Origin of the sequence: Paenibacillus montanisoli (assembly GCF_003268025.1) — a bacterium.
Taxonomy (GTDB): domain Bacteria; phylum Bacillota; class Bacilli; order Paenibacillales; family Paenibacillaceae; genus Paenibacillus_Z; species Paenibacillus_Z montanisoli.
On sequence record NZ_QLUW01000001.1, the window covers coordinates 1,613,372 to 1,671,042 of the forward strand.

General features: G+C 54.3%; 57 protein-coding genes (2 of these 57 running past the window's edge). 51 read left to right on the forward strand and 6 right to left on the reverse strand.

Annotated elements, in window-relative coordinates:
- From DL346_RS07195 to DL346_RS07205, 3 genes are all read left to right on the forward strand, one after another.
- Positions 1–78: the final stretch of a MerR family transcriptional regulator gene (locus DL346_RS07195; RefSeq protein WP_112881330.1), read on the forward strand. It extends 333 nt beyond the left edge of the window; only the last 78 of its 411 coding nucleotides appear in the window; the start codon falls outside the window, past its left edge; it ends in the stop codon at positions 76–78.
- A 31-nt stretch (positions 79–109) separates the two neighbouring features.
- Positions 110–1,438: a type I glutamate--ammonia ligase gene (gene glnA, locus DL346_RS07200; RefSeq protein ID WP_112881331.1), complete on the forward strand. Its 1,329-nt coding sequence runs from the start codon at positions 110–112 to the stop codon at positions 1,436–1,438.
- 132 nt (positions 1,439–1,570) lie between these two features.
- On the forward strand, positions 1,571–2,164 hold the full coding sequence (locus DL346_RS07205) for a hypothetical protein (protein WP_112881332.1): 594 nt from the start codon (positions 1,571–1,573) through the stop codon (positions 2,162–2,164).
- Between the two features lie 80 nt (positions 2,165–2,244).
- On the opposite strand, the gene lexA is transcribed toward DL346_RS07205, so the two are convergent.
- Positions 2,245–2,865, reverse strand: a complete 621-nt coding sequence (lexA, locus tag DL346_RS07210; RefSeq protein WP_112881333.1) for a transcriptional repressor LexA — start codon at positions 2,863–2,865, stop codon at positions 2,245–2,247.
- 188 nt (positions 2,866–3,053) lie between these two features.
- Between lexA and DL346_RS07215 the strand changes: the two genes are divergently transcribed.
- The 5 genes from DL346_RS07215 to DL346_RS07235 all read left to right on the forward strand — a co-directional run bounded on the left by DL346_RS07215 (position 3,054) and on the right by DL346_RS07235 (position 6,205).
- On the forward strand, positions 3,054–3,431 hold the full coding sequence (locus DL346_RS07215; protein ID WP_112881334.1) for a LysM peptidoglycan-binding domain-containing protein: 378 nt from the start codon (positions 3,054–3,056) through the stop codon (positions 3,429–3,431).
- A gap of 173 nt (positions 3,432–3,604) precedes the next feature.
- On the forward strand, positions 3,605–3,802 hold the full coding sequence (locus tag DL346_RS07220; RefSeq protein WP_112881335.1) for a DUF896 domain-containing protein: 198 nt from the start codon (positions 3,605–3,607) through the stop codon (positions 3,800–3,802).
- Between the two features lie 32 nt (positions 3,803–3,834).
- On the forward strand, positions 3,835–4,830 hold the full coding sequence (locus DL346_RS07225) for an aldo/keto reductase (RefSeq protein ID WP_112881336.1): 996 nt from the start codon (positions 3,835–3,837) through the stop codon (positions 4,828–4,830).
- A gap of 44 nt (positions 4,831–4,874) precedes the next feature.
- Positions 4,875–5,393, forward strand: coding sequence for a hypothetical protein (locus DL346_RS07230; RefSeq protein WP_112881337.1), 519 nt, complete (start codon positions 4,875–4,877; stop codon positions 5,391–5,393).
- A 26-nt stretch (positions 5,394–5,419) separates the two neighbouring features.
- Positions 5,420–6,205: an HAD family hydrolase gene (locus DL346_RS07235; RefSeq protein ID WP_112881338.1), complete on the forward strand. Its 786-nt coding sequence runs from the start codon at positions 5,420–5,422 to the stop codon at positions 6,203–6,205.
- 60 nt (positions 6,206–6,265) lie between these two features.
- Here the strand turns inward: DL346_RS07235 and DL346_RS07240 are convergent, their stop codons facing one another.
- Positions 6,266–6,802, reverse strand: a complete 537-nt coding sequence (locus tag DL346_RS07240) for a 1,2-dihydroxy-3-keto-5-methylthiopentene dioxygenase (RefSeq protein WP_112881339.1) — start codon at positions 6,800–6,802, stop codon at positions 6,266–6,268.
- Between the two features lie 151 nt (positions 6,803–6,953).
- Between DL346_RS07240 and metH the strand changes: the two genes are divergently transcribed.
- The 18 genes from metH to DL346_RS07330 all read left to right on the forward strand — a co-directional run bounded on the left by metH (position 6,954) and on the right by DL346_RS07330 (position 29,315).
- Complete coding sequence (metH, locus tag DL346_RS07245; protein ID WP_112881340.1) at positions 6,954–10,391, forward strand: methionine synthase; 3,438 nt, start codon at positions 6,954–6,956, stop codon at positions 10,389–10,391.
- An 89-nt stretch (positions 10,392–10,480) separates the two neighbouring features.
- The gene (gene rnz / locus DL346_RS07250; protein WP_112881341.1) at positions 10,481–11,413 is read left to right on the forward strand and encodes a ribonuclease Z; all 933 of its coding nucleotides are present in this window, start codon (positions 10,481–10,483) and stop codon (positions 11,411–11,413) included.
- A gap of 117 nt (positions 11,414–11,530) precedes the next feature.
- The gene (locus tag DL346_RS07255; protein ID WP_112881342.1) at positions 11,531–13,780 is read left to right on the forward strand and encodes a DEAD/DEAH box helicase; all 2,250 of its coding nucleotides are present in this window, start codon (positions 11,531–11,533) and stop codon (positions 13,778–13,780) included.
- Between the two features lie 19 nt (positions 13,781–13,799).
- Positions 13,800–15,158, forward strand: a complete 1,359-nt coding sequence (locus DL346_RS07260; protein WP_112881343.1) for a ribonuclease H-like domain-containing protein — start codon at positions 13,800–13,802, stop codon at positions 15,156–15,158.
- Between the two features lie 44 nt (positions 15,159–15,202).
- Positions 15,203–16,024: an HAD-IIA family hydrolase gene (locus tag DL346_RS07265; RefSeq protein WP_112881344.1), complete on the forward strand. Its 822-nt coding sequence runs from the start codon at positions 15,203–15,205 to the stop codon at positions 16,022–16,024.
- 12 nt (positions 16,025–16,036) lie between these two features.
- Positions 16,037–16,864, forward strand: coding sequence for an Fpg/Nei family DNA glycosylase (locus tag DL346_RS07270; RefSeq protein WP_338066292.1), 828 nt, complete (start codon positions 16,037–16,039; stop codon positions 16,862–16,864).
- Between the two features lie 5 nt (positions 16,865–16,869).
- The gene (locus DL346_RS07275) at positions 16,870–17,712 is read left to right on the forward strand and encodes a deoxyribonuclease IV (RefSeq protein ID WP_112881345.1); all 843 of its coding nucleotides are present in this window, start codon (positions 16,870–16,872) and stop codon (positions 17,710–17,712) included.
- Positions 17,709–18,020 (forward strand): cyclic-phosphate processing receiver domain-containing protein, encoded by a 312-nt coding sequence (locus tag DL346_RS07280; protein ID WP_112881346.1) that lies wholly within the window; start codon positions 17,709–17,711, stop codon positions 18,018–18,020. The genes DL346_RS07275 and DL346_RS07280 overlap by 4 nt, the downstream gene beginning before the upstream one ends.
- 43 nt (positions 18,021–18,063) lie before the next feature.
- Entirely contained in the window at positions 18,064–18,840 is a 777-nt protein-coding gene (locus DL346_RS07285; protein ID WP_112881347.1) for an ABC transporter ATP-binding protein, read from the forward strand.
- Between the two features lie 2 nt (positions 18,841–18,842).
- The gene (locus tag DL346_RS07290; RefSeq protein ID WP_206098480.1) at positions 18,843–19,859 is read left to right on the forward strand and encodes an SAM-dependent methyltransferase; all 1,017 of its coding nucleotides are present in this window, start codon (positions 18,843–18,845) and stop codon (positions 19,857–19,859) included.
- Between the two features lie 87 nt (positions 19,860–19,946).
- Positions 19,947–21,569, forward strand: a complete 1,623-nt coding sequence (locus DL346_RS07295; RefSeq protein ID WP_165822399.1) for a serine/threonine protein kinase — start codon at positions 19,947–19,949, stop codon at positions 21,567–21,569.
- Between the two features lie 211 nt (positions 21,570–21,780).
- Positions 21,781–22,479, forward strand: coding sequence for a response regulator transcription factor (locus tag DL346_RS07300; protein ID WP_112881349.1), 699 nt, complete (start codon positions 21,781–21,783; stop codon positions 22,477–22,479).
- Positions 22,476–23,831 carry a HAMP domain-containing sensor histidine kinase gene (locus DL346_RS07305; RefSeq protein ID WP_112881350.1) on the forward strand — a complete coding sequence of 452 codons (1,356 nt, stop codon included), beginning with the start codon at positions 22,476–22,478 and terminating at the stop codon, positions 23,829–23,831. The genes DL346_RS07300 and DL346_RS07305 overlap by 4 nt, the downstream gene beginning before the upstream one ends.
- Positions 23,832–23,859: 28 nt before the next feature.
- Positions 23,860–24,723, forward strand: a complete 864-nt coding sequence (locus DL346_RS07310; protein ID WP_112881351.1) for a carbon-nitrogen hydrolase family protein — start codon at positions 23,860–23,862, stop codon at positions 24,721–24,723.
- 24 nt (positions 24,724–24,747) lie between these two features.
- Positions 24,748–25,416, forward strand: a complete 669-nt coding sequence (locus DL346_RS07315; protein ID WP_112881352.1) for a GNAT family N-acetyltransferase — start codon at positions 24,748–24,750, stop codon at positions 25,414–25,416.
- A gap of 16 nt (positions 25,417–25,432) precedes the next feature.
- The gene (locus tag DL346_RS07320; protein ID WP_112881353.1) at positions 25,433–26,101 is read left to right on the forward strand and encodes a GNAT family N-acetyltransferase; all 669 of its coding nucleotides are present in this window, start codon (positions 25,433–25,435) and stop codon (positions 26,099–26,101) included.
- A 28-nt stretch (positions 26,102–26,129) separates the two neighbouring features.
- Positions 26,130–26,909, forward strand: coding sequence for an MBL fold metallo-hydrolase (locus DL346_RS07325; protein ID WP_112881354.1), 780 nt, complete (start codon positions 26,130–26,132; stop codon positions 26,907–26,909).
- Positions 26,910–27,353: 444 nt separating this feature from the next.
- Positions 27,354–29,315 carry an endonuclease MutS2 gene (locus DL346_RS07330; RefSeq protein ID WP_112881355.1) on the forward strand — a complete coding sequence of 654 codons (1,962 nt, stop codon included), beginning with the start codon at positions 27,354–27,356 and terminating at the stop codon, positions 29,313–29,315.
- 250 nt (positions 29,316–29,565) lie between these two features.
- Here the strand turns inward: DL346_RS07330 and DL346_RS07335 are convergent, their stop codons facing one another.
- A complete protein-coding gene (locus tag DL346_RS07335; RefSeq protein WP_338066293.1) occupies positions 29,566–30,210 on the reverse strand; it encodes a thiamine diphosphokinase in 645 nt (214 codons plus the stop codon).
- A gap of 171 nt (positions 30,211–30,381) precedes the next feature.
- On the opposite strand from DL346_RS07335, the gene DL346_RS07340 reads away from it, so the two are divergent.
- Positions 30,382–31,068 carry a trimeric intracellular cation channel family protein gene (locus DL346_RS07340; RefSeq protein ID WP_165822437.1) on the forward strand — a complete coding sequence of 229 codons (687 nt, stop codon included), beginning with the start codon at positions 30,382–30,384 and terminating at the stop codon, positions 31,066–31,068.
- Entirely contained in the window at positions 31,065–31,541 is a 477-nt protein-coding gene (locus DL346_RS07345) for a low molecular weight protein-tyrosine-phosphatase (RefSeq protein WP_112881357.1), read from the forward strand. The genes DL346_RS07340 and DL346_RS07345 overlap by 4 nt, the downstream gene beginning before the upstream one ends.
- A gap of 67 nt (positions 31,542–31,608) precedes the next feature.
- Here the strand turns inward: DL346_RS07345 and DL346_RS07350 are convergent, their stop codons facing one another.
- Complete coding sequence (locus tag DL346_RS07350) at positions 31,609–32,349, reverse strand: alpha/beta hydrolase (protein WP_112881358.1); 741 nt, start codon at positions 32,347–32,349, stop codon at positions 31,609–31,611.
- Positions 32,350–32,596: 247 nt separating this feature from the next.
- On the opposite strand from DL346_RS07350, the gene pdhA reads away from it, so the two are divergent.
- The 12 genes from pdhA to DL346_RS07410 all read left to right on the forward strand — a co-directional run bounded on the left by pdhA (position 32,597) and on the right by DL346_RS07410 (position 46,389).
- Positions 32,597–33,664: a pyruvate dehydrogenase (acetyl-transferring) E1 component subunit alpha gene (pdhA, locus tag DL346_RS07355; RefSeq protein WP_112881359.1), complete on the forward strand. Its 1,068-nt coding sequence runs from the start codon at positions 32,597–32,599 to the stop codon at positions 33,662–33,664.
- Between the two features lie 41 nt (positions 33,665–33,705).
- On the forward strand, positions 33,706–34,683 hold the full coding sequence (locus DL346_RS07360; protein WP_112881360.1) for an alpha-ketoacid dehydrogenase subunit beta: 978 nt from the start codon (positions 33,706–33,708) through the stop codon (positions 34,681–34,683).
- Between the two features lie 61 nt (positions 34,684–34,744).
- A complete protein-coding gene (locus tag DL346_RS07365) occupies positions 34,745–36,106 on the forward strand; it encodes a dihydrolipoamide acetyltransferase family protein (RefSeq protein ID WP_112881361.1) in 1,362 nt (453 codons plus the stop codon).
- Between the two features lie 3 nt (positions 36,107–36,109).
- Complete coding sequence (gene lpdA, locus DL346_RS07370) at positions 36,110–37,525, forward strand: dihydrolipoyl dehydrogenase (RefSeq protein WP_112881362.1); 1,416 nt, start codon at positions 36,110–36,112, stop codon at positions 37,523–37,525.
- Positions 37,526–37,644: 119 nt separating this feature from the next.
- Positions 37,645–38,136: an acyl-CoA thioesterase gene (locus DL346_RS07375; protein WP_112881363.1), complete on the forward strand. Its 492-nt coding sequence runs from the start codon at positions 37,645–37,647 to the stop codon at positions 38,134–38,136.
- Positions 38,137–38,186: 50 nt separating this feature from the next.
- On the forward strand, positions 38,187–39,152 hold the full coding sequence (locus tag DL346_RS07380; RefSeq protein WP_112881836.1) for a thymidylate synthase: 966 nt from the start codon (positions 38,187–38,189) through the stop codon (positions 39,150–39,152).
- Between the two features lie 26 nt (positions 39,153–39,178).
- Complete coding sequence (locus tag DL346_RS07385; protein ID WP_112881364.1) at positions 39,179–39,676, forward strand: dihydrofolate reductase; 498 nt, start codon at positions 39,179–39,181, stop codon at positions 39,674–39,676.
- A 218-nt stretch (positions 39,677–39,894) separates the two neighbouring features.
- On the forward strand, positions 39,895–41,382 hold the full coding sequence (locus DL346_RS07390; protein ID WP_112881365.1) for a glutamate synthase subunit beta: 1,488 nt from the start codon (positions 39,895–39,897) through the stop codon (positions 41,380–41,382).
- A gap of 68 nt (positions 41,383–41,450) precedes the next feature.
- On the forward strand, positions 41,451–41,768 hold the full coding sequence (locus DL346_RS07395) for a hypothetical protein (RefSeq protein ID WP_112881366.1): 318 nt from the start codon (positions 41,451–41,453) through the stop codon (positions 41,766–41,768).
- A gap of 56 nt (positions 41,769–41,824) precedes the next feature.
- Positions 41,825–42,982 carry a hypothetical protein gene (locus tag DL346_RS07400; protein ID WP_112881367.1) on the forward strand — a complete coding sequence of 386 codons (1,158 nt, stop codon included), beginning with the start codon at positions 41,825–41,827 and terminating at the stop codon, positions 42,980–42,982.
- 12 nt (positions 42,983–42,994) lie between these two features.
- On the forward strand, positions 42,995–45,406 hold the full coding sequence (locus DL346_RS07405; protein WP_112881368.1) for a type IA DNA topoisomerase: 2,412 nt from the start codon (positions 42,995–42,997) through the stop codon (positions 45,404–45,406).
- Positions 45,407–45,417: 11 nt separating this feature from the next.
- On the forward strand, positions 45,418–46,389 hold the full coding sequence (locus DL346_RS07410; RefSeq protein WP_112881369.1) for an N-acetylglucosamine kinase: 972 nt from the start codon (positions 45,418–45,420) through the stop codon (positions 46,387–46,389).
- 82 nt (positions 46,390–46,471) lie between these two features.
- On the opposite strand, the gene DL346_RS07415 is transcribed toward DL346_RS07410, so the two are convergent.
- On the reverse strand, positions 46,472–47,224 hold the full coding sequence (locus DL346_RS07415; RefSeq protein WP_112881370.1) for an HAD family hydrolase: 753 nt from the start codon (positions 47,222–47,224) through the stop codon (positions 46,472–46,474).
- 125 nt (positions 47,225–47,349) lie between these two features.
- On the opposite strand from DL346_RS07415, the gene DL346_RS29720 reads away from it, so the two are divergent.
- A complete protein-coding gene (locus DL346_RS29720; protein ID WP_276311517.1) occupies positions 47,350–47,484 on the forward strand; it encodes a hypothetical protein in 135 nt (44 codons plus the stop codon).
- A gap of 103 nt (positions 47,485–47,587) precedes the next feature.
- Here DL346_RS29720 and DL346_RS07420 read toward each other — a convergent pair whose 3' ends face one another.
- Positions 47,588–47,809, reverse strand: coding sequence for a hypothetical protein (locus DL346_RS07420; protein ID WP_112881371.1), 222 nt, complete (start codon positions 47,807–47,809; stop codon positions 47,588–47,590).
- 180 nt (positions 47,810–47,989) lie between these two features.
- Between DL346_RS07420 and DL346_RS07425 the strand changes: the two genes are divergently transcribed.
- The 10 genes from DL346_RS07425 to DL346_RS07470 form a co-directional block, all read left to right on the forward strand.
- Complete coding sequence (locus tag DL346_RS07425; RefSeq protein ID WP_112881372.1) at positions 47,990–48,715, forward strand: phosphonate ABC transporter ATP-binding protein; 726 nt, start codon at positions 47,990–47,992, stop codon at positions 48,713–48,715.
- On the forward strand, positions 48,712–49,221 hold the full coding sequence (locus tag DL346_RS07430; RefSeq protein ID WP_165822400.1) for a GNAT family N-acetyltransferase: 510 nt from the start codon (positions 48,712–48,714) through the stop codon (positions 49,219–49,221). The genes DL346_RS07425 and DL346_RS07430 overlap by 4 nt, the downstream gene beginning before the upstream one ends.
- A 50-nt stretch (positions 49,222–49,271) precedes the next feature.
- Positions 49,272–49,883, forward strand: a complete 612-nt coding sequence (locus DL346_RS07435; protein WP_112881374.1) for a DUF3298 and DUF4163 domain-containing protein — start codon at positions 49,272–49,274, stop codon at positions 49,881–49,883.
- A gap of 20 nt (positions 49,884–49,903) precedes the next feature.
- Positions 49,904–50,479, forward strand: a complete 576-nt coding sequence (locus DL346_RS07440) for a response regulator (protein ID WP_112881375.1) — start codon at positions 49,904–49,906, stop codon at positions 50,477–50,479.
- A 116-nt stretch (positions 50,480–50,595) separates the two neighbouring features.
- Positions 50,596–52,242 carry an APC family permease gene (locus DL346_RS07445; protein ID WP_240633101.1) on the forward strand — a complete coding sequence of 549 codons (1,647 nt, stop codon included), beginning with the start codon at positions 50,596–50,598 and terminating at the stop codon, positions 52,240–52,242.
- Positions 52,243–52,471: 229 nt separating this feature from the next.
- Positions 52,472–53,131, forward strand: a complete 660-nt coding sequence (locus DL346_RS07450; protein WP_112881377.1) for an MOSC domain-containing protein — start codon at positions 52,472–52,474, stop codon at positions 53,129–53,131.
- Between the two features lie 59 nt (positions 53,132–53,190).
- Complete coding sequence (locus DL346_RS07455; RefSeq protein WP_112881378.1) at positions 53,191–54,210, forward strand: phosphotransferase; 1,020 nt, start codon at positions 53,191–53,193, stop codon at positions 54,208–54,210.
- Between the two features lie 137 nt (positions 54,211–54,347).
- The gene (locus tag DL346_RS07460; protein WP_112881379.1) at positions 54,348–55,268 is read left to right on the forward strand and encodes a polysaccharide deacetylase family protein; all 921 of its coding nucleotides are present in this window, start codon (positions 54,348–54,350) and stop codon (positions 55,266–55,268) included.
- A gap of 228 nt (positions 55,269–55,496) precedes the next feature.
- A complete protein-coding gene (locus DL346_RS07465) occupies positions 55,497–56,507 on the forward strand; it encodes a 2-oxoacid:acceptor oxidoreductase family protein (protein WP_112881380.1) in 1,011 nt (336 codons plus the stop codon).
- Between the two features lie 39 nt (positions 56,508–56,546).
- Positions 56,547–57,671: the beginning of a thiamine pyrophosphate-dependent enzyme gene (locus tag DL346_RS07470; protein ID WP_112881381.1), read on the forward strand. The gene runs 1,182 nt beyond the window's last position; only the first 1,125 of its 2,307 coding nucleotides appear in the window; its start codon is at positions 56,547–56,549; its stop codon lies beyond the right edge, outside the window.

Sequence of the window (57,671 nt, forward strand, 5' to 3'; positions counted from 1 at the left end):
CAGCAACTGATTGAGAAGAGACCGGGTAAGGCTTCGATGATTCAAGGCCAGCTGTCCCGTTTCTATAACAAAAAATAATTCCACTACCTGGCTTTAAGGAGATGATTCTGTGAGCTACACCAAAGATGACATCAGACGCATTGCTAAAGAACAGAATGTCCGGTTTATTCGTCTTCAGTTCACCGATTTGCTGGGAACGATCAAGAACGTCGAAATCCCGGTCAGTCAGCTGGAAAAGGCGCTCGATAACAAAATGATGTTTGACGGTTCGTCCATTGAAGGCTATGTACGGATCGAAGAATCCGATATGTATCTGTATCCGGATCTAGACACATGGGTCGTTTTCCCTTGGGTCGCGGAAGATCGTATCGCCCGTCTGATTTGCGACGTATATATGCCTGACGGCACGCCGTTTGCCGGCGATCCGCGCGGCATTTTGAAGCGCGTATTGAAGGAAGCGGAGGAAATGGGTTATACCGCGATGAACGTTGGACCGGAACCGGAATTCTTCCTATTCAAGACCGATGATAAGGGCAACCCGACCACCGAGCTGAACGATCAGGGCGGCTACTTCGACCTTGCTCCGATGGATCTCGGCGAGAACTGCCGCCGTGAAATCGTATTGACGCTGGAGGAAATGGGCTTTGAAATCGAAGCTTCCCACCATGAAGTGGCGCCGGGGCAGCACGAAATCGACTTCAAATATGCGGATGCGATTAAGGCAGCCGACCAAATTCAAACCTTCAAGCTCGTCGTGAAAACGATCGCGCGCCAGCACGGCCTGCACGCTTCGTTCATGCCTAAACCGCTGTTCGGCGTAAACGGCTCCGGCATGCACTGTCACCAGTCGCTGTTCAAGGGCAGCGTGAACGCGTTTTACGATGAGAGCGACAAACTTGGCCTCAGCCAAACCGCCCGCCATTACATGGCTGGCGTACTGAATCACGCACGCGCGTTTGCGGCGATCACGAACCCTACCGTCAACTCGTACAAGCGTTTGGTTCCCGGCTATGAAGCGCCTTGCTACGTGGCATGGTCGGCGAGCAACCGCAGCCCGATGATCCGGATTCCGGCTTCCCGCGGCCTCAGCACGCGGATCGAAGTCCGCAGTCCTGACCCGGCGGCTAACCCGTACCTTGCACTTGCCGTTATGCTGAAAGCAGGTCTTGACGGAATTAAGAACAAGACGCCTTTGCCTGCTCCAACAGACCGCAACATCTATGTAATGACTGACGAAGAGCGGATCGAAGAAGGCATTCCGAGCTTGCCGGATGACCTGAAAGAAGCGCTGACGGAGCTGATCCGCAGCGAAGTCATCTGTGATGCGCTTGGCGAGCACGCGCTCGCGCACTTCTACGAGCTTAAGGAAATCGAGTGGGATATGTACCGCACGCAAATCCACGAGTGGGAACGCGATCAATACTTGACCTTGTTCTAGAACCGAAATCCCTTGCCGCCTACTGGCGGCAGGGATTTTTTGCAATATAGGGATGGATAGGGGCATCCGCACTTGTACGCCGGCTCATGCATACAATGCCACAACAACGTGAAGCGAAAGCAGGTGGCGGACATGACGCGGAAAGCGAAGAAAAGGGCGGCATCAGCAAATGAGCCGTTTCGGCTAACCGGACCGATGCTGTCCCATATCGCAGCGACGATGGTGCCCTTCTTCAAGAAAATTGCGGTGAATTACACGTATGCGCTGAAATGGTCCAAGGCGGTGCGGACGGCGGATTTGGATACGCTGAGCGCATTGTTCAAACTGGCTGTGCCGGGAGCGAAATTGAACGGCTTCTCGACGAACGCCATCGGCTATTTCTTCGATTTCGATTTTCCGGATCCGGTTCTTCAGTATTCCGTCGGAACAACGATTCCGCCCGGCACGACGCAATTTACGTTCTCGACGCCGATTCATCGGGCGATCGCGCGAGCGGCGCTGCCCTTCTATAGGGCGCTGGCATCGTCCTCGTGCTATGCGGCGGCGGTCGCTGCGGCGATCAACGGCAACAAGCTCACGCGGTTAAGAATATTGCTTCGACAGAAAATAACGGCAAGCGCACTCAAATCCATTCGCATCGAGTTCTCCGGCGCTGCTTTAAGCTTCAAGTACAGCAGCAGCAAGTTTACGTACCGGCATTTATTATTCCGAGAAATTGTAGGTTAGCTGACATCGCGTGGAATTTAGAAAGGGGCATGCCTCCTCGCTGCAACTGCAGCGAGGAGGCATGCCCCTTTGCGCGTTTATTAGTGGATGTCGCGGAAAAGGCCAATGACTTTGCCGAGAATGGAAACATTACGCAGGCGGATCGGCTCCATCGTGGCATTCTCCGGTTGGAGACGGATGTGATCCTTCTCCCGATAGAACGTCTTAACGGTTGCTTCGTCATCTTCGGTCATCGCGACGACGATATCGCCGTTCAAAGCGGTTTGCTGCTGGCGGACGATTACATAATCGCCGTTATGAATGCCCGCATCGATCATACTTTCCCCTATTACGTTGAGGATAAAGACGTTGTGGTCACCTACCTTATCGGCAGGCAGCGGGAAGTAATCCTCAATATTCTCCGTCGCCGTAATCGGCACGCCGGCGGTTACCTTACCGACAACGGGAACCTTGGCAATCGCGAGCGGGAACGGAATCTCGTTGTCCTCTCCGTCCAAAATCTCGATGGCGCGCGGCTTCGTCGGGTCGCGGCGGATCAGGCCTTTCTTCTCCAGGCGGTCAAGGTGGCCGTGGACGGTCGAACTGGATGCGAGTCCGACTGCTTCGCCGATCTCGCGAACAGAAGGCGGATAGCCTTTCTCGCGTACTTCCGTCTTGATGAATTCTAGTATCGCCTGTTGGCGGTTTGAAAGTTTCGACATCGGAATCACTCCAAAGATTCATTTGTGTCAAATTATAGCATAGAACCGGAGTTCGTACAAACATAAGTTCGAGAAACACAGGTTCGCATATTTTTGCGAACAAATGTTCCAATAGCGCTTGACCGCAAACAAGCGTTCGTGTTATTCTGAATTCAACAAATACAGAACAAACGTTTGGGGTGCTGAAGATGATGACAACGATCTCCACTTACTCTTCTACTTATAAAGGTACGACTCGCAATTCACGTTCTAACAATCGCACAGGGAAAGAGAGAAGGGCTGAACGCGTTTTACTGAGACTAGGGGTCGCAACGCTGTTTTTCGTACTGCTCTTCACGGGATTGACGATCATGACAAGCCAGGCAAACAGCGAGCACCCGGCTGAACCGACCGCTTCGGAGCGGATCGTCGTTGTAGGCGCTGGCGACACGCTCTGGAATATTGCCAGCCGCGTTCGCAAGGAAGGCGAAGATATTCGCCATGTCGTCTACAGCTTGAAGAAGCGCAATAATTTATCGACCAGCACGCTGCAAACGGGACAATCGCTGATCGTTCCTGCGGAATAATTGAATTAGCACGTTCATGTGATGGACGAAAGCCTGAGTTAAACTGCTCAGGCTTTTTTCTATGCCGTTTTCATAGTCTATATAACAGGCCCGAATCGCCTTGACAATGGGCGGCTCAAAATGTCAAAGTAAAGAATGACATGTTGGCCGAAACAGGAAGGGAGTGTGCAACTATGGAAAAGATTATCGCCCGAATCAACGAACTATCCAGAAAGAACAAATCGGTAGGGTTGACGCCGGAAGAATTGATCGAACGCGATGAGCTTCGCCGCATTTATCTCGATAATTTCAAACGCAATTTCCGCAATCAACTGGATAACATCAAATATGTGGAAGATGAAGAGGACGGGGAAGATTCAATCAAGCACTAATAACGGTCAATCGAAGGGGAGGACTTGTGCCAATGAAATACCGTTTACTTGGTCGAAGCGGACTAGCAGTATCTGAGCTTTGTTTGGGAACGATGACGTTCGGCAACACGACGAGCGAGGCCGACTCCATTGAAATGATCGATCGGTTCTTCGAGAAGGGCGGCAATTTTTTGGATACGGCGAACGTTTATGTATCCGGGCGCTCCGAGGAAATCGTCGGCAAAGCGATCAAGTCGCGCCGTCCGGAAACCGTCCTTGCAACGAAGGTTAGATTCGCGACATCGAATCATCCAAACGGCGCAGGCGTCTCGCGCAAGCATATTATGGATGCTGTGGATGCCAGCTTGCAGCGTCTCGGAACCGATTATATCGATCTCTACCAGGTTCACGTTTGGGATCATGCGACGCCGATCGAAGAGACTCTTCGGGCGCTCGATGATTTGGTTGCTTCAGGCAAGGTCCGTTATATCGGCTGCTCCAACTTCTTTGCTTGGCAGCTGATGAAGTCGCTGGCCGTCAGCGACTGGAACCGGTATGTCCGTTTCGTCTCGATCCAGCCTCAGTACAGCCTCGTTAGCCGGGAGATGGACCGTGAGATGCTGTCGCTATGCTTGGAAGAGAATGTAGGCATTATTCCGTGGGCGCCGCTTGGCGGCGGGTTCTTGACGGGACGCTATACGAATGAAGAGCCGACGAGCGGCCGCTTGACCTCCAAGCAAGGCGAGAGCTCCTGGCAGAACCGGGCGACGGCAAATAACTTTGCCGTGCTGGAGGCCGTCCGGAGCGCGGCGAAAGAACTGGACAAGACCCCGGCGCAGATTGCTCTCGCATGGCTGCTTCAACGGAAGGGTATTACATCCCCGATCTTCGGCGCAAGCACCTTAGAGCAATTCGAAGAAAATATGGGAGCGGCCGGCTGGACGATGCCGGATGCGGTATGGAACAGGCTGGATGAGATAAGCGCCCTGCCGAGCGAATACCCGAACCGGTTTATCGCGAAGTTCGCCAGACCGTTTCCGCAGCTGTAAACAGAGGCCTATCTTTGCCTCAGGATTATGAAGGAGGAACATCATTGTCTCGATCGTGGGAACGCAAAGTACAGAAGAACCAAGCACAAATTAACAAACAGCGCAAGAAGCTGGGCAAGGCACCGCTAATGGCAGCCAAATCAAGCGCCGAGAAGGTGGATACCTTTAAAGGCAGAAGCTATCTGATGCCGGCATTCCTGCTGCTTTTTATCCTGTTCTACGTCATCGTCACGGTCAGCTCAGAGGCGTATGAACAAACCGGCACGATGTTCTGGGTTACCGTTGGGTGTTACATTGTTCTAGCGCTGCTGTTTATGCTTCGCCGTCCGTATCTGTCGGTAGGCAGCGATTTTGTCCGTTCCCGCCGTTTCACGGGGGATCGTTCGATCTACGCTAACAACATCAAGGCGATTTCCGCTCAGAAGGGCTACATCGTCGTGGAGCAGCATAAAGGCGGCAACTGGGTGTTCTCCCGCGTGATTAACCGTTTCCCGACGGATCAAATGGCGGATCGCTTACGTGCGTTCTGCGCGCAGCATGGCATTGCTTTTAATGAAAAATAAACCGGAATCGGAGTGCAGACAACATCATGGCTAAACAAGCAGTTCTCTTTGATCTTGACGATACTTTACTATGGGACGACCGCAGCGTGCAGGAAGCGTTCGAAGCGACCTGCGAAGCTGCCGCGGCGCAGACCGGCGTGAACGCGAAGGAGCTGGAGGATGCGGTTCGCCGCGAAGCCCGGGCGCTCTATGAATCGTACGAAACGTTCCCGTTCACGAAGATGATCGGCATCAATCCATTCGAGGGGCTATGGGCAAACTTCCTGGAAGGCGAGCAGGAAGAGTTCCGCAAACTGCAGCAGCTTGCTCCAGCCTATCGCCGCGAAGCTTGGACGCGCGGCCTGAAGTCGCTTGGCATCGAGAATCCCGAGCTAGGCGCTCAACTGGCCGAACAGTTTCCGGCTGAACGCCGCAAACGCCCTTATGTGTACGACGAAACCTTCGCCGTTCTGGACCAGCTGAAAGGCAAGTATAAGCTCTTGCTGCTCACGAACGGGTCGCCGGATTTACAGCGCGAGAAGCTGGCCGGCGTACCGGATATCGTTCCTTATTTCGATCACGTCATTATTTCCGGCGAGTTCGGTCAAGGCAAGCCGGCGGCGGCTATTTTCCATCATGCGCTGGAGCGTCTCGGCATTGAGCCGGAGCACGGCATTATGGTGGGGGACAAGCTGACGACGGATATTCTTGGCGCCAATACGATCGGCATGACTTCCGTATGGATTAACCGCCACGGCATGAAGCGTTCGGATGAAATCATTCCATCCCATGAAATCAAGCATCTGGAGGAGCTGCTGCCGCTGCTTGTATAGCGCTCGGCTCACAGAGCACATAAAAAAGACCTGTCCGCGGACAGGTCTTTTTGTATTCGCCTATACGAAAGTAGGATCTTCGATGTTATTCGCAATCCAGCCGTCCTTCTCGATGAACAGGCGCACTGCGATAATCTCGCGGTTATCCATCAGCGTGAAGAAGTGGGCTTTGTTCTCCGGCACGGAGATGACGTCGCCGGCTTCAAGCTCAACGTCAAAGTAGCCGGTTTGCTCGTCGCCTTTAATGATGAAGATCCCGCGGCCCGCTACGATACCGCGAATTTCGTCTTCGGTATGCGTGTGGATCTGCTCGAACTTCTTGAGCAATTCCTCGATGTTCGGCGTCGCGTCGGAAAGCGAGATGACATCCCAAATCTGGTAACCGCGGCGTGCGGCCAGATCGCGAATTTCGGCGTCGAACGTGTTCAGTATCGTTTGCTTCTCTTCATCGTTCAGAACGAATTTGTTATGTAGGTCGGCCGGAAGCTTGCTTGCGTCCCAGTGCTCGTAAAGCACTTCTTGCTTCTCTAGAAAGGCGCGGACGTTTTCCTCGCCGGAAATGCGTTCGCCCGTTGTGCGTACTCGAATTTCAGCCATCGTACAATCCCTCTTTTCGCATAAATCGTAATTCCGATCAGAATAAGTATAGAACAAATCCAATGTCCTGAAAAGGTTCTTTGCACAGGGGGGGAATTCTGGTAGAGTATAGGGAAATGATTTTTGCGTATATGGAAGGGAAGTGCATCTTTTGACGAAACCGACAATGCAGGAAATGCTCGCGAAACGGATTCTAATCCTTGACGGCGCAATGGGCACGATGATCCAGCAGGCGAACCTGGGGCCGGCAGATTTTGGCGGCGACGAGCTGGACGGCTGTAATGAAATGCTCGTTCTGACGCGTCCCGATGTCATCCAAGGCATCCACGAGGCATATTTGGCTGCAGGCGCAGACATCTTGGAAACGAATACGTTCGGCGCGACTAGCGTCGTGCTTGCCGAATACGATATACCGGAGAAAGCGCGGGAGATCAACCTCGCTGCCGCCGCGCTAGCCCGTGCCGCCGCGGATAAATACTCGACGCCGGACAAGCCTCGCTATGTGGCCGGAGCGCTCGGACCGACAACGAAAACACTTTCCGTCACAGGCGGCGTCACCTTCGACGAGCTGGTCGAGAGCTACTACGAACAAGCCGTTGCGCTCATTGAAGGCGGCGTAGACGCCATGCTGCTCGAAACATCGCAGGACACGCTGAACGTAAAGGCCGGCACGATCGGGATCCACAAGGCCTACGAGAGGACGGGCCAAACGCTGCCGCTTATGATTTCCGGCACGATCGAGCCGATGGGCACGACGCTTGCCGGTCAAAATATTGAATCGTTCTATATTTCTTTGGAGCATATGAAGCCGATCTCGATCGGACTTAACTGCGCGACCGGACCGGAATTCATGCGCGACCATATCCGCTCGCTCTCCGCGATCGCCCATTCGGCGATCAGCTGTTATCCGAATGCGGGGCTGCCGGACGAGAACGGGAACTATCACGAATCGCCGGAATCGCTTGCGAAGAAAGTTGCCGCTTTTGCCGAACAGGGCTGGCTGAATATCGCGGGCGGCTGCTGCGGAACGACGCCGGACCATATCCGCGCCCTAGCCGAAACGCTGGCGAATTACGCGCCGCGTACAAAGCAGGGCGAGCATCCGCCGGCCGTATCGGGCATCGAAACGGTCTACATTGAAGAAGACAACCGCCCGATCATGATCGGCGAACGGACGAACATTTCCGGCTCGCGCAAATTTAAGCGTCTGATCAAAGAAGAGAAGTATGACGAAGCTTCGGAAATTGCCCGATCGCAAGTCAAAGGCGGGGCGCACATTATCGATATCAACCTTCAGGACACGGATATCGACGAGGCGTATGCCGTTCACCAGTTCCTGCCGGAGGTCGTGAAGAAGATTAAGGTGCCGCTCATGCTCGACTCGACATATGATCATATCATTGAGCTGGGGCTAAAATATTCGCAAGGCAAAGCGATCATAAATTCCATTAACCTCGAAGACGGCGAATCGAAGTTCGAGAAAATTTTGCCGCTTATTCACCGCTATGGGGCTGCCGTGGTCTGCATTCTAATCGACGAACGCGGCCAAGCGGTGTCCCGCGAAGCGAAGATGGAAGTCGCGACGCGCTCGTACGAGCTGCTGACCGAGAAATACGGCATGAACCCGGAAGATATTATTTTCGACCCGAATATGTTTCCGGTCGGCTCCGGCGATCCGCAGTATATCGGCTCCGCGGTCGAGACCATCGAAGGCATTAAAATGATTAAAGCGAAGTATCCGAAGGCGAAGACGATTCTGGGACTCAGCAATATTTCCTTCGGCTTGCCGGATGCGGGCCGCGAGGTGCTCAATTCCGTCTATCTGTACCATACGACCAAGGCCGGCCTTGATTATGCGATCGTCAACACGGAAAAGCTGGAGCGATATGCGTCCATTCCGGAAGATGAACGCAAGCTTGCCGAGGATCTCATCTTCAACACGAACGACGATACGCTCGCTGCGTTCGTGGCGGCTTTTCGCGAGAAGAAGGTCGTGAAGAAAGAGAAGGTATCCAACCTGTCGCTCGAGGAGCGACTTGCGTCTTATGTCGTCGAGGGGACGAAGGAAGGGCTCTATCCGGACCTGGATGAAGCGCTGACGAAATATTCGCCGCTTGATACGATCAACGGGCCGCTGATGAAAGGGATGGAAGAGGTCGGCCGTCTATTCAACAACAACGAGCTGATCGTGGCCGAGGTGCTGCAGAGCGCAGAAGTCATGAAAGCTTCCGTTACTTACCTGGAGCCGTTCATGGAGAAGACCGAGTCGGCCGTGAAGGGCAAAATCATGCTCGCTACGGTTAAAGGCGACGTGCACGATATCGGCAAAAACCTGGTAGAAATCATCTTGTCCAACAATGGCTATAAAATCATCAACCTCGGCATCAAGGTACCGCCTGAGCAAATCATCGAGGCGTATCGGAAAGAGCCTGTCGATGCGATCGGCCTCTCCGGACTTCTCGTCAAATCGGCTCAGCAAATGGTGCTTACCGCGCAAGACTTGCGAAGCGCGGGCATCGACGCGCCGATTCTGGTCGGCGGCGCGGCGCTGACGCGGAAGTTCACCAAGCACCGCATCGGACCGGAATACGACGGCTTGGTGCTGTACGCCAAGGACGCCATGGACGGCCTCGATATCGCGAACAAGCTGATGGACAAGGATCGCCGCCGCATCTACGAGGAAGAAATGGCTGCGCTGAAAGCTTCCGGCTATGCCGAAGAAGCCGAGAAGAAGCCGCTGCCGGAGCTGACGCGAGCGGTGAAATCGAATGTATCGACCGACGCGCCTGTCTATATCCCGCCGGATACGGACCGCCACGTGCTCCGGAATGTGCCGATTCCGCATATTGTGCCGTACATCAATATGCAGATGCTCCTTGGCCATCACCTAGGTTTAAAGGGCAACGTCGATGCGCTGCTGGCCGAGGGCAACGACAAGGCCGTGAACCTTAAAGCGACGGTTGACGGATTGCTTGCCGATGCCTCGAAGGGCTTGCTACACGCGCACGGGATGTACCGTTTCTTCCCGGCGCAATCATCGGGCAACGATATCATCATCTATGATCCGGAGAACCCGGGCGTTGAAATCAAACGCTTCACGTTCCCAAGGCAGCAAGTGGAGCCATATCTCTGCTTGGCGGATTTCCTCAAGTCGGTTGAGAGCGGAGTCATGGATTACGTTGGGTTCCTCGTCGTTACCGCAGGCGAAGGCGTGCGGGAAAAGGCGAGCGAGCTGAAGGACAATGGCGACTACTTGCGCTCGCACGCTCTGCAATCCGTTGCGTTAGAGGTTGCAGAAGCACTTGCGGAACGCGTCCATCATATGATGCGCGACATTTGGGGCTTCCCGGATCACCCGGAAATGACGATGAAGCAGCGCCACGGCGCGCGTTACCAAGGCATCCGCGTCTCGTTCGGCTACCCGGCATGTCCGAATTTGGAGGACCAGCAGCCTTTGTTCGAGCTGATGAAGCCGGAAGATATCGGCGTTCAGCTGACGGAAGGCTTCATGATGGAGCCGGAAGCGTCCGTTTCCGCGATGGTCTTCGCTCACCCGGAAGCGCAATATTTTAACGTGGAGAAAGCGTAAGCGTAAAATGATCACTACCCTCCGAGCTATGGTATAAAGCCACAGCTTTGGAGGGTATTGTTATAGAGTGAGGATTGGAGGGAGGATGCATGCAGCTTAAATTTCTCGGCACGAGCGCGGGAAGGCCGACCAAAACGCGCAATGTCACATCGGTTGCCCTATGTCTCCCGGAGCCGCAATGCGGATTCTGGCTGTTCGATTGCGGCGAAGGCACGCAGCACCGCCTTCTGCACAGCGGACTGAAACTGAATAAAATGGAACGCATCTTTATCACGCATTTGCACGGCGATCATTTGTACGGCCTGCCGGGCCTGCTGAGCAGCCGGACGTACTTTGAAGGAGCCGGGCCGCTGCAGGTATTCGGACCCGCGGGGCTGAAAGCCTATTTGGAATGCATCTTCCGCTACAGCGGCGTACATTTGGGCTATGAGCTTGACGTTATCGAGGTTACGCCGGGCGAAATTTCGTCGGATCACCGGTTCGTCGTCGAAGCTGCGGAGCTGGAGCATCGCCTGCCGTGCTACGGCTACCGAATCATCGAGAGGCCGCAGCTGGGACAGCTCAACTTGGCCGCGCTCGCTGACATGGGCATCCGTCCGGGACCGCTGTACGGCAAGCTCAAGCGGGGGGAAGCCGTTACGCTCGAGGACGGCCGGACGCTTACGCCCGCTGATGTCGTCGGACCGTCGCTGCCGGGACGGATTGTCACGATTCTCGGCGATACGAAGCCGTGCGATAATGCGGTAACGCTCGCGAAGGACGCCGATCTTGTCGTTCACGAGGCGACCTTTGCCGGCGGCATGGAGGAGAAGGCTGCCAATTACGGCCATTCCACGTTCCGGCAAGCGGCTGAAATCGCATTGGCGGCCGGCGCCAAACGGCTCGTCGTGACGCATTTCAGCTCGCGGTTCGACGATGCGGCCGTGCAGGAGCTTGTGGCCGACGCGCGGCATATATTCGCGAATACGGAGGCCGCGGCCGATTTTGCCGAGTTTCCGATCAAGCGGCCGGCAAGAGAATAGGTAAATCATCCAAACGATTCGAAGCATCCCGCCGATATTGGCGGGATTTTTTGCATATAGCGTTCTCTAGCCAAGCGAACAAAGATTCGCTAAACTGGTATGAGAGGTGAACAGGCGATGTTTAGAAAAAAATCACTTGCCGAAGTGATCAACGACCTTCGGAGCAATGAAAATATCGTGCATTGGCACGAAATCGAGCCGCAGGAAGCGCGGTACGCGCCTATACCGGAGTCCGTAGACACTCGGATTAAGGCGGCGCTGGCGAAACGGGGGATCGAGCAGCTTTATTCCCACCAATATTCCGCTTACCAAGCTGTCGCCAAGGGCGAAAACATCGTAGCGGTCACGCCGACGGCTTCAGGTAAAACGATGTGCTATAACTTGCCGGTTTTGCAAGCGATTGCTGCAGACGATACGAGCAGGGCCTTATACCTTTTTCCGACCAAGGCGCTTTCGCAGGATCAAAAGAGCGAACTGAACGAAATCATAGACGAAATGGGAATTGACATAAAAAGCTTCACGTATGACGGCGATACCGCGCCGACCATTCGCCAGATCGTACGAAAGGCCGGACATATCGTCATTACGAATCCGGACATGCTGCATTCCGGCATCTTGCCTCATCATACGAAATGGGTAAGCCTGTTCGAAAATTTAAAGTATATCGTCATTGATGAACTACATACGTATCGGGGCGTATTCGGAAGCCATGTCGCGAACGTTCTGAGGCGCCTTAAGCGAATCTGCAAATTCTACGGCAGTAATCCTACTTTTATCTGTACGTCCGCGACGATTGCGAATCCGAAGGAACTGGCGGAGCATTTAACGGGAAAACCGATGCGGCTGATCGACGATAACGGGGCGCCAAGAGGCAGAAAGCACTTTGTGTTTTACAACCCGCCCATCGTGAATAAGGCCCTTAATATCCGAAAAAGCGCTTCTGTCGAAGTGAACCACCTGGCGACGGACTTTCTAAAAAACAAGATTCAAACGATCGTATTCGCGCGCAGCCGGGTACGGGTAGAAATCATTCTAAGCCATCTGCAGGAGCTGGTTAAGAATCAGCTTGGGTCTAAATCCATCCGGGGCTACCGGGGCGGCTATCTGCCGAATCAGCGCAGAGAAATCGAAAAAGGGCTCAGGGCTGGAGAAATTCTGGGCGTAGTAAGCACGAACGCTCTGGAGCTTGGGGTTGACATCGGTCAGCTGCAAGTCTGCGTAATGACCGGCTATCCGGGAAGCGTAGCCAGCACATGGCAGCAAGCGGGAAGGGCCGGACGCCGTCACGGGGAAGCGCTCATCGTCATGGTTGCCAGTTCAACCCCGATCGACCAGTATATCGTCAATAATCCCGATTACTTCTTCGACCGCAACCCGGAATCCGCGCGAATCAATCCCGAGAACCTGATTATTTTAGTGGACCATCTGCGCTGCGCGGCCTATGAATTGCCCTTTAAAGAGACGGAAGAATTCGGAACGCTGGATATAACGGACATTATGGAATACATGGTCGAGGAACGGATTCTGCATAAAAACGGGGATACGTTCTACTGGGCAAATCAGTCCTTCCCGGCCAATACCATCAGCCTTCGCTCCGCATCCCAAGAAAATGTCGTTATCGTAGACCAGTCCAATGTTGCCAACGTCAAAATCATCGGCGAAATGGACCGTTTTAGCGCAATGACCTTGCTGCATGACGAAGCGATTTACTTGCACGAAGGGGTGCAGTTCCAAGTTGAAAAGCTCGATTGGGAGCATAAAAAAGCGTATGTGCGCGAAGTCGACGTGGAGTATTACACGGACGCGAACTTGGCCGTACAGCTTAAAGTGCTGGAAATCGATAAGACGAACGCGCGGAAAAAGACTGCCTTGAATTACGGGGACGTAACGATCAATGCGATCCCGACGATTTTTAAAAAAATCAAATTAACGACCGGCGAAAATATCGGCTACGGGCCTATAAATCTGCCGGAGGAAGAGCTTCACACCAGCGCGGCCTGGGTCGAGCTGAGAGAAGTAGACTCCGATATTGGGATAAAAACGCTGGAACAGCTGCTGCTAGGCATTGCAAACGTATTGCGTCACATCGTACCGGTCATGGTCATGTGCGACCGCAGCGATATACATGTCGTTTCGCAAATTAAAGCTGCTCATACCGGACATCCGACCGTGTTTTTATATGATCATTACCCTGGCGGTATCGGATTGGCAGAAGACGTATACAAGCGTTTCGACGAGATCAAGGAAGCCGCAAAAAACCTTATAGGCAAATGCCTTTGCGAGGATGGATGCCCTGCATGTATCGGTACAGAAATCATAGGAATCAATGGAAAGCGCAGAAGTATGCGGCTGCTGGAACAGTTCTAGTCAGCGGAGGCGTTCCGTCATGAGCGGGCTACGGGACAAGCTGCTGCGGCTGAGGAGCTCGCAAACGGCGCAGGAGGAACGGCAGGCAGGACTTGTAAGCCAGCCGGAGGTTGAAGCGGTTCAAGCTCAGAAGCCTTTGGAAGAAGCCGTACAAGCCGGCCCTCCTGCCGCTCCTTCGGAAAGTCCGGAAGAGACGCTGTCTCCGGAGTGGGAGGAGATGGGCGTGCGCATCGTACAGTCGACCGAGGGCGCCTTTCTCGTACGCGAGAGCCGCTATCCGCTCATGCATCGCCATGGCATTCATGAGCTAACCGAGCTGGCCGAGGTTCAGCACAGTTTGGATTCGTTTCGCAAGCCGGAAAACGCCGATCCCGGATATGCCAATTTATTGTTTCTCGACTTGGAGACGACTGGTCTTGGCGTTGGTGCGGGCAATGTTCCTTTCATGGTCGGCTTGGCTTATGCGCAGGATGAATCGTTCATCGTCGAGCAAATGCTGATTCGGCATCCGGCGGAAGAGCGGGCCATGATCGGCTACCTCAGCAATTTGCTGCCGAGCTTCACCCACCTCGTGACCTATAACGGGCGGACTTTCGATTGGCCGGTCCTATATAACCGGTTTATTTTACACGGGTTCCGAACGTTTCAATGGGAACCGATTCATATTGACCTTCTGCATCCTTCACGATCGGTATGGCGCAACACGCTCGTATCGTGCAAGCTTAGCCACGTAGAAGAAGAACGGCTCGGCATCACGCGCAAGGACGATGTGCCGGGTTCGCTTGCGCCGGCGATCTATTTTCAATTTCTGGCTGACGGCAAGGCTGCGCCATTGCTAGGCGTGTTCGAGCATAACGAAATCGACATGCTATCGCTGGCTGCGCTGGCGATCCGCTTCGGACATTTGCTGGGCGGCAATTTAGGAAAGGGCCCTGTTCCGATGCCGCAGGAAGTGGAAGAGCTGCTGCGCACAGGACTCTGGCTGGAGAAGATGGGCAAGACCGAGCTGGCGGAGCCGCTGTTTGCCGCCGTTGCAGAGCATCCAAGGCCGACTCGCAAATGCTTATGCATGCTGGCTGAACGAGACAAGAAATGTGGAAATTGGCAGCGTGCTGTGATATTGTGGCAGAAGGCAGTAGAAGATGCCGGTTCTCGTGCGGGAAGGCATGATTATGAGGCTCATATCGAGCTGGCCATGTATTACGAGCATAAGACGAAGCAGCTGGATGAAGCGCTCGTCTTAGCCGAAGAGGCCTACGAGATCGCACAGCGCAGGCTGGCGGGCCTGCGTCTTCAAGGCAAACGCCGCGCGGAGCTTGAGTTGCTGCGCAAGCGGATCGAACGTTTGCAGAAGAAGCTTATCAAATATTCGAGCTGAGGGCGGCCTTTATCCCCCTTCGGTTCTTAAGGAGTGGACGAAAGATGAGCGTCAATTCGCTTCGCGGTCTGCTCATTGATTTGGACGGAACGATGTATCACGGCGGCATTATGATTCCAGGCGCCGACGAGCTGATTGCGGAACTGCGCAGGCTTGAAATCGGCTTTCTGTTTGTGACGAACAACTCCTCGGCAACGCCGGAGGCATTCGCCGAGCGGCTGAATACGATGGGCATTCCGGCGGCACCGCGCGAAGTATGTACGTCCGCGCAAGGCGCTGCGGCCTATATCGCCGAGCGGCTGCCGGGCGCGCGCGTTTATGTCGTCGGCGAGCATGGCCTGCGCGCGGCCTTGGCGGAAGCGGGCCTGCAGCTTGTAGAGGACGAGCCTGATATCGTCGTCCAAGGGATTGACCGCCAGTTTACATACGAGAAGCTTGCGAAGGCGGTCGGCCACATTCGCGCAGGCGCCGGTTTTATTTTGACGAATCCCGATCTTCTTGTTCCGGCAGAGCACGGACTTATGCCTGGCGCGGGATCGATCGGAGCGATGCTGAAGGCGGCTTCCGGCGCAGAGCCGACCGTCATCGGCAAGCCTTCCGCGATCTTGATGAATTTCGCCCTGAACCGGCTGCGGCTGAACGCTTCGGAGACGTGGATGATCGGCGACAATCCGGCTACGGATATAGCGGCGGCGCATGCTGTCGGCTGTCCGTCCGCGCTTGTTTTAACCGGGCTTGCAACGGGCGACAATTATAAAGAGCTTCTCGCGTCAGCCGGATGCGAGGCGACTGCAGTTATCGATAATTTATTCGCATTAAAGCAGTTTATAGGGGAGCGGCTGGCGAGCAGCCGGCAAAGCCGTTAGGAAGGAAGTTGCATGATGCCGGAATGGCCGGAAATGGAACATTACCGCAACATGCTGGCGGAGCGGATCTCCGGCCAGCCGATTACGAATGTACTGGTAACCCGCCAGAAATCGATCAACGTGCCTGTGGATGAATTCCGGCAGGAGTTGGTCGGAAGAGTCGTTTGGTTCGTCGAGCACCGGGGCAAAATGCTGCTCTTCCATCTCGACAACGGCAAGCGGCTGGTGCTGCACTTAATGCTTGGAGGCATGATACGCTACGAATCGAAGGCGGGCGATGGCGAACGGCCTGACCGCACCGTTCAGGTCACGATCGGATTCCCGCAGGGTGAGCTGTGCTTTATCGGGCTCCGGCTCGGCTATATCCACTTGCTGACGGTGAAGGAGGCCGTTGCCCGCTTGGCCGAACTCGGGCCGGAGCCCTTCGACAAGCGGCTGACCCTGGAGAAATTCAAGGAGCGGTTTAAAGGCCGCAGAGGTTCTCTGAAGACGGCGCTTGTCGAGCAACGCGTCATTGCCGGCATCGGGAACTGCTATGCCGACGAAATCGCGTTCGAGGCGGGCGTACGCCCGACTGCGAAGCTGTCTGCCATTGAGCCGGAAACATGGGAAAGACTGTATCGCGCCATGCACAAGGTGCTCCAGGACGCCCTATCCTATGGCGGTTACATGGAGATGCCTTTAACAAACGAGGACACGGTCACGGGCGGATACAACGATCATTGCATGGTGTACGACAGAGGCGGTCAACCTTGCTTGAAATGCGGAGAGGCAATCGTTCAGGAAGAGCTGAACTCGCGCAAAGTTTTCTACTGCCCATCCTGCCAGAAGGACAGGTAGCGGACATGCGCGATGGTGTTCATGTTTCCACTAGAGGCGGATATCGGGAAGCGGCACGAAGAGCGGACGCGCATGGGTGCAAGGCCTATCAATTTTTCCCGAAAAACCCGCGCAGCCTGTCCGTGAAATCAATCGATGAGAGCGATGCCAGGCGCTGCGCGGCTTTTTGCGAGGAGCGCGGCATCGTATCGATCGCCCATTCTCCTTATCCGACCAACGTGGCATCGGAGGAGATCGAGCAGCGCGCCCGAACGGTGGAGTCGCTGCTCAACGATCTTGCGATCGCGGAAGCGTGCGGCGCGCTTGGCGTTGTTGTCCATTTCGGCGTCTACAAAGGGACGGACCCGCTGGAGGGCTACCGTAATGCGGTGCTGACGCTAAGTACGGTGACGTCGCAGTGGCAGGGCCGCGCGAAACTGCTGATCGAGAACCAGGCGGGCGACGGTTCCTTCATGGGGACGACCATGGAGGAGCTTGCCCAAATCCGCAGCTTATGCATCGATCCGCACAAAATCGGCTTTTGCTTAGATACTTGTCATCTGTTCGCGAGCGGTGTCTGGGACGGCGCTCCGGATGCCGCCTGGATGGACAAAGCGATCGAGCTTGGGGTTATCCAGCATGCGGCGGCCATTCATTTGAACGATTCCGTCTATCCGAGCGGCGAGAGAAGAGACCGCCACGCGCGGATCGGCGAAGGGCACATCGGGGAACGCGGGCTGACCTGGCTGCTGCGGCATCCGCTGCTGAAGGACGTTCCTTTCATCTTGGAAACGCCTTCCGATGCGGATGGCACGCACCGCGGGCAGCTTGAGCTGATCCGGAAGCTTGGAGGGGAGAGCAGGGCATGATCAACGTGTACTTGGACGATTACCGGCCTTGTCCGAAAGGCTTCGTGCTGGCCAAGACGGCGGAGGAGTGCATCCTTCTTCTCGAGCACGAAGAGGTCGATCTATTATCGCTCGACTTTGAACTTGGCTGGGGGCAGCAGAACGGATTGGCGGTCGTCCAGTACATCGTCGACAGCGGCCGCTATCCGCGAGCTTGTTATTTTCATACATCAAGCGTTTCCGGCAGAATGCAAATGGTTCATTTGCTTACCCGGCACGCGCCGCAACATGTCCGCATTCATAACGGTCCGATGCCTGAAGAGGGCTAGCCGGCCGGGTCAACAAGCGCATAGTTCTGGGAGGGGAAAACTTTTGATTACGTTAAAGGACATCACGTTTCGACGCGAAGAAAGACAGATTCTTAATGGCGTTAACCTTCAAGTCAACAAAGGCGAGCATTGGGTCATTTTGGGCCGAAACGGCTGCGGAAAGACGACCTTGCTGGAAATGATGACCGGCTATTTGTTCCCTTCGTCGGGAACGGTAGACGTGCTCGGCAATCGCTTCGGGGAATGCGATGTGCGCGAGGTGCGGAAGCAGGTCGGCTATATCAGCCAATCGGTCATCGAGAAGCTGACGCTTCGCGACCCGGTCTGGGAAGTCGTTGCAACCGGCGAATATGCGTTTCTTCGTTTCTATCAGACGATTGACGAGGACGTGAAGCAGAAGGCGCTTCGCCTGCTGGATGAGGTTGGGCTGCTGTACACGGCCGAACAGACGCTTGCAACGCTATCGCAGGGCGAACGCAAAAAAGTGATGCTGGCGAGGGCGCTCATGTCGAACCCGAAGCTGCTCATTATGGACGAGCCGTGCGCCGGTCTTGATCTGTACGAGCGCGAGAAGCTGCTCATTGATTTGAATAGGCTGAGCGAGCGCGACATCACGGTCGTCTATGTCACGCATCACATGGAAGAAATCATCCCGCTCTTCACGCATGTCGCGCTCGTGCAGGACGGCCGCATATTTGCTGCAGGGCCGAAGAAGGACGTGCTTAGCCCGGAATGGCTTAGCCGCGCGTATGACTGGCCGGTGGCTGTCGAGTGGGCCGACGACCGGCCGTGGATTCGAGCATTATCAGGAGGCAAATAGAAGTGAGTCATTGGATTGGAACGGCTAATCACGGATTTGCATCGCTTGCGATGGAAGAGCTGCGCAGGCTTGTTAATGGCATTAAATTTACGCAGCTAATTGCCGGTGAAGCATTCAAAATGGAAGTTCCGCTTAGCCGGGAAGAAATGCTGGGCGTCATTCGGACGAATGAACCGATCTTTCTGAGACATCTTCAGCCGATCGACCGCGCGCTTCCGATTCACGGTAACGCGGATGATCTGCAGGCGCTCTCGGACCTTATCCGCAGCGCAAGAATGCGCTGCGCGGAAGGAACGACCGCCATCCATCTGCGCCGCGTCGAAGGGACGCCGTTCGTCTATACCGCCGCCGATACGAAGGCGGTGCTGGACGCCGTCATTATGGAGCTGGGCGGCGATACGGCGATGCAATCGCCCGATCAGATCTTCTCCATCTTCGCGGGCGCGGAGGAGCTGTACGTCGGTTGGGGTACGCCTGACGAGCAGCTGTCGGACTGGCCGGGCGGCGCGGTTCGCTTTCAACGCGAGGAAGGACAGATCTCCAGGGCGAAGTTCAAGCTGCTGGAAGCGGAGAGGGCCTTTAAGCTCTATTTAGAAAACTTCCGGGAGGCGCTCGATATCGGCGCGGCGCCGGGTGGCTGGACGCATCTGCTCTTGGAGCGGGGACTAAGGGTGACGGCCATCGATCCGGCCGAGCTGCATCCTTCGCTGTCTGCGTATCCACGTCTGACGAAGATGAAGAAGAACGCATCCGATGTTCAGTTTGCGCCGAATACGTTCGATCTGCTTGTATGCGACATGAGCTGGAGTCCGATGCAGATGGCCAAGCTGGTGCTGGAAAAAACGGACGCGCTTACAGATGGCGCGACGGCGATCATTACGGTTAAGCTGATGCATAAGAAACCGCTGCAGACAATCCGCGATGTCGTCTCGAAGCTCGAGACCGCGTTTGTCCTGCAGAAGGCGAAGCAATTGTTTCACAACCGGGACGAGATTACGTTATACTTAATCAAGAAATAAAACGGGAAAGCATCCCGATTGAACAGACCGCGAACGGTACGGGTCTGGGCAATCGGGATGCTTTTTTCATTTAAGGGAGGAAACTTCATGCAGGCTATGGATAGTGAAAGAGATCATAAATTCGTTCTGTGGGAAGCCGGCGCTGTCATTGGAGGCCGTTACCGCGTCGTCCGACAACTTGGACAAGGCGGGATGGGGGTGGTTTACGCAGCCGAAGATATGCGTCTGCATGGCAAGCTGCGCGCGCTGAAGGTCACATCTGCGCTTGCCGGCAGGAGCGGGACCGGACACAGCGTAGAGGAAGCGGCCATACTGATGCGGCTCAACCATCCTCATTTGCCGCTAATTATTGATTATTTAACTAGCGCGGAAGGCAATGGCTGCGAGGTCATGGTGATGGATTTCATCGACGGCATGACATTGCAAGCGTATTTGACGGCCTGCAGCGGCATCATCGGAGCTTCTGAAGCGATTGCGATCGGCATTCAGCTCTGCGATGCGCTGCAATACTTGCATGCTCAGCAGCCGCCGATCATTCACCGCGATTTGAAGCCGACGAACGTAATGATCGATCATACAGGCTTCGTGCGTTTGATTGATTTTGGCATCGCAAGGGAGTTTAAGCCGGGCAAGCCGCAAGATACGGTCATGCTCGGCACGCCGGGATTTTCGGCGCCCGAGCAGGCGGGGGAAGGCCAGAGCGACGCGCGTACGGATGTGTTTGGGCTCGGCTCGCTTCTCTATTATCTGATGGCGGGGGGACGGAAGCTTGATTCGAAAGCGGGCAACGTTTACCCAACGATGCTTCCGCATTTCGGGACGGAACTCGCATCGGTCATCAACCGAATGGCAGATGTACGGCCTTCCTGCAGGTACGGTTCGATGGAGGAGGCGAAGAAAGCGCTTGAGTCTTGTTTGACCGGGCCATCCGCACCGTCTATTCGAAACCACGCTAAGCCTGGTTTGGCCAACAAACGCAAGCGGTCGGTTATGGTAGCCTCGCTGGCTCCCGGAGCCGGCGCGACATTCGTCGCGATTACGCTGGCTCATCTCTTGGACAGGCAAGGCTTTGAGTGCGCTGCCATCGAACATCCGGAGCTGGAGCCGGAGTGGCAAGCTTTGCTTTATTCGCTTGATCAAGAGCAGCGGTTCCATTCGACTGTGCAGCAAGCATGGCCTGGCAAATACCGGACAATGCCTTCCGTGTCGCGCAGACTGCATTGGCATATGCTTGAGCCGTCACCGGAACCCGATGATGCGGAGGCTTTGCTGAAATTCCGTTTTATGCTTGAAGGGGTTTCATTCCCAATCACGATTACGGATGTTTCGAGCAAATGGATGGCTTCGGAGCATGAGCTTCAGCTAACGCAATGCGACGTACTGCTCTTCGTCGTCGATCCTTTCGTGTCGAAATGGACGACACAGCGGCTAAGAGCGGTCGAACGTGTGTGCTTTGAACGGATGAAGGCCAATCGCGTTACGCACTGGATTGCCAATAAAGACTTTTCGTTCCGAGAGAGGAGCGAATGGCTGTCCATGCTTCCGGTCAAACCTATTTGTTCAGTGCCTTTACTGCCGCCGGAGCAATGGGCCGATCAGCTTTGGTCCGGCAAATGGGCTACGACGCATAAAGCCTGGCTGCCTATGCTGGAACGTGCGTTTAAGCCGATTGTGCTGGAAATAGCGGTACCGCAACCGCAAGATCGTTGATGATCGTCCCGGCTTTGAGACTGCCGGCCTAACGATCGGTATTGGGCCGTAACCTATACGTTGCTGCCTGCTGCAGCCTAGTGCATTAGGAGCATGATTCCGCTGAACAATAAATGGCGGCTTTGCAGCTTGCAAAGGCGCAAATGCTTCTTTATGATAGGGGGAACGGGCTGACCCGTTGAAGTCTATAAAAAGTGGGTGTACTGCGAGAATGAACGAACGCATTCTTGTCATCGAAGACGAGGACGGCATTGCCCGTGTCCTGCAGCTTGAGCTTGAGCACGAAGGGTATACGGTCGGCCGCGCAGCTGACGGCAGAAGCGGACTGGAGCAGGCAAGCAACGGCGAATGGGATCTGCTGCTGCTCGACGTGATGCTGCCTGAGCTAAACGGCGTCGAAGTGCTGCGAAGATTGCGGCAATCCGGCAATCAGATCCCGATCATACTATTGACGGCACGCGATACGATTCCGGATAAGGTAAGCGGTTTCGAGCATGGAGCCAATGATTATATTACGAAGCCTTTCGCGATGGAGGAGCTGTTAGCGCGCGTTCGCAACCTGCTCCGTATTTTTCAGCAGCAGCCGAAGGAAACGGAAAGTCCGGACGTGCTGAAAGCGGCGGATCTCTCCATCGAACTGCGCACGCGCAAGGTGTTCCGCAAAGATCACGCGATCGAGCTGACGCCGCGCGAGTTCGAACTGCTCGTTTATTTGGCGGAGCACCGCAACGAGGAGAAGTCGCGGGAGGATATTTTGTCCGAGGTGTGGGGCTACGATTTTATAGGCGAAACCAATCTGGTGGACGTGTATATCCGGTATTTGCGGCAAAAGATCGATAAAGGCTACCGGCATAAGCTCATCCATACGGTCCGGGGCGTCGGCTACATGCTCAAGGAGCCGGATGCATGACGCTCCGCAGAAGGTTTACGTTTTTTACGATTTTCTGGCTGATCTTTATCTTGATCCTGTTTAACATATTTGTTTATTTATTTGTGATAAAAATCACGATACGCAGCGAGGATCAGCTGCTCACGAACAAGGTCAATATTCTGCTCGAGGATCCTAGAATCCTCGATGCCAGCCAGCTGTCAAACAGCGAGCTGCTGCGGGACTTCTACAATATCAGCGAGCTGATTCGCATCGTTGATCCCGGCGGCAGAATCGTCAACTCGCAGGGTTCCGATTCCGAGCTATTGGCGCTTAAGCCGAACTTCACAACGCAGCATGACACCGGCATGTTCTTCCTCGATGGGCGGCGCGTGCTGTATATGAGAGTTCCTCTCTACATGGGCAGCGAAGTGATCGGCACGCTGGAGCTTTACCGCAAGCTGACGCTGCTTGACAGCTATCTTCAAGTTCTCGTAATCGCGTTAACGATTACGAGTATCGGCGCGATTCTGTTCGCAATCTTCGGCACCTATTGGTTCACCTCCAGATTGACCTCGCCGATTCAGCACATGGTGCAAACGATGAGGGAGATCGACCGCAGCGGGAAGCTGAGGCAGATCGAACTCGCCCAGCGAGACCAGTCGGCGGAGCTGCTGCAGCTCGCGCGCGCGTTCAACCAGATGATCGATCGGCTGGACCGGACGTTCGAGCGCCAGAAGCAATTCGTCGCTGACGCTTCCCATGAATTGAAAACGCCGCTTACCGTCATTAGCAGCTACGCAGGCATGCTGAAACGGTGGGGGCGCGACGACGCAAACATCCGCGATGAAGCGATCGACGCTATCAGCAAGGAAGCCCAGCGGCTGCAAAACTTGACCAAATCGATGCTGCAGCTGGCCCAAGCGGAGCAGGAGGACTGGCTCAATCTCGAGAACTTCAATCTGGTGCAGCTGGCGGACGAAACCGCGGACATGCTGCACATGACGTTCCAGCGCATGATTCGCGTACATACCGGCAAGCAGGGCATCCGCATGATAGGCGACAAAGATAAAATCCGGCAGCTGCTCGTGATTTTGCTTGATAATGCCATCAAATACAGCAAGGATCCGATCGATATTACGCTTAGCGCCAACAAAGGCGTCATCCGAATATCGGTTTCCGATAAAGGGATGGGCATTCCCGAAGCTGAAATCCCATATCTCTTCGAGCGGTTTTATCGCGTTGACGGGGCTCGAAGCCGTTCGACCGGCGGTGTCGGCCTAGGCTTGTCCATAGCCAAACGGATTGTAGAGCTGCATGAAGGCCAGATTGACGTATTCAGCAAGCTAGGGCAGGGCACAACGATTTCGATTGCGCTGCCTCAGCGTAAATAACGTTGCTATCGCGAAAGGCGGGGAAAACATGAGTAAATTACGCGTTTGCGCCGTACAGTACAAGCTGGCGGATATCGAGCGCTTCGAGCAATTCGCGGATCAAGTCCGGCATTACGTCCGGAACGCATCCGAATATGGCGTTCAATTCATTTTATTTCCGGAGTTCTTCACAACGCAGCTGCTTTCGATCGGTGATGAGGATGGGCGTCCGCTCACCATCGAACGGCTGCCCGACTTTACAGAAGCGTACATCAGCTTGTTCCAGTCGCTCGCTGCCGAGTATGGGGTTTATATTGTCGGCGGCACGCACGTGATCCGTGTTGGAGACGGCAAACTCAACAATGCGGCCCATCTATTCTATCCGGACGGACGCGTGGAGCAGCAAGCGAAGCTTCATATGACGCCGACCGAGCGCGAGGAATGGAATATGTCGCACGGCGAGTCTCTTCGCGTCTTCGATACGGAATTCGGGACAATCGCGATGCTGACCTGCTACGATATCGAGTTTCCCGAGGTCGTGCGGATGGCTAGAGCCAAAGGAGCGGACATTATTTTTTGCCCGTCCTGTACCGATGACCGGCACGGCTTCTACCGGGTCCGTTACTGCTGTCACGCAAGAGCTGTAGAAAATCAGGTTTATATCGTGACGACCGGTACGGTCGGATCGCTGCGCAAGGTCGATTTCATGCGTGCCAATTACGGCCAAGCGGCCGTCATTTCGCCAAACGATATCCCGTTTCCGCCAGCAGGGATCATGACTGAAGGCGTCATCAACGATGATATGCTCGTGGTAGCCGATTTGAACGTCGAACTGCTGCACGACGTACGCGCGGCCGGCTCGGTTACGACTTGGCGTGACCGCCGCACTGATTTGTACTGCGATTGGTCATGATCTCTAGGCAGGAAGGAGATTACGATAGTGCGCAAAAAGCTGATCGTTTATCTGGATCGCAAACCGACCGAAATCGTGATCCGCAATTATACGCTATTCGATCTCGAGGATATGATCGCCATCCAGCGCGCGAGTTTTCCGCCGCCTTTTCCATCCGAGCTGTGGTGGAACGAGGAGCAATTGCGGGAGCATGTGACGCGTTTCCCGGAGGGAGCGCTCTGCGCGGAGATGGAAGGACGCCTTATCGGCTCTATGACCGGGCTGCGCGTAAGCGATGGCCAGTTGGAGGGCAGCCATACCTGGGAAGGGATTACGGACAGAGGATATATCCGCAACCATGATCCGAACGGTTCCACGCTGTATGTCGTCGATGTGTGCGTCGTTCCGGAAATGCGCAAAGCCGGCATCGGAAAATGGCTCATGCAGAGCATGTACGAGGTCGTGGTCCATCTGCATTTGAAAAGGCTGTTAGGCGGCGGCCGGATGCCCGGCTACCATCGCTTAGCGAAAACCGTATCAGCGGAGGACTACTTGACAGGCGTGGCGATTGGCGAATATAACGATCCCGTCATTTCATTTCTGCTGAGGTGCGGCCGGATGCCGGTCGGCGTCATGCCGAATTACTTGGAGGACGAAGAGTCTTGCAACAATGCCGCTCTCATGGAGTGGAAGAACCCATTTTACAACGAGTAGAGAGGACGAATGCACGATGGACTACATACGCATTCAATCGATCGACAATCCGCTATTTAAAAACATGCATGACTTGATGAAAACGATTTTCCCGCCCGAAGAAGTGCTTGCCTTTGAGAAATGGGCCGGACCGCTTGAAGATCCGGGCATTCATGTTTATGTCGCCGTCCACGAAGGCGAGGTCGTCGGCACGACGGAATATCGCTACTATCCCGGCATGAAAGTGGCCATGACGGACTTTACGATCGTCGGCCGTCCGGGACTTGGCATCGGCCGGTTCCTCATGCGCGGCCGGGCGCGCGATTTGGAACGTTTGGCGCGGGAGAGCGGAACGGAGCCGATCGGCATGTTCGCTGAAATTTATAATCCTGCGCAAGCAGCATATGAGTTTGGCGGCGTCTACCCGATGAGTCCGTTCGTGCGCCGCGAGGTGCTGTCTCATATCGGCTATATGCGGCTAGATTTCCCTTATGTTCACCCTTCTTGGGAAGAGGACGGAGCCGCTGTCGGCGGTCTGGACCTGTGCTTCCTGCCTCAGGATGAGAATCTGACAGAGCTGGACGCATCGCTTGCAGTAGCGTTTCTGACGGAATATTACTCGGCGCTGCCGAACAAACCGGATGAATGGTATACGATGATTGAAGATCTGAAGCAGAAATCGAAACTCGCCTTGAAGCCGCTGTAAATCCAGTTATATAAGGAGTGAACCTGCGATGGCGCTTACGATCACCTTCTGGGGAACGGGTGATGCAATGGGAGTTCCGCGTGTGTACTGCTCCTGCGCCGTATGCGAGGAGGCAAGAACCGGCGGCGTGAACCGCAGGCTGCGGTCGCTTGTCCATCTGCAAGACGAGCAATTCGGAACGATGCTGATCGATTGCGGACCGGATTGGCGCAACCAAATGGAAACGGCCGGCTTAAAGCGGATCGACACCGTGCTTATTACTCATGCCCATTTCGACCATATTGCCGGACTGCCCGAATGGGCGGATCTATGCCGGTGGCTGAAATGCCGTGGCAAGGCATATGCGATGCCGGATGTGATTCGCGACATATTGATTCGGTTTCCATGGCTGTCCTCTCACATCGAGTTTCATCCGATTGCGGGTCCGCTTCGCTTCGGCAGTTGGGACGTAGAAACGTGGAAGGTGAATCACGGGAAGAACGGCTATGCGTATGCATTCCGGTTTACGGACGCGGAACGCGGACGATCCTTCGCCTACTGCTCGGATTCGATCGCGCTTCAAGGCGATGAGCTGCTGCCGCTGGCGGATTTGGATCTTCTGGTTTTGGGGACGAGCTTCTATCGGGAGCCCTATCCGTTCGAAACTCGGTCCGTATATGACGTTACGGAAGCGCTGGCTCTTATTGAAGAGCTGAAGCCAGGTCAAACTAGGCTGACGCATATGTCGCACGATATCGATCTGACTCGCGATTACCGGCTACCGGAAGGCGTCTGTTATGCGCGGACAGGCATGACCGTCACGATCTAGGCGGTTTATCCTTGACTTTCGGCGTGTCTTCCCGGTATGATGAGTGTAACTTTATGCAGTAAGGGGAAATTTTGATGCGGGTTATGGTTCTTAACTTCTAAATTGGATAATACCCGGCGCCAGAAGCGCTGCCGGGTGCACGGCTTTCACGATACATTTGCTACAGGCTTGCTCCATCATTTAGAGCAGGTTTGTATGGTGGCGTGTGTGGGAGCTGCTGCGGCCAATAAGTTAAGAACATGACGATTTCCGCCTGCTGGACGGCAAATTCGCGTGCTCTTTCGAGCACGCTTTTTTCGTTCTACAGGGGATCCGCATGCATAATGGCGGTTTCTCCTTAGACACGAATTCGAGTTTGCCGAAAGTCCTTAAACAGGGATGGGATGCGTATGCGTTCTGTCCCTGTTTTTTTATACCCAAATACGCGAAGAGGATGGTTGAACCATGAATACGCAAGCCATAACAAAATTGGAATTCGATAAAATCAAATCGATGCTGATGTCTTACATCGTATCCGAGGCGGGGACGATCCTTGCCGAGCGGCATGAGCCGAGCGCGGAGCCTGGCCGGGTGAAAGCGTGGCTGCAAGAGTCGGAGGAAGCGGTGCGCTTGCTTGCCACTGGAGCGAGCGTTCCGATTTCCGCGATGGAGGGAATGCAAACCTTTATGTCGCTGCTCGGCAAAGGGAAAATCTATTCGGAGCAGGAGTTGGGCCAACTGGCCGTGTGGCTTACTGCCGTTGGGCAAATGAAGCGCTATATGGACAGTAAACGCATGATAGCGCCTACCATTAGCGGCTATGCGGATTCCATGCACGATTGTCCGGAGCTGCTTCAGGAACTGAACCGCTGCATCAGGCACGGCGCGCTGACCGATCAGGCCTCCCCGGCATTGGGAGACATCCGCAGACATCTCGCTGCCGCCGAGGATCGAATCGAACGCAAGCTGAGCCAGCTGCTGGGCAAATACAAGAGCGCGCTGCAGGATCAATTGGTCAGCAAGAGGAACGGCCATTTTGTCATCCCGGTCAAGAGGGAGCTGCGCAGGCAGGTGCCGGGAACGGTATGGGATGAATCGGCAAGCGGCCAGACGCTGTTCGTCGAACCCGTCGACGTAGCCGATTTGCAGGCGGAATGGCAATTGTGGAAAAGCGAAGAGGAACGCGAGCGGACGACGATTTTATCGCGGCTGTCGGATTTAGCGGAAGCGGAGAGCGAGCGGCTGAAATGGAATGTGGAGGCGATGGCTTCGTTTGATTTTATTTTCGCCCGGGCGAAGCTTTCCCGCACCTACAATGGCATTGCTCCGGCAATCTGCGAGAAGCCATACATCAAGCTGATAGGCGCGAGACATCCGCTCCTCGGCGAGAAGGCTGTCCCGCTTAACGTCGAAATCGGAGGCGAGTGGAGGCAATTGATCATCACAGGTCCCAATACGGGCGGAAAAACGGTTGCGCTGAAGACGATCGGCTTGTTTGCGCTCATGCTTCAATCCGGTTTGCTTCTGCCTGTGGGACAGGGAACTGAGTTTGGCATCTTTCAAGGCGTTCTCGCGGATGTAGGGGACGGCCAAAGCATTGAGCAATCGTTAAGTACCTTCTCCGCTCATATGGAAAGTTTGAGCGGCATGCTGCGCAGCGCCAATAACCGCACGCTGATCCTGCTTGACGAGCTTGCCGCCGGCACGGATCCCGGAGAAGGCATCGCTTTATCTATCGCGGTTCTCGAAGAACTGCTGCAGCGAGGCTCGCTAGTTGCCGCGACAACGCATTTTAACGAGATTAAGCGGTTTGCCGCTGTCATGAAAGGCTGTACGAATGCCCGGATGGCATTCGATGCCGATACGCTGAAGCCCGTGTACAGGCTGGAAATCGGGGAAGCGGGGGATAGCTACGCTTTTGCGATTGCTAGACGGTTCGGGCTGCCTGAGCGGGTTATCCAGCGAGCCGAAGAGCGGGTAGAAGCCGCCAAACGCACTAATTCTGAAGGGCAGCGGACTGAGGCGGTTTTTGCGACTGAAGAGGCCGAGAAATGGAATAAGTCGATGGAGGAGGCAAGCGCCAAGGTCAAGAAAGAAAATCGGGATGGAGCTGCGCCCGCAGGGAAAAAACCTTTCGAGGTTGGAGATTGCGTGTGGATTTATCCGCTCAAGCGGACGGGGATCGTGTTCCAGCCGGCCAATGAGCGGGGGGATGTTGTCGTGCAGGTTCAGAAAACGAAGATGACCTTCAACCGGAAACGGCTCTCGCTCTATATCTCTAGCGCGCAGCTATACCCGGAAGGCGATTATGACATGGACATTGTTTTCGAATCGAAGGCAAACCGCAAAACGCGCAAGCTCATGGGGTGCAAATACGTGCCAGGCCTTTCGATCGAGTCGCCGCCGGAAGAGCACCCGAGGGGGTAGCGGGAGATGCAATGACTCCGCCCTGTGACGTACGTCTCATCACAAGGTGCACCTCATCGCGTTTTTGTAGTGGGGGCAGATGGGTATTCGCCGCACTTGCTGGGCTTTCGGCGGAGAATCGCGAATGAGCGGTAACAGTTACCGCACTTGCTGGGCTTTCGGCGGAGAAACGCGAATGAGCGGTAACAGTTACCGCACTTGCTTAAGACCGCCTAGCCGCCGATTCGATTTGAAAGCGGAACTCCGGTGCTTAGTCGCGGCTTTCAATCACGAGGAGCATGCCTTGCTTCACCTCGATCGATCCTTCCTGCCCCAGCAGCTTATTGCTGATGCCCAGCGACTGGCCGATTTCGAGGGTGGCGTCATGCAGCGGGTACTGGAAGCCGGTCAGCGTAATGCCTGTCACTTGCTCCGAGAGGGGCAGCAGGGACACGTACGCAAAGCCTTTGTTAGCCAGCGTGATCCGATCGGTCGCAAGCTGGATGCAGTTGCGATCGTCCCTGATCATCGCAGCCGTGCCTTGCCGCTGCGCCATCCGCAGCAAATGGACATTGGCCAGCGAGTGGTCGAATCTGGTGCCTAATGCGCCTAGCATGAGCAGCTCCTTCGGCTGCTTCGACAGGGCGAGACGCCACGCGAGTTCCGTATCGGTATAGTCTTTGTCGACGGGGTCGTAGTCCAGCGTCTCCCCGCTCTTCTCCCTGATATAAGCGAGCTGCTGCGGGGTGACGGAGTCGAAATCGCCGAGCGCGATATCCGGCCGCAGTCCATGCTCGACCAGGAACATCGCGCCGGCATCAGCGCCGATCAGCATGTCGCCCGGCCGAATGAGTTCAATTGCCCAACGTCCCAGGCGTCCGCCGGTAAAAATAAGGATCCGTTCCGTATTCATCATTCGTCCTGCTTTCCTTTGTTTTAAGTCAGTATACTTCTCGTGAGGGCAGTTGACCAGTCGATTTGAAGACTGCGCAAACGTAATGCTTGAAGAATCCGCCGGCCGCGGCTAAAATGAGTAAGGATTATTAATGAGCGGAGCTGGCGGAGGCATCAGGACATGAGTTTACAGATGGACATGGATATTTTCACTGTTTTCAGCATTATCGGAACGATCGCTTTCGCGGTCAGCGGTGCCATCGTAGCTATGGAAGAAGAGTACGATATTTTAGGGGTCTACGTGCTCGGTCTTGTCACTGCATTTGGCGGCGGCGTTGTGCGAAACCTATTGATTAACGTACCGATTACAAGCATCTGGACGCAGGGGATGCTGCTGAAGACCGCGGTCGTCGCGATGACCATCGCGTTCGTGCTGCCGGTCAAGTGGATCAACCATTGGAAGAAAAGCGAAGCGTTCTTCGATGCGATCGGGCTATCGGCCTTCGCGATCCAAGGGGCGCTGTACGCGACGGGCAAATACCCGCTTAGCGCGGTTATGGTCGCAGCCATGCTGACCGGAATCGGCGGCGGTATGATCCGGGACGTGCTGGCAGGGCGCAAGCCGCTCGTGCTGCGCGATGAGATTTATGCGGTCTGGGCACTGGGCGCAGGCGCCGTTATCGGGCTTGGCTATTTCAAATCGCCTGTTCAGCTGCTAGTCTTATTTATGATCGTCATTATTTTCAGAATGCTCTCGGTGCATTACGGCTGGCGGCTGCCAAGGCGCTCGCTCAAATACGCGCTGGCGCAGTCGGTCCATTCCGATAAGCAGCGTGCGGAAGCAGCCAAGAATGAACAAGCAGAAGGAGAACGTCCATGATTAGCGTATTATTTGTTTGCCTCGGGAACATTTGCAGGTCGCCGATGGCGGAAGCGGTACTGCGTCATCAATTGAAAGCGCGGGAGCTGGATGGCAAAGTGAGGGTTGATTCCGCGGGTACCGGCGACTGGCATTTGGGGAAGCCGCCGCATGAAGGAACGCGGTCGCTGTTGGATCGTTACGGCATTTCATATGAGGGAATGCGCGCGAGGCAGGTGTTAATTAACGATTATCAATCCTTCGACTATATCGTCTGCATGGATAGCGCGAACGAACGCGACGTGAGAAGTCTCTTCGGCAGCGGCTCCGATAAGCAAACTAAAGTGTTCAAGTTCATGGACTTACTGCCGGACAAGCCGGGAAATGACGTGCCTGACCCGTATTATACAGGTAACTTCGACGAAGTTTATGAGCTTGTCTCCAAGGGCTGCAGCAATTTGCTGGAGCGCATTCGCAGAGAGCATCGGCTGTAATTAAAGAAGACCGCATTTCCGCCTGCTGAGCGGAGATACGGTCTTTTTTGATATTCAACTATTCACTCTACGCTTCTGGATGAAGGAAGGTGCGAAGCGCAGCCGGAATGTGCTGCTGCCAGAATCCCCATACATGATCGCCATCGTGCTCGCCGTAGTGCGAGACCGCTCCTTTTGCATCGAGGATCGCCTTCATCTCCCTGTTCATCGCGACAAAATCAAATACGCCGCGGTCGGATTTAAAGGCCGTCTCCTGCAGTCCGACGATCATGAACAGCTCGAGACGGCTCAAGTCTTCCGCTTGCTCGGCAATCGCGCGCGATACGGGATAAAACGCCCCGGACAAGGAAATAACTTGATGGAACAAATCCGGATAAGTGATCGCGATATGAAAGCTGACGGAACCGCCTAACGAATCGCCTGCAAGAATCCGCGCGCCGGCTTCGCGCCTGGCCGCGTATTTGGATTCAACGTAAGGGATGAGTTCTTCGCCGATAAAGGCGACGTAACCGGCATGCCGGCCCCCGTCGGGGGCGTACTCGGCCGTCCGCATCTTGATGTCGACATCGACGCCGACGATAATGAACGGCTCGATTCCCTCATCCAAGACCAGCTGGTTAGCGATGGTGGCAATGCGGCCAAAGTTGAAAAATTGCTCGCCGTCCTGGCAGTACACGACGGGATAGCTCAACAGCTCGTTGTAGCCTGGCGGCAGATAGACGCGTATGTCGCGGAAACCCTCCGGCAAAAATCGGCTGGATACGACATCCTTCACGATCGTTCTTTTCAAATATCGCGGGTCGGTCATGTATAAAAACTCCTTTGTCCGTGCATGGTATGCGCAGGTATTTCTAGGATTCTGCCCTATTGTATTATACTGTAATACTATGATGTTAGTTCTGTTACATATACAATTTAGCAGGGTAATAGAGAAAATGTTGCAAAATACAACGGTTTATAGTGCATTTGACTTTGACCATTTCGGTTAAACAGGTTTATAATCATTCTATAACAGGGATACTCGATTTTTCAAATATTCAACTGAGGTGAACAATATGAGCAAGCTGCCTTATGAAGTTCAGACGGAACCGGTAACACCGCTTTCGATCCTGTCTCCAGACGGAGAAATTGTCGATGAGGCTCTAATGCCGGAATTGACGGACGAGCAACTGAAAGAAATTATGTACCGCATGGTTTTCACCCGTACATGGGATGAGCGTGCCGTTAACTTGGGAAGACAAGGCCGTCTCGGCTTCTATGCTCCGGTTTCGGGCCAAGAAGCATCGATGATCGGCAGTGAATATGCGCTAAACAAAGACGATTTCATTTGCCCAGGCTACCGCGACATGCCGCAAATCGTATGGCACGGCTTGCCGCTGTACCAAGCTTTCCTGTATTCCCGCGGCCATCAGCACGGCGGCCAAATCCCTGAGGACGTTCATGTTCTCATGCCGCAAATCATTATCGGCGCCCAAATTTTGCACGCGACAGGCGTAGCAATGGCATTCAAGAAAAAAGGCGAGAAGCGCGTAGCGATCACGTATACAGGCGACGGCGGTTCTTCCGAGGGCGATTTCTACGAAGGCATGAACTTTGCCGGCGCATTTAAGCTCCCGGTTATTTATGTGGTACAAAATAACGGCTACGCGATTACAACCCCATACGCGAAACAAACCGGCGCGTTGTCGGTTGCGCATAAAGCAGTAGCAGCGGGCATCCGCGGCGTTCAAGTAGACGGCATGGACGTTCTTGCCGTCATTAAAGCCGTTCAAGAAGCGGCTGAGCGCGGCCGTAACGGCGAAGGCGCAACGCTGATCGAGATGCTGACGTACCGTTTCCGTCCGCACTCCATGGCGGATGACACAACGAAATATCGTACGAAGGACGAGGAAGCAGAATGGAGCTTGAAAGATCCAATCACTCGCTTCGCTAAGTTCCTTGAGAAGAAAGGTCTGTGGACCGACGAAGATACAGCTCGCGTGAAAGAAGAAGCGAAAGCGACTGTTAACGAGCACATCAAAAAAGCGGAGCAAACAGAGAAAATGACAGTTAGCGGCTTGATCGACTCCATGTTCGAACATACTCCGGCACATATGGAAGCGCAAAAAGCCGATTTTCAATAATGGGATGACTACAGAAGCAAGCTAAGGAGGAACTCGCGACAATGGCTCAAATGAATATGAAAGAAGCGATCCGCGACGCAATGCGCGTGGAGCTTAAAAATGACCCGAACGTGTACGTCTTCGGTGAAGACGTCGGTAAGGTCGGCGGCGTATTCCGTGCGACTGAAGGACTTCAAGGAGAATTCGGCGAAGACCGCGTATTTGATACGCCGCTTGCTGAATCCGCAATCGCCGGTATGGCGGTAGGTATGGGGATTCAAGGCTTCCGTCCTGTAGCTGAGATCCAATTCGTCGGCTTTATCTATGAAGCGATGGACCAAATGTTCATCCAAGCGGCACGTATGCGTTACCGTTCCGGCGGCCGTTACAACTCGCCAATCGTATTCCGCACGCCATTCGGCGGCGGCGTTAAAGCGGCCGAGCTTCACACGGATTCGCTCGAAGGTTTGGCAATCCAAACGCCAGGCATCAAAGTAATCGTGCCTTCCAACCCGTACGATGCGAAAGGTCTGCTCGTTGCGGCAATCCGCGACAACGATCCGGTCTTCTTCATGGAGCACTTGAACCTGTACCATGCGTTCCGTCAAGAGGTGCCGGAAGAGGCATACACGGTTGAGATCGGCAAAGCTAACGTCGTTCGCGAAGGCTCCGATGTTACGATCATCGCATACGGTCTCATGGTTCATACTGCGGTCAAAGCTGCCGAAGAGCTTGAGAAGAACGGCGTTAAAGCCGAAGTCATCGACCTTCGTACGCTGCTTCCGCTCGATATCGAGACGATCGTGAAGTCGATCCAGAAAACGAACCGCGCCATCGTCGTGCAAGAAGCGCAAAAAACATCCGGTGCCGCAGCGGAAATCATCGCTCAAATCAATGAGCATGCGATTCTGCACCTGGAAGCTCCTGTCCTGCGCGTAGCCGGTCCGGATACGGTTTATCCGTTCGCTCAAATTGAGGACGCTTGGCTCCCAAGCCCTGCTCGGATTGTGAAGGCCGTTAACCAAGTATTGAACTTTTAATCAATAGAGGCAACCAGCTTAGAGACACAGGTTGGGAAGACCATGGAGGAGGTCACGGGACGTGGCAAAATTCGAGTATCGTTTCCCGGAGCTCGGCGAAGGTCTGCATGAAGGCGAAATCGTCAAAATGCACATTACGCCGGGCGCGACGGTAACGGATGAAGATATCATCATGGAAGTGCAAAATGACAAGGCTATCGTAGAAGTCCCTTGTCCTGTGAACGGTAAAGTGCTTGAAGTGCTCGTAAAGGACGGTCAAGTATGCCACGTTGGCGAAATCGTCGCCATCATCGATGCGGAAGGCGATGTGCCTGAGCAAGCGGCACCGGCTGGCGACAGCCATAGCGCTCCGGCGTCTGCACCGGCAGCTCCTGCGCCAACTGCAACTGCCGTGGCTGTAGCGCCTGCACCGGCACCAGCGGCGGCTCCAGCAACACCGACAGCCCCAGCAACACCGGCAGCTCCAGCAACACCGGCACCGGCCAAAGCTGCCGGCGGTTTAGTGCTTGCAACGCCAAGCGTACGCAAATTCGCCCGCGAGCAAGGCGTAGACATCGCGACTGTAGCAGGCTCGGGCAAGAACGGCCGAATTACGCGCGAAGACGTATCCGCATTTGCGGCAGGCGGCGCACCTGCAGCAGCACCGGCTGCGCAAGAAGCTCCGGCAGCATCCGCAGCGTCTGCACCGGCTGCTCAACCGGCAGTCATTGTATCCGGCGATCGCGCCGAAGAGCGCGTACCGTTCAAAGGCATCCGCAAAGTCATTGCGAATGCAATGGTTAAATCGGTTTACACAGCTCCGCACGTTACGATCATGGACGAAGTGGATGTAACGGCGCTTGTCGAGCTGCGGACGAAAGCGAAGCCGATTGCCGAGAAGAAAGGCGTCAAGCTGACGTACTTGCCGTTCATCGTGAAGGCGCTCGTGGCGGCATGCCGCCAGTTCCCGATCATGAACGCGACGCTCGACGAAGAGAAGCAAGAAATCGTATTCAAGAAGTACTACAACATCGGCATCGCTACCGATACGGAGAACGGCTTGATCGTGCCCGTTATTCCGGACGCGGACCGCAAGAACGTATGGATGGTTGCAGATGCGATTAAAGATCTGGCAACGCGCGGCCGCGACGGCAAGCTTTCCGCAGCCGAGCTGAAAGGCAGCACCATCAGCATCACAAACATCGGTTCCGCGGGCGGCATGTTCTTTACGCCGGTCATCAACTTCCCTGAGGTTGCGATTCTGGGTACGGGCCGCATCTCCGAGAAGCCGGTCGTGAAGAATGGCGAAATCGTCATTGGATCCGTCATGGCTCTGTCCCTAAGTTTTGACCACCGTCTCATTGACGGCGCAACAGCGCAAAACTTCATGAACTACATCAAACAGCTGCTTGCTGATCCGCAATTACTTGTAATGGAGGTCTAAACGATGGTAGTAGGAGACGCTTCACTCGATATTGATTTACTCGTTATCGGCGCAGGCCCCGGCGGCTATGTCGCGGCAATCCGAGCGGCACAGCTCGGCCAAAGCGTGCTGGTTGTAGATAAACAATACGTCGGCGGCGTATGCTTGAACGTAGGCTGCATCCCGTCAAAGGCGCTGATCTCGGCGTCGCATCAATATGAATCGATTTCCCATGCTTCGTCCTTCGGCATCACGGCTTCCGATGTCAAAGTCGAATGGAGCAAGGTGCAGGAGTTCAAAAACGGCGTCGTCAAGAAACTGACAGGCGGCGTTGGCGCCCTGCTGAAAGCGAACAAGATCCAATTCTTCAGCGGCGAAGTGATGTTCATCAGCGACACGGAAGCGCGCGTATTCAACGAGCAGGAAGCTCCGCGTTACCGCTTTAAGCACTGCATTATCGCGACGGGCTCCCGTCCGATCGAGCTGAAGGCATTCCCTTACGGCGGACGCATCGTTTCGTCTACAGAAGCGCTGTCCCTTCCGGAAATTCCGAAGAGCATGGTCGTCATCGGCGGCGGCTACATCGGCATCGAGCTTGGCCAAATGTATGCGCGCTTCGGTTCGAAGGTAACGGTTATTGAAGGCTCCGACTCGATCCTGCCCGGTTTCGACAGCGACATGTCCTCGCTCGTTGCGAAGAAGCTTAAAGCGGCGAAGGCAGAAATCGTTACCGGCGCACAAGCGAAGAGCGCTTCGCAAACAGAAATCGATGTTACGGTAACCTATACGGTGAACGGTGAAGACAAACAAGTAACTGCGGACTACCTGCTCGTTACCGTCGGCCGCCGCCCGAATACGGACGGCGAGCTTGGACTCGATCTGATCGACATCAAGATGACCGACCGCGGATTCATCGAAGTTGACGATCAATGCCGTACAAGCATTCCGAACATCTTCGCAATCGGCGATATCGTTGCTGGTCCAGCGCTTGCGCACAAAGCGATGTACGAAGGCCGCGTTGCAGCTGAAGCGATTGCCGGTCAACCAAGCAAAATCGATTACAAGTGCATTCCGCTTGTCGTCTTCTCCGATCCTGAATGCTCGAGCGTAGGCTACAGCGAGAAGGAAGCGAAAGAGAAGGGCCACAACGTGAAAGTCGGCAAGTTCCCTTTCAATATCAACGGCCGCGCATTGTCCCTTGGCGTAAACGAAGGTTTCGTCAAAATCATCGCGGACGCAGATAACGGTCTCGTGCTTGGCGCGCAAATCGCCGGTATCGAAGCCTCCAACATGATTGCGGAAATCGGTCTTGCAATCGAAATGGGCGCAACGATGGAAGATATCGCCCTTACGATCCATGCGCACCCGACACTTGGCGAGATCGTACTCGACGCAACGGAAGTGGCGCTTGGCCACCCGATTCACGCGATTTCCAAATAAGATTAACATCGTTAATCAAGTCTGGTTTTACGTTAGTAAGAGGTCACGCCGCAGCGTTCTGCGGCGGGCCTCTTTCTTCTATACATAGATGCAGGTATTTCTTTTTGGAGGCGGTAATGATGGCGAACGAAGGCCTTGAGAGCAAATTAACGAGCGAATCGCGATCGACGATGATGCAGCTTATTTTTCCGCTGGATACGAATTACCACGGTACGATGTTCGGCGGCAAGGTGATGGAATATATGGACAAAATCGCCGCGATCGCAAGCATGCGCCATGCCAGGGGGCCGGTCGTTACGGCATCGACGGACAGCCTCGATTTTGTCGCGCCTATTAAGGTCGGGGACATGATCGATGTCGAAGCGTTCGTCACCTGGACGCACAAAAGCTCTATGGAGATTTACGTGAAGGTGCAAACGGAGAATGTTTATACGGGCGACCGCAAGACCGCGGTTACGGCCTTTTTTACCTTCGTCGCGCTGAATGAACACGGAAAGCCCACCCCAGTGCCTGGAATCATTCCGCAAACGGAGGAAGAACGGTTGCTTCATGAATCCGCACCGGAAAGATATGAGCTCCGGATGCAACGAAAACGGGACAGATCGACATAATCTGTGATATAATTTAATATCATATTTTTTTGTGGAGCGGGAGTTGAATGATGGCTAGCTTGAATGAACAGCAATACTTGAACTTGCTTCGGCATGTGCAGAAGCATGGAACGAAGAAGGAAGATCGGACAGGCACAGGGACGTTGTCCGTGTTTGGCTATCAGATGCGCTTCGATCTCAAAGAAGGCTTCCCGCTATTGACGACCAAACGCGTCCCGTTCAAATTAATCGCGAGCGAGCTGCTTTGGTTTATAAAAGGCGATACGAACATCCGTTATCTGCTGCGGCACAAGAATCACATCTGGAACGAATGGGCGTTTAAGAAATGGATCGAGAGCGAAGAGTATACCGGTCCGGATATGACGAACTTCGGATTGCGGTCGCAGACGGATGCCGAGTTTAATCTGCTATATCAGGAGCAAGAGAGCATTTTTATTCGCCGTATATTAGACGACGAGGAATTCGCGCGAAAGTACGGAGATCTCGGTAACGTTTACGGCAAGCAGTGGCGCAATTGGCAAACCTCTCAGAACGAGACGATCGATCAGCTGGCGAACGTCATTGCGGAGATCAAGCGGAATCCCGACTCCAGAAGGCTGATTGTGACGGCTTGGTCGCCGGAGGATGCGACGCCGCAGCGTTCCGCTTTGCCTCCTTGCCATACACTGTTCCAGTTTTATGTGGCTGATGGTAAGCTATCCTGCCAGCTTTATCAACGGAGCGGCGATATTTTTCTGGGAATCCCGTTCAACATTGCCAGCTATGCGCTGCTGACGCATATGATTGCCCAGGAATGCGGCTTGGAAGCATCGGAATTCGTACATACGATCGGCGATGCGCATATTTATTTGAACCATCTGGATCAAATCGACGAGCAGCTGAGCCGCGAGGGCAAACTACTGCCGACGTTGAAGCTCAATCCCGATGTGAAAAACGTGTTTGATTTTGAACTGGACGATATCAAGCTAGACGGGTACGAACCGCATCCTTCCATTAAAGCGCCGGTAGCTGTATAACGGCCTGCGAAGAAGGGGGAAGCAGCATGATTACGATGATCGCCGCAATGGCGCGCAACCGCGTGATCGGAATTGATAACGGGATGCCTTGGCATCTGCCGGCCGAAATGGCGCATTTTCGCCGCTCCACGCTTGGAAAGACAGTCGTGATGGGACGCAAGACGTTCGAATCGCTCGGCCGTCCGCTCAAGAATCGCCGAAACGTAATCCTGACGCGAAGCTTGGACTACAACCCGGAGGGCTGCGAAATCGTCCATTCCGTCGAAGAAGCGCTTGCCCGCTATGGAAGCCCCGAGGAGGAGCTAATCATCATGGGGGGCTCCGAGATTTATAAGCAGTTCATGCCCTATGCGGACAAGCTGCTGCTGACGGAAGTGGACGCCGTGGTGGAAGGGGATGCCTATTTCCCGGAATTTCGCGCAAGCGAGTGGACGGAGTCGCATCGCGACCCATACACGAAGGATGAGCAAAATGCATATGATTTTGCTATTGTCACTTATATCAGAGACGGGCTGAAAAGCTAAATGCAATATCATGCAAATGCCTAACATTATGCGATAAAGTGCAAATGATTGTACGGAAAATCCATTTCATGAACTAGGCCTTGTTGCTAAGATATTGTAAATAGTTATCAGGTTTTTAATGGCAAAGTTTGATATTGAATTAAATGTCGATTCCCGATATAGTTTTAGAGAGATAACGAACATTCGGCAATGGGAAAATGGATGGAGGAAATGCGATCATGTCTACACCTACTGGATTTATGGACTACAAACGCGAGCTGCCTGCTGACCGCGATCCGCTGGAACGGATTAAGGATTGGGATGAATTTCATAAACATTTCAATGAAGACCAGCTGAGAACGCAAGGCGCGCGCTGCATGGATTGCGGCACGCCTTACTGCCATACAGGGATCGAGCTTCCAGGCGGAGCTTCGGGTTGCCCGGTGAATAACCTCATTCCGGAATGGAACAATCTCATTTACCGCGGACTGTGGCGCGAAGCGCTTGACCGTTTGCACAAAACGAACAATTTCCCGGAATTCACAGGACGCGTTTGTCCTGCGCCGTGTGAAGGCTCCTGTACGGTCGGCCTGATCGGCGATCCGGTTACGATTAAAACCATCGAGCAATCGATTATCGACAAAGGTTTCGAGGAAGGCTGGGTCGTACCGCAGCCGCCGCAAATGCGTACTGGCAAGAAAGTTGCTGTCGTAGGCTCCGGTCCTGCCGGAATGGCTTGCGCGGCGCAGCTTAACAAAGCGGGCCACACGGTTACGGTATACGAGCGTGCAGACCGCATCGGCGGCTTGCTCACATATGGTATTCCGACGATGAAGCTGGATAAGAATATCGTTCAACGCCGCGTTGATCTAATGGAAGCGGAAGGCGTAAACTTCATTACGAATGCGGAAGTCGGCAAGAACGTGCCGGCTGATCAGCTGATGAATGAATTCGATGCGGTTGTTCTGTGCGGCGGCGCGACCAAAGCACGTGAAGTCGACATTGAGGGCCGCAACCTGAACGGCATTCACCTAGCGATGGATTACCTGAATGGCACCATCAAGAGCTACCTGGATTCCAACCTGGAAGATGGCAACTATATTTCGGCAAAAGACAAGAACGTCATCGTCATGGGCGGCGGCGACACGGGTACGGACTGCGTAGCTACGGCGCTTCGTCATGGCTGTAAATCGATTACGCAATTCGGTACGGTCGGTAAAGCGCCGCTAGTGCGCGACCAAGAGAAAAATCCTTGGCCTCAATTCCCGAACGTATACACGCTTGATTACGCGCAAGAAGAAGCGCGCGCATTGTTCGGCGAAGACCCCCGCGCATTCTCCATCCTGACGAAGAAGTTCGTAGGCGACGAGAACGGAAACATCAAAGAGCTGCACACGGTTCAAATCGAACGTACAGTCGATGAAACCGGCCGCAGAATTTATACGGAAATTCCGGGTACGGAGAAAGTATGGAAAGCGGATCTTGTTCTGATCGCTGTCGGCTTCGAAGGTCCTGAGAATACGCTGGTCGAGAAGCTTGGCCTGGAGACGGACCGCCGCTCCAACGTCAAAGCCGCTTACGGCGAATATCGTACAAGTGTGGACAAAGTATTCGCTGCAGGCGATATGCGCCGTGGTCAAAGCTTGGTTGTTTGGGCAATCAACGAAGGCCGCGAAGCTGCGCGTGAAGTGGATCGGTTCTTGATGGGATCGACGATGCTTCCATAAGTGAAGCCATAATTGAAATACAAAGCGCCTTCGGGCGCTTTTATTTCGTTTCTAAGGAGCGATAGACAATGATTCAGTATGGATCCGATACGATTACGCAGCTGAAATTTTTAGCGTTTTATCCTCGTATGGAGCGCCGTGACGATCAATGGATCGATATCGAGCTTCGTGCGGAAGTTAGTCATGAAACGCCGATTCCAAGCGGGCTCATCGATTTGACGATTCTAGTCATTTGCACGCATAGCGGTGCTATTGCGCAAATCATACCGTTAGACGAGGGCTGCGATTGCGAATTTCAGTTCACTTCGGATGAGAAAGAGCAGATTGCATCCTACATCGAGTCGGACGAAATCCAAGCGGAGATTGCGAAACTCGCGCTCAGTTAAGGTAAGATGTGGTAAAATAAGCTGAACGTTATCGTTTCTTTCGGGAGGAGATGCGATTGTACAGCACGGCCGCAGCAGTTCTTACACCGACTGAGATTCATAAAATCAGGCATTACGTCCAGCATAAATACGGTGATCTGCCAAGCGATCGCCGTGCCGAAATCGTCGATGATGAGCTGCAGCGCATCGTCATGCGCCAGCTGCCTCGTTTTCCGCAGGAAGACAAGCGGAAAGTTACGGCAGCGCTTCTTCGGAGTCTTGCAGCAAGCAAGCCGGTTTCGGTCAGCGAGAAACATATTTTTGCAGCATGCATGAGGCTCGATTATCGGGATCCTCAGCTTTTGCATGCCCTTCATGAATGGGTGGAGCAGCGAATCGGCGTGACGATCGAGAGGGAAACGTTCAAGGAAATCGTCGATGAGGCAGCTCGCATCGCCCGATCGCCTCAGCTTGAGGTAGAAGCTTGGGATGCCATATTAGGAAGAGCAGCAGCTTACTATCGTCCGTCTGACCGGTTGGCCGAGTTCATCGTCCTGCCCGGCAGGAGGGACGCGAATGACGGAGTAGAGTCTCGCGATGAAGCCGGATCAAGCCGCTTTCTGCTGCTATCCGTACTGCTCAGCGCGTCGACCTTGATCTACGGCTGGTGGATGCTTCATCCTCCTATGCAAGTACAAGTCCCGCAGCCTAATCCTACAGTCGTCGTAAAGCAAAAGCAGCCGCCAAAGGAACCGGCTCCGGTGAAGGTGAAGCCGAAATATCGGAATGAATTGCCTGAAGAGCTGCGGTTCGTGGATGTGAATCGGGAACGGCTAGTTCAGTACCTGTCGGGAAAATCATCTCTGCTGGCGGAAGAGCCGTATCTCAGCACAATTCTTAATGCCGCTAAAGATAATGACATTCACCCGCTGCTGCTGTTTGCCATTACAGGGCAGGAGCAGGCTTTTGTACCGAAGACAGATAAGAATGCGAAGAAGATTGCGAACAACCCGTTTAACGTGTTCCACAGCTGGAGAGAGTTCAACACGACCATTAGCGAGTCGGCCAGGATCGCGAGCAATACGATCCTTCATAGAAGCCAAGGCCGGCCCGACGAGATGGATGCGATCGCGTGGATCAATAAAAAATATGCTGAAGACGTCAATTGGCATAAAGGCGTTCGCAGTATATTAGAAGCAATGAAACGTCAAATTATGACGGTTAACGAACGGTAAAGAGGCGATGGCTTGAAAACATTGATAATCGCAGAGAAGCCCGATATGGGTCGAACGATCGCCGCTGTCGTAGAACCGAAGGCGCAGAATAAACGCGCTTATTTGGAAGGCGAGAACTATATTATTACATGGGCGATCGGCCATTTGGTCGGCCTCGCGGAGCCGGATCAATACGATCCGAAATACAAACGGTGGAATGAAGCGGATTTACCCATCATTCCGGACCGGTTTAAGCTATTGGCGAATGCGCGAACGAAGGATCAGCTCATGACGATCGGCGAGCTGTCGAAACGCTGCAACCGGCTTGTCAATGCATGCGATGCCGGGCGCGAGGGCCAGCTAATATTCCACCTGATCCGCCAGTATTTGAAAATGCCGCAGCCAACGGACCGGCTGTGGATTTCCGATTTGACGCCGGAGACGATCCGGCGCGGCTTCGACATGCTTCGCAGCGACCAAGAGTACGATCCGCTGACGCGTGCGGCGAGAGCGCGGAGCGAGGCGGACTGGCTGGTCGGGATGAATGCCTCCCGGGCGTTTACCATTCGCCATAAAACGCTTCTTTCGGTCGGACGCGTACAGACGCCGGTACTGGCTCTGCTGTACGATCGGCATACGGAGATTACATCCTTCGACAGCGAAACCTATTACATCGTCCAAGCCCAGTTCAGCCAGCGCGATTTTAGCTATAAAGGGGTTTGGCAGGGCGATCGGATTACGAAGAAAGAGCAAGCCGAAGCGCTAGCGGCAAAGGTTGCTGGAAAGCCGGCCAAAATTGCCAGCTATACGGTCAATGAATCGAAGGAGTACCCCTACCGGTTATATGACCTGACTCTGCTCCAGCGGGAAGCGAACGGTCGCTATGGCTATCCGGCCAAAAAAACGCTCGACATCGCACAGTCTCTATATGAGAAACACAAGGTGATTACGTACCCGCGGACAAGCTCGAACTATGTGACGGAAGAAAATATTCCAGTAATGGGCAATGTTCTTAACATGCTTAAACAAACCGCTTACGGCGAGCTCGCCAGCGGCGCTGACCGCAGCAGGGTGCATAAAGGCAACAAGGCCGTATGCAATCCGGCGAAGGTTGAGGATCACCATGCCATTCTGCCGACGCCAAAACGGCCGGGCACGCTTAGCGCGGAAGAGCAGAACATCTATGACATGATCGTCCGCCGGTTTCTGTCTCACTATTATCCGCCTGCCGTGTACAACAACCACGATGTGCTGACCGAGGTGGAGCAGGAGCAGTTCCGCACTCGTGCCAAGGAGCAGCTGGACGCAGGGTGGCGCGTCGTTCTTGGCGATTCGGAAGATGGTAACGCCAAATCAAAAGGCAAATCGAAGAAAAAATCCGATGAGGCTTCAGAAGATCAAGAGGATGATTTGGTGGAAACGGATCGGCCGTTCTCGGTAGACGAGAGTGCGCCCGTACTCTGTGAAACCGCGGCCGCGCTTGAGAAGGCAACGAAGCCGCCGAAGCCGTATACCGAAGGCACGCTCCTTAAAGCGATGGAGAGCGCAGGGAAAGCAATCGAGGACGAAGAGCTTCGCGATGCAATGAAGCAGACCGGGCTGGGCACGCCTGCGACGCGAGCCGCGACGATCGAACGGCTGAAGCAGGTCGGCTATATCAAGCCCACGGGCAAACGGCTGGATATTACGACTAAAGGCTGCGCCGCGATTGAGCTGATTCGCGGAGCAGGGGTCGAGCTGCTGGCGTCGCCGGAGATGACCGGCCGCTGGGAGCAGCGCTTGCACCAAATTTCGAAGGGTGAAGCATCGGACGAGCAATTCATCGCGAAGGTGAAACAATTCGCCGAAATGATCGTTGCGAAGGTGAAGCAGCAGCGGCAAGCGGATGCCAGCTTGTTTGCAGAGCCGGAGAGAGCTGGCGGCGAGACGAGCGGAAGAGGCAGGAGCAAGGGTACTCGTACATCGAGCGAGAGGGGCGGGCGTACGTCCTCGAGGGAGAAAAGCGTGACCTCGAAAGCTGCATCGGCGAAAAAAGAAGCCGCTGCACCGCGTAGAACTGCTTCTAAATCGAAAGCCGCGAATGCTCAGATTACTATGGACGACGTACCGGAAGGCAGCGCGGCGACAACGCCATCTAGCGACAAAGCGCCTTCCGCGGCGGCTTCACCGAAAGTCATTGCGCCATGTCCTCGCCCGGGTTGTGGAGGACAGCTCGTTGAAGGCAAGCGCGGGTATGGCTGCATTCGTTTTCGAGAGGGCTGTAAGTTCGTCATCTGGAAGGAGCAGCAGGGACGAGCGGTCACGCCTGCAATGGCGAAAATGCTGGCAGTCAGCGGTACTACAAGATCGTCTACATTTAAATTAGAGGATGGCCGTACTATGTCGGGCAAGCTGGTTCTGGTTGACCAAGCTACGGGTACCGTCGAGTTTCGTTCATCCCCATAGGGGGAACAGGTATGGCTGAGCGGATCGTGATTGGGATCGATGGTGGGGGCACGACTACGCGCATAATGGCGGTAGACCCGCAGGGGCGGATGCTTGCGTATGCCGAGGAAGGGAGCAGCAATCCGGATAAAGACCCAAATGCAAAGGAACATGTGCAGGAAGGGATACGGAAGGCGCTCTCTGAAGCGAATGTTGATAGCGGAGACGTAATTGCGCTGTGCGCCGGATTCGCAGGGTTTGACAATGACGATGACTCCTCGTGGGCAGCGGAATTTACGGCATTACCGGGGCTAAGCTGTCCTAAGGTTCTCGTCAATGATGCGGTCGTCGCTCACGCGGGGGCACTAATGAATCAGCCGGGGATCGTGGCCATTTCAGGAACCGGGTCGACGATATTCGGGGTGAATGAAGACGGTCGCCATTTATGCAATTATGATTTCCATCACTATGCCCCGACTGCTGCGCGCTTCCTTGCCTATGATGCGGTGTACCAAATCATCGCAGGCAATATTGGTGAGCAGGATGAGTCATTCGTTCAAGCCGCGCTTGACTACTGGAATGTTGCATCCATTTCGGAGCTAGCCATGGTCGGTGCAAGCGGCTTTATCGCGGATTATGTCGAACGGACGCTCAAATTCGGCCGTATGGGACCCATGGTGACAGCCGCTGCCCGCGAAGGTTGTCCCGTCGCGCAGAACGTATGCGGTACGGCCGTCACGGCGCTGAATGACGGTATCCGGCTGCTGGGTCGCTGTTTTGCCTCGGATGTCGTTAATGTCGCCTTAATCGGAAGCGTTGCGCGCGATCCGTACGTGCAAGCAAAGCTCGAACAGGCGCTGTCCCATCCGACCAACAAGAGCTACCGGGTCGTGGAACCGGCGCTTCCGCCGGCGGCTGGCGCTATTCTAATGGCGATGGAAAAAGCAGGTATCTCCGCCGGATCTCAGTTCATTGAACAGCTAAAGAACCAAATACCAGCCTAATAACAAAAGAAGCTTGTCACGCGCGGGAGCGATTGCTCCCATGGTGACAAGCTTCTATCTTTATGGGCGGAGAAAAGGCGCGTTAATTGGATGGCAGCTGACCGAGCTGCTTTAAGTAATCGTAAATACTGACAGGGACATCACGCAGCTGATCCAGTGTTATAAAGGCGCCCTTCGGCTCAACGTCAATGCCGATAATATTATAGGCCCACTCGGTATCGGTCTTCATGTGGATCGCGTGGATCCCAGTTGAAAGGGCAGGGACGATATCGGTCCGAATGGAGTTTCCGATCATCCAGGTCGATTTCCGGTCGAAATTGCCTTCACGCAGGATCGCTTCCATTGCTTCAACGTTCTTCTTCGAACGAACGTAAATGCGCGGGCCGAAATACCGTTCCAGCTTCATATCATTGATTTTTCGCTGTTGGATGAGCATCTCGCCGCCAGTATAAAGATGCAGCTCATGGCCCCGGGAGGCCAGCTCGTCTAATGTTTCCTCCATATGCGGATAAGGTTCTACAGCATGCTCGTAAACGCTTCGTCCAAGCTTCCAAAGTAAATCTTCCTCCACAGGGGAGGCTTTTCTGCCGAGCAGATCGGAGAAATACCGATATGTACCGATAAAGGACTGCGGGAAATGATCGCTCTGGAATCCGGAGACATGCACGCCGGCTATGTCGATTTCGGTTTGCTTGTCGCGGATTTCTTTCGGCTGAACGCCATGACCCCTAAACCAGTCGCTCATCAAATCGGTAAATTGGTCAATCACGAAGTAAAAATATTTGTTGCAGTAAATTAGCGTATCATCGAGATCGAATAGAATACTTTGTTTCATCTTAGGCACGGCTCCTTCCCCAGATGATTTCGCTGTAGAATCAATCTACCGCATCTTGGGATTCGCCGTCAAATCGAATAGTACTGGGAAGATTTACAAATACTGTAGATGGAGGTGATTCAGAAATGGCAATCAATCGAAACAGCAGTAAAAACCGCGATAAAGAGACTGGAATGAGGCAGTATTCTCCTACCATTAAGACGGAGAAATTCGCAAACCGGCCGCCAAGCTTAAACGGCATTAACAAACAGCTGCCTTAATACATACGGCAGATCGGGATTAGGTTAGGACAGTCTCTATATGAATATCCATGCGCCGAGCATTCGCGGTTGCCATATAGAGACTGTACGGCGATGGCTTCCGTTAAGCATATTTTTGGAGTTTAGCAGTGAGATCCTGCTTTATAAACGCAAGCCGCTTGCGGACATAGAAATCGTAGCTCGAACCCTTCAATTCGCGGGGGCTGATGACTTCATCAGCACTGTTGTCGATAATGGTCAATGAACCGTTGGAATAGAACTTGAAGGTTAAATCCCGGAATGGTCGATGATTTTCGATAAACCGATAGTTTTCACAGTTATTCATGATGGTCAGCCTCCTCACAATTGTCGGGAAAATAGAACGTTTGTTCTTGTTTTTATTATAGCAAACATTTGTTCGTATGGAAACTATTATTTTTTTCCCTTAAACTAGATTAATAGCTGACATAGAAATAGATCGTTAACTATAGACGCTAACGAACGCAATCATAAAGGAGCGCCATTCATGATCAAAGTCGAGCAATTATCGAAACAAATTCCCGGCGGGCCGAAAGTGCTGTCCGGCATTAGCTTCAATATAGAGCCAGGCGAGTTCATTGCGGTGAAAGGGGCCAGCGGGAGCGGCAAGTCTATGCTGCTGAAGTGCTTGGCGCTTCAGGAAAGCTGGAGCAGCGGCTCTTATATTGTCGACGGCGTCGACATTCTCAAAAAAGGGCTGTCCGGCAAAATGAAAATCAGGCGCGAAATGGCCTACCTCGAGGAAAAGCCGTCTTTGATCGCCAAGCGGTCGGCTCTTAAGAACGTGCTGATCGGCGCCGCCAGCCAGACGCCAATCTGGCGCAGAATTACCGGCATGGTGCGCAGCGATGATTATATGGGCGCGATGGATATGATCGAGAAGATGGGGCTGCTCGAAAAAGCGCATCAGAAAGGCGATAAGCTGAGCGGCGGAGAGAAGCAGCGGATTGCGATCGCGCGCGCTTTGGTGCACGGCGCCAAGACGCTGCTCGTCGACGAACCGGTATCGGGTCTTGACCCGCATGCGGCGGAACAGGTGCTGTCCGATCTGAAGAACATGTGCAAGACGCAAGGCGTGTCGGTCGTTGCCGTCATGCATCAAGGCGATTGGGCGGAGCGGTTCGCCGACCGCATACTCGGCTTGAACAACGGACAGCTCGTGCTGGACATCAAGGGAAGAAGAATGACGGAACGGGAGAAAATGCTGCTGTGACCGTAAAAGAATCCGTTAACTATACGCTGCGGCCGATCAAATGCGACGAGCTGGATGCCGCGCACCGGTTGGAGCTTGCTTGTTACACGCCTGAAGCGGCTGCGAGCAGGGAAGCCTTCGCATTCCGCCAGAAGCATTTCCCAGGCTATTTCTGGTCGGCGTGGCAAGGCGGCGAGCTGATCGGGCTATGCTGCGGCGTCCTTTCGTCGGAGAGCAGCTGCGAGAACGATGCCGTGAAGAGCGCGCACAGCGAAGATATAGATGGTAAACATCTCGTGGTTCTATCGGTGGCAGTCGATCCTGACCGACGTCTGGGCGGCGTCGGGACCGCGCTTATGAAAGCGCTTCTGAGACAAGCGGAGTTCGATCGGCTGCAGTCCGTCGCGCTGATGTGCGAACCGCATCTAATCGCATTTTACGAAGGGCTCGGTTTCGAATACATAGGTGTTTCCGCATCGCAGCACGGCGGCATTGAATGGCATGAGATGAGAAGAGTCATCGGCTAGGAAAACGGCATACAATGGAGCATTAACCTAGAATAGGCAGGTGTTCCATCATGGCATTCCAGTTTCCGGCCGTCATTCATGCCTCGCGCATGACGTTCCCGAAAGCCGAGCTTTGGGTACCGGTCGTAAGCGGACTTCACAATACGGCAGCGCGCAACCAAATCAACGGCAAAATCCGCAAAACCGTGAGTGAGCTCGTACATGATCAAGGTTCCCTTGACGATCCGCGGGCGGAGATGCAAGGCTATTTTGAAATCAAGACGAACGAAAAGGACGTGCTCAGCTTATCGCTATTTAATTATGCCTATACCGGCGGCGCGCATGGACTAACCTTGCAGGAGTCGCTTACGTTTGATACGGGCACCGGAAAGTCATATACGCTTTCGGAGCTTTTCAAGCCCGGCAGCAACTATGTCGGCAGGCTATCTGACCTCATCAAGGCTCAGATCGACGAACGGCAGATTTCTACGCTGGAGCCTTTTCATTCGATAAGGCCGGATCAGCCGTATTATATTGCAGACCGGTCATTGGTCATTTATTTTGCGCTGTATGAGCTAACGCCGTATGCTTTTGGCTTTCCTTATTTTCCGATCTCGGTCTACGATATCAGCGATATCATTAATCCGAACGGGCCGCTTGGACGGATGGCGATGAACAATTAACAGTTATTAAGGAGATTTCTATGATTTATGTTCTCATCTTGCTGCCGGTCAGCCTGATTCTGACGGTCATGCTGATCAAACGTAGACAGCACGAGAATAATAAACCGATTATCGCCGCTTATGACCGCAGCCCGTTGCAACAATCCGACCTGCCGCACGGACACGGGCATCTGCCTTCGTTTACCGCCCAGAATCAGGCGGGCAGGCCGAGATTCAGCATTCTCATCGTTGACGATCAGCAGGCGATCCGCATGCTGCTTAGGGAGTTGTTCGAGCAGGAGGAAGTGGCCGTCCATGAAGCTGGCAATGGCACTGCGGCAATCGAAACCGTACGGCAAACACCGCTGGACTTCATCCTGCTGGATCTGAAAATGCCGGATATGGACGGGATAGAAACTCTGCGCGCCATACGGCGGGCAAACAGAACCGTCCAGGTCGCGATGATTACAGCATTTGGGGATTCAGGCACGTTGGAGACGGCCAAACAGTTGGGCGTGCAATCGTTTTTCACCAAGCCGTTTGATATCGAGCATGTGAAGAACAGCGTCATGAACAGCTTGACGAAAATGGATTGCAAAGTAGATCCGCAGGAGTAGCCGCCGGCTGCTTCGGCGGATTTTTACATTCAAAACGAGATATGTTGTTTCTTCTTGGTTGTGCTGACCTTGCAGGCCCTCTCATACAGTCATATATGGAGGTGGCTGCGTTGGTTATGCTTTGGCTCGGATGCATTGTTTTTATGGCGTCATGCGCGCTCTCCCTATTCTTTGCCCGGAAGGCGGAGCGCGGGGACGCTAGGTCGCTGCAACAGGGCTCGCCTTACGTGCGATATATGCAGGATAAGCATGAATTGAACGGAATTGGCTTTGCGCAGCAGCTAACGCGGCATATGGGCGGGTTATCTGCATATGGTGTGTCCTTCTCGGCTCTTTCCTATATTGGCGGCGCGGTGCTGCTGCTGGGACCGGCAGCGGCTGCGGGAGGGACTGCAATCATCGGTTTCGGCTGGCCTCTCGTAACCATATTCGGAATCGTGACGGCTTGCTCGCTCGCGGCATTGGCTTCCGCCGTTCCGACGGCTGGCGGCTGCTATCACTGGGCGCTGTCTGCCGGCGGGCGGCGCATGGGCTTATGGACGGGATGGCTTCATTTAACGGGTACCATTCTTATGGTAGTAACGACGAATCTGCTGCTGGCGGATTGGATCTACAAGGTGATGGAGGAGCGGCTTGGCTATGCAGGCGGCGGGGAATTGCGTTTCATGCTGATTCTCTTTCTTTTTATCACGCAGGCGCTTTTGAACGTGAGAGGGGTGCATGCGCTCGGGAAACTTGCCGGAGCTACGGCAGTCTTGCAACTGTCGATAGGCTTGGCATTCATCATATGTCTCCTCGCTGCGGCTGGGCCGAGCATGTACCCGTTTCGAATGCTGTCCGAGGCAGCTCCGCCTTCCGGCAGCGAGCCTGCTCTCCTAATCGGAATGCTGCTACTGCAAAGGATATTTCTAGGCGGCGACAGCGCCGGTCAAATGGCGGAGGAAACGAACGCCCCCCGCATTAACGTGCCATGGTCGATTTTCTTCTCAGCCGTGATGCTGGGCTTCCTTGGTTTTATTTTATACGTGCTCGTCATGATGTTTTATCCTTTAGGCAGGGGCGGGTTCACGAGTTATCAAGAAATCGGCTTCTGGCTTGCGGGAATATGGGATCAATGGGGGGCGCTCGTCAACGGCATCATGATCATTCTGATGATCTGGGCGGTATGGATGAGCGGGAGCGTCTCGATCGCCGCTGCATCCCGCACGCTATTTGCGATGGCTAGAGACGAAGCGGTGCCGTTCTCAAACAAGCTCATGGCGGTTTCCGTCCAATTCCGCACCCCGCTAAGCGCGGTGCTGGCCGTCACTTCAGCGGCTGCTTGCATGACGATCGCGCTCAAAGCCGTAACTTCCAGCGGCGCAACGCCGCAATCCATGCTAATGCAGCTAGTGATGCTCAGCGTTGCGGCCATGCATGCGGCCTGCTTGCTGCCGATCGCCGCGAAGCTATATGGGGGAGCGATGAACCGCAACCGCTCTAGGCTCAGAGGGCCGTGGCATCTTGGGAAATACGGTACGGCCGTGGACGTTGCCTCCTTAAGCTGGCTGACCGTCACCGGCACATCGGCGCTTGCCCTGCTCGAGCCAATGACATCGCTCGGCCTGATCTGTGCGGTACTGGCAGCAGGGTTAATCATCGAATGGAAGTACAGGGCAATGCTAAGGAAATCGCCTTTCAAGGTGGTCGGCTCGATTCGGTTCAGCCGAAGATCGATGGACGAATGTATCAGAATTGAAAGAAAATTCCCACAACATTATTGAGAGAAACGGGGAAATAAACGAGCCGTCCGCCGGAAATATTTCCTGAGCGGCTGCGACTATTTCCCGGGGAAGCGCATGAAATTACACAAAATACGCGCTTTCGACACGTTCTGTAGCAGCTTGGCGAAATGCAGAAAATCCGTGCGTTTTCGACGGTATTTAACGTCATGAACAATTGCTGCACTCCTTGTTTCTGGCTTATAATTCGAATAACTAAGGAGGAGTAGCGATGATGCTTGGACAGGTGATCTCGATTAATACGGCATTGCCGGTTGCCGTTCCCTACGGATCGAAAGAGGTTCTCACCGGTATCAACAAGCGATCGGTCGGAAATCGGCCTGTTTTTATTTCCCGCACTGGACTTGAAGGAGACGGTCAAGGAGATCTTGTTTATCACGGCGGCGAGGACAAGGCAGTGTGCGTGTATTCTGCCGAACATTTCCCGTATTGGGCGGAGCGATGGAATCGGACGGTGCTGCCGGGCGCATTCGGGGAAAATTTCACGGTTGAAGCCATCACTGAGCGATCGGTATCGATCGGGGATATTTGGGCGGTCGGGCAAGCGGTCGTTCAAATCAGCCAGCCGAGACAGCCCTGCTTCAAGCTTGGCATGAAGCATCAGCTGCCGAGCCTCGCCCAAGACGTGCAGATAAACGGATTCACCGGATTTTATCTGCGTGTCTTAACGGAAGGAGCGGTCACGCAGGGGGACAAGCTGGAGCTGATCGAACCGCATCCCGCGGGCATAACGGTTGCCGAAGCGAACCGGATCATGCATCTCGACAAATTCGACAGAGACGGGATAACAAGGCTGCTCGCCATCCCGGAATTGGCCGAGAGCTGGCGGCAGTCGCTCGGAAGCAGGCTGTTCAAGCTTGGCGGCGATTGATTTCCAGGGCCGCTGGCCGTAACCCATTTTCATGATTCAAGCAGGAGGCATCGTTTCTAATGAATTCAATGACAAGCCGCGAGTATGCCCAATACTTGGATGCCTATCCGATCGATCCGGACTGGCACATCAAGAAAGAAGAATGCGGCATGAACAATACGACTCGGATGGTATATGCCGGTGCGGACAAGCTGGTGCTGCGCATTTACGAGAACCATCGGGATCGCGCGCTGGTTGTAACGGAACATGCGATTCTGAATGAGCTGCTGAGGGCGAAGCTGACATACAAGGTACCGGCAGCCGTTCAAAATCGGCATCGGGAAACGATAACAGTCGGGCCGGAAGGCAAGCTGGCTGCTCTGTACAGGTTTATTCCGGGTAAGCGACCGAACCCGAATTCAGACGCTCATGTATACGGACTCGGACAAGCGGCAGGCGAGCTTTCACATGCATTAGCTCGTTTGAGCGGTCGGGCGGAACTGATACCTCAATATAAGCCGTACTACGAGCTGGCCGAAAACCATGGCGCCATGCTAGACGACGCGCTGCTGCAGCTTTGCGAACGTAACGAACAACTTAAGGACAGGCGGGAGAAAGTAATCGGCTTGCTCCATGAAAGAAAGTATTTAACGGCATTAAGGGATTGCATTGCCAAGCTGCCTCAGCAATGGATTCATGGCGATATAGTCTTTACGAATGCAGTAGCAAATGAGGAACTAATTTCCGGCCTGCTCGACTTCGAATTTTGCACGGTCGATGCCAGAGCGATGGAGCTGGCGGTTGTGCTTGCGGAGTTTCCGAGCGAGGCAAGCGGAGAGGCGATCCGCCATATCGAACTGTTTTGCAAAGGGTTCGGCGAATGGGCGAAATTGAACCAACGGGAGCAGGAGCAACTGCCGGCATTGATCAAGCTGCGCATGATCGACGTTTGGCTGCATTTCGCGGGCAGGCTTCAATCAGGGCTTGATCCCGAGCAGGTGTGGCTGGATCAAACCGACCGCGTCTCCTTCGTATGCAGATGGGTAGAGGATCACGCAGATGCGATATCGGAAATTTTCAGGCGTAACTTAACCGAATAAAGCAGGACACGCAGGGCCGATCCATTCTCCGTCAGCGGAGCATGATCGGCCTTGTTTGTTGAATATAGATAACATTGTATCGCCTAATGTAGGTTTACCTCAGCGTCCTAACTGACGCATCGCAGGGAGGCATGCATATGAAAAGTACGGCGGAGATGCTGGGATACGGACCGAACGAACGGGTGCTCATCATTAATGCGGATGACTTTGGCTTGTGCCACTCCAGCAACAAAGGGATTCAGAAGCTGCTGACGGACGGCGTCGTGTCGTCCGCCACGATTATGATGCCATGCGGCTGGGCCAGGGAAGCGGGTGTCTGGAGCGCAAGCCATGCGCTGCTTGATGTCGGCGTGCATTTCACGTTTACGAGCGAATGGGATTTGATGAAGTGGGGACCGGTTTACAGGGGCGGCTCGACCGAGTCGCTGGTCAATATGGAAGGGTATTTCCACCGGGACTCCAAAACGTTCGAGCGGCGCGCCGATGCCGAGCAGGTCAGGCTCGAGCTGATCGCGCAGGTCGAGATGGCGCTTCAGATGGGCGTAAACGTCACTCACGCCGATAACCATATGGGAAGCCTGTATGGCCTTCAGACGGGAAGGGATTTTCTGTCTGAAGTATTCGACGTATGCGCGGGCTTCGGTCTGCCGTTTCGGCTTCCGCGCTTCTTGCTGCTGGAATCCGGCGCTCCTGCGCCTCCCGAGCTGGCGGCACAAGCGCTCAAGGTGGCAGCCGAAGCGGACCGCAAAGGGGTTGTCGTGCTCGACTATTTGGTGGCGCTCCCATTCCAAGCGGCGCCGAATGAGACCTACGCGCAGTTCAAAGCGCAGATGATTGCGCTCCTGAAGCAGTTAAAGCCCGGCGTTTCGGAGCTGATTATCCATCCGGCGCTCGTCACCGATGAGCTGAGCGCGTTTCACGGAGAGCCGCTGAAGCGGGGGATGGAGATGGATATTTTCCGGGACAAAGAAGTTCAGGATGTGCTTCAAAGCGAAGGCATCAAACAAATCGGTTGGAAGGAGCTGCGCCATTACCAGCGCAGAATTTCCAGGCCTTGAATATCATTGCACAGAGGCTGTCCGATCGGGAAACGGCGGCTTCTGTGATAGACATGTTCATTAATATGGGACAAGCTGTACTAACACAGTATGGCTGCGAAAGAGCTGTATTACTGTTTTAGAAGATCTGTTTATGAAAGAAACGCTACCCGCGACTTGAGGATGATGGTATACTGATAGTTGTGAATTATAGAAGTATTCAGTTAATTCGGGAAGGGAGTGGAGCAAGTGGCGGTACTTCCAAAGCAGAACGAGCTTGGTTTTTTCGAAATTCGACTGGAATCGATTGGCGGATTGGGCGCAAACTTGGCCGGAAAGATGTTAGCTGAAGCGGGCGTTGTTGGAAGCGGATTCAATGGAGTGAGCTTCTCCTCCTATGGTTCCGAGAAGAAGGGTTCGCCGGTAAAGGCGCATATCCGGTTTTGCGATTTGGAGACGAATATTCGGGATACGACGCCTGTCGAGCGTCCTCATATCGTCGGGGTATTTCACGAAAACCTATCGAAAACCGTCAACGTGATCAGCGGAATTTACGAGGACAGCGTTGTTCTTGTCAATTCTAGCAAATCGACGGACCTGCTGAAGCAGAAGATGAACCTTGCCGCCGGTACACTTGCCGTCGTCGATGCTACAGGCATCGCGCTGGAGGAGAACAACCGCGTCAATATGGCGATGCTGGGCGGCTTGTTCCGGCTCTGCAGCTTCCTTGATTTCGAGCATATGAAAGGCATCATCCGCAAGTCGCTGGAGAAGAAATATCCGCAGGCCGTCGAGCCCGCGCTGCGTACGTTCCAGCGCGGCTACGACGAAGTGAAATTCCAAACGTACGCGCTTCCGGAGGGCGAAACCATGCCGCAGCCAACGCGGTGGGACGTGCCTTCGCTCGGCTATGAGACGCAGCCGATAGGCGGAATGATCATCAATCCCGGGAACAGCGTGCTGAAGGATATCAGTATTTCCAGACAAGGCATGATGCCGCATTTCGACGATGAGAAATGTATCCACTGCGCGGCCTGCGACACCGCATGCCCGGACTTCTGCTTCGTTTGGGAGGAGCAGCCGGACAAGAAGGGACGTCCGCAGATGTTTCTGCAGGGGATCGATTACCAATATTGCAAGGGCTGTTTGAAATGCGTCGTGGCATGTCCGACCGAGGCGCTCGCTTCCGAGCGGGAGACGGACGGTTATGGCGAAGAGCACCGCGTGCCGCACAAGTTTGCTTGGGCTAAAGCGAATTAACGGCCGTGCCGGGTAGGCACGGTAGAGAGGAGCGGAAAGATGGCCGTTGAAACTAAAAAAGAAGTGAGCAAAGGTACAGTCGAGCAGCGGATGGTATACGAGTCTGGCAACGAGATGGCCGCGTACGCCGCGCATCAAATCAACTATCACGTCATGGGGTATTTTCCGATTTCCCCGTCGACGGAGGTTGCCCAGTTCCTCGATTTGATGAAAGCGAACGGGCAGCACGATATAAAACTGATCCCGGCAGACGGCGAGCATGGCTCGGCCGGCATCTGTTACGGCGCATCCGCGGCAGGAGGCCGGGTATTTAACGCAACGAGCTCCAACGGATACTTGTACATGCTGGAGCAAATGCCAGTCCAATCCGGTACGCGTTTTCCAATGGTCATGAATCTCGTATGCCGTTCGGTCTCCGGGCCGCTTGATATTCACGGCGACCATTCGGACTTGTATTATGCGTTGAATACCGGTTGGCCGATTCTCATGTGCCGCGACCCGCAGGCGGTGTACGACATGAACATCATGGCGCTCAAGCTTGCCGAGGATCCGAAGGTGCGCCTGCCCGTGCTTGTCGCATCCGACGGCTACTTCACGTCGCATCAGAAGCGCCGCGTCCAAACGTTCGCTCACCGCGCGGACGTGCATGCCTTTGTAGGCGAGCATTCGCCTGAAGGCTTCAAGCATGTGCTTGACCGAAATAATCCGATTACGGTCGGACCTTACATGAACGAGCCTGACTACATCAACAACTGCTATCAGCAGTCGGTTGCGATGTACAATGCGTCCGAGGTGTATGACCGCATTCGCCAAGAGTATGCCGAGCTGACAGGCCGCGATTACCCGATTCTCGATCTGTACCGGATGGATGACGCCGAAGTGGCCGTGTTCCTGATGAACTCCGCATCGGAAATCATTAAGGATGTCGTCGACCAGCTTCGCGCCCAGGGCATTAAAGCAGGCTCCATCGCGCCGAACATGATCCGTCCGTTCCCTGCGAAGCAAATTGCCGAAGCGCTGCGCGGCGTCAAGGCGGTCACGATCGGCGACCGTGCGGATTCGTACGGCGGGCACGGCGGCAACATGACGAACGAAATCAAGGCGGCGCTGTTCACTCAAGGCGTGAAGGATACGCTGGTCATTAGCCGTATTTACGGCCTTGGC

Excerpts from the sequence above, each read along its gene's own strand:
- DL346_RS07445 (WP_240633101.1), top strand. The coding sequence starts at position 50,596 with ATGCTTTGGCTCGGATGCATTGTTTTTATGGCGTCATGCGCGCTCTCC.
- DL346_RS07300 (WP_112881349.1), top strand. The coding sequence starts at position 21,781 with ATGAACGAACGCATTCTTGTCATCGAAGACGAGGACGGCATTGCCCGT.
- DL346_RS07460 (WP_112881379.1), top strand. The coding sequence starts at position 54,348 with ATGAAAAGTACGGCGGAGATGCTGGGATACGGACCGAACGAACGGGTG.
- DL346_RS07340 (WP_165822437.1), top strand. The coding sequence starts at position 30,382 with ATGGACATGGATATTTTCACTGTTTTCAGCATTATCGGAACGATCGCT.
- DL346_RS07275 (WP_112881345.1), top strand. The coding sequence starts at position 16,870 with ATGCGCGATGGTGTTCATGTTTCCACTAGAGGCGGATATCGGGAAGCG.
- DL346_RS07450 (WP_112881377.1), top strand. The coding sequence starts at position 52,472 with ATGATGCTTGGACAGGTGATCTCGATTAATACGGCATTGCCGGTTGCC.
- DL346_RS07295 (WP_165822399.1), top strand. The coding sequence starts at position 19,947 with ATGCAGGCTATGGATAGTGAAAGAGATCATAAATTCGTTCTGTGGGAA.
- lpdA (WP_112881362.1), top strand. The coding sequence starts at position 36,110 with ATGGTAGTAGGAGACGCTTCACTCGATATTGATTTACTCGTTATCGGC.
- DL346_RS07425 (WP_112881372.1), top strand. The coding sequence starts at position 47,990 with ATGATCAAAGTCGAGCAATTATCGAAACAAATTCCCGGCGGGCCGAAA.
- DL346_RS07270 (WP_338066292.1), top strand. The coding sequence starts at position 16,037 with ATGATGCCGGAATGGCCGGAAATGGAACATTACCGCAACATGCTGGCG.
- DL346_RS07360 (WP_112881360.1), top strand. The coding sequence starts at position 33,706 with ATGGCTCAAATGAATATGAAAGAAGCGATCCGCGACGCAATGCGCGTG.
- DL346_RS07225 (WP_112881336.1), top strand. The coding sequence starts at position 3,835 with ATGAAATACCGTTTACTTGGTCGAAGCGGACTAGCAGTATCTGAGCTT.
- DL346_RS07280 (WP_112881346.1), top strand. The coding sequence starts at position 17,709 with ATGATCAACGTGTACTTGGACGATTACCGGCCTTGTCCGAAAGGCTTC.
- DL346_RS07415 (WP_112881370.1), bottom strand. The coding sequence starts at position 47,224 with ATGAAACAAAGTATTCTATTCGATCTCGATGATACGCTAATTTACTGC.
- DL346_RS07310 (WP_112881351.1), top strand. The coding sequence starts at position 23,860 with ATGAGTAAATTACGCGTTTGCGCCGTACAGTACAAGCTGGCGGATATC.
- DL346_RS07260 (WP_112881343.1), top strand. The coding sequence starts at position 13,800 with ATGAGCGGGCTACGGGACAAGCTGCTGCGGCTGAGGAGCTCGCAAACG.
- DL346_RS07455 (WP_112881378.1), top strand. The coding sequence starts at position 53,191 with ATGAATTCAATGACAAGCCGCGAGTATGCCCAATACTTGGATGCCTAT.
- DL346_RS07345 (WP_112881357.1), top strand. The coding sequence starts at position 31,065 with ATGATTAGCGTATTATTTGTTTGCCTCGGGAACATTTGCAGGTCGCCG.
- DL346_RS07395 (WP_112881366.1), top strand. The coding sequence starts at position 41,451 with ATGATTCAGTATGGATCCGATACGATTACGCAGCTGAAATTTTTAGCG.
- DL346_RS07325 (WP_112881354.1), top strand. The coding sequence starts at position 26,130 with ATGGCGCTTACGATCACCTTCTGGGGAACGGGTGATGCAATGGGAGTT.
- DL346_RS07220 (WP_112881335.1), top strand. The coding sequence starts at position 3,605 with ATGGAAAAGATTATCGCCCGAATCAACGAACTATCCAGAAAGAACAAA.
- DL346_RS07380 (WP_112881836.1), top strand. The coding sequence starts at position 38,187 with ATGGCTAGCTTGAATGAACAGCAATACTTGAACTTGCTTCGGCATGTG.
- DL346_RS07255 (WP_112881342.1), top strand. The coding sequence starts at position 11,531 with ATGTTTAGAAAAAAATCACTTGCCGAAGTGATCAACGACCTTCGGAGC.
- DL346_RS07240 (WP_112881339.1), bottom strand. The coding sequence starts at position 6,802 with ATGGCTGAAATTCGAGTACGCACAACGGGCGAACGCATTTCCGGCGAG.
- DL346_RS07390 (WP_112881365.1), top strand. The coding sequence starts at position 39,895 with ATGTCTACACCTACTGGATTTATGGACTACAAACGCGAGCTGCCTGCT.
- DL346_RS07205 (WP_112881332.1), top strand. The coding sequence starts at position 1,571 with ATGACGCGGAAAGCGAAGAAAAGGGCGGCATCAGCAAATGAGCCGTTT.
- lexA (WP_112881333.1), bottom strand. The coding sequence starts at position 2,865 with ATGTCGAAACTTTCAAACCGCCAACAGGCGATACTAGAATTCATCAAG.
- DL346_RS07420 (WP_112881371.1), bottom strand. The coding sequence starts at position 47,809 with ATGAATAACTGTGAAAACTATCGGTTTATCGAAAATCATCGACCATTC.
- DL346_RS07320 (WP_112881353.1), top strand. The coding sequence starts at position 25,433 with ATGGACTACATACGCATTCAATCGATCGACAATCCGCTATTTAAAAAC.
- DL346_RS07215 (WP_112881334.1), top strand. The coding sequence starts at position 3,054 with ATGATGACAACGATCTCCACTTACTCTTCTACTTATAAAGGTACGACT.
- DL346_RS07440 (WP_112881375.1), top strand. The coding sequence starts at position 49,904 with ATGATTTATGTTCTCATCTTGCTGCCGGTCAGCCTGATTCTGACGGTC.
- DL346_RS07350 (WP_112881358.1), bottom strand. The coding sequence starts at position 32,349 with ATGACCGACCCGCGATATTTGAAAAGAACGATCGTGAAGGATGTCGTA.
- DL346_RS07410 (WP_112881369.1), top strand. The coding sequence starts at position 45,418 with ATGGCTGAGCGGATCGTGATTGGGATCGATGGTGGGGGCACGACTACG.
- pdhA (WP_112881359.1), top strand. The coding sequence starts at position 32,597 with ATGAGCAAGCTGCCTTATGAAGTTCAGACGGAACCGGTAACACCGCTT.
- DL346_RS07385 (WP_112881364.1), top strand. The coding sequence starts at position 39,179 with ATGATTACGATGATCGCCGCAATGGCGCGCAACCGCGTGATCGGAATT.
- DL346_RS07330 (WP_112881355.1), top strand. The coding sequence starts at position 27,354 with ATGAATACGCAAGCCATAACAAAATTGGAATTCGATAAAATCAAATCG.
- DL346_RS07435 (WP_112881374.1), top strand. The coding sequence starts at position 49,272 with ATGGCATTCCAGTTTCCGGCCGTCATTCATGCCTCGCGCATGACGTTC.
- DL346_RS07335 (WP_338066293.1), bottom strand. The coding sequence starts at position 30,210 with ATGATGAATACGGAACGGATCCTTATTTTTACCGGCGGACGCCTGGGA.
- DL346_RS07305 (WP_112881350.1), top strand. The coding sequence starts at position 22,476 with ATGACGCTCCGCAGAAGGTTTACGTTTTTTACGATTTTCTGGCTGATC.
- DL346_RS07235 (WP_112881338.1), top strand. The coding sequence starts at position 5,420 with ATGGCTAAACAAGCAGTTCTCTTTGATCTTGACGATACTTTACTATGG.
- DL346_RS07265 (WP_112881344.1), top strand. The coding sequence starts at position 15,203 with ATGAGCGTCAATTCGCTTCGCGGTCTGCTCATTGATTTGGACGGAACG.
- DL346_RS29720 (WP_276311517.1), top strand. The coding sequence starts at position 47,350 with ATGGCAATCAATCGAAACAGCAGTAAAAACCGCGATAAAGAGACTGGA.
- DL346_RS07375 (WP_112881363.1), top strand. The coding sequence starts at position 37,645 with ATGGCGAACGAAGGCCTTGAGAGCAAATTAACGAGCGAATCGCGATCG.
- rnz (WP_112881341.1), top strand. The coding sequence starts at position 10,481 with ATGCAGCTTAAATTTCTCGGCACGAGCGCGGGAAGGCCGACCAAAACG.